The 56737-nt window shown below is 67.0% G+C and carries 49 protein-coding genes and 1 tRNA gene (2 of these 50 cut by a window edge); 17 read left to right on the top strand and 33 right to left on the bottom strand.

Annotated features, from left to right (window positions below; all coding sequences use genetic code 11):
- The 3 genes from mutS to katG all read left to right on the top strand — a co-directional run.
- Positions 1 to 2374: the 3' portion of a DNA mismatch repair protein MutS gene (mutS, locus tag ACUDTM_RS18395; protein WP_445391442.1), read on the top strand. Its footprint begins 218 nt before the window's first position; only the last 2374 of its 2592 coding nucleotides appear in the window; its start codon lies off the left edge, out of view; it ends in the stop codon at positions 2372 to 2374.
- Positions 2375 to 2631: 257 nt separating this feature from the next.
- Positions 2632 to 3231: a DUF937 domain-containing protein gene (locus tag ACUDTM_RS18390; protein ID WP_088496962.1), complete on the top strand. Its 600-nt coding sequence runs from the start codon at positions 2632 to 2634 to the stop codon at positions 3229 to 3231.
- Positions 3232 to 3378: 147 nt separating this feature from the next.
- Positions 3379 to 5616 (top strand): catalase/peroxidase HPI, encoded by a 2238-nt coding sequence (gene katG, locus ACUDTM_RS18385; RefSeq protein WP_072166880.1) that lies wholly within the window; start codon positions 3379 to 3381, stop codon positions 5614 to 5616.
- Positions 5617 to 5835: 219 nt separating this feature from the next.
- Here katG and ACUDTM_RS18380 read toward each other — a convergent pair whose 3' ends face one another.
- Positions 5836 to 6243, bottom strand: a complete 408-nt coding sequence (locus ACUDTM_RS18380) for an RNA-binding S4 domain-containing protein (RefSeq protein ID WP_005415742.1) — start codon at positions 6241 to 6243, stop codon at positions 5836 to 5838.
- A gap of 9 nt (positions 6244 to 6252) precedes the next feature.
- Positions 6253 to 6492, bottom strand: coding sequence for a hypothetical protein (locus ACUDTM_RS18375; protein ID WP_088496961.1), 240 nt, complete (start codon positions 6490 to 6492; stop codon positions 6253 to 6255).
- A 62-nt stretch (positions 6493 to 6554) separates the two neighbouring features.
- On the opposite strand from ACUDTM_RS18375, the gene ACUDTM_RS18370 reads away from it, so the two are divergent.
- Positions 6555 to 8027 carry an MATE family efflux transporter gene (locus ACUDTM_RS18370; protein ID WP_252745489.1) on the top strand — a complete coding sequence of 491 codons (1473 nt, stop codon included), beginning with the start codon at positions 6555 to 6557 and terminating at the stop codon, positions 8025 to 8027.
- A 68-nt stretch (positions 8028 to 8095) separates the two neighbouring features.
- Here ACUDTM_RS18370 and ACUDTM_RS18365 read toward each other — a convergent pair whose 3' ends face one another.
- The 10 genes from ACUDTM_RS18365 to ffh form a co-directional block, all read right to left on the bottom strand.
- Entirely contained in the window at positions 8096 to 8503 is a 408-nt protein-coding gene (locus ACUDTM_RS18365; RefSeq protein ID WP_072166882.1) for a DUF1801 domain-containing protein, read from the bottom strand.
- A 38-nt stretch (positions 8504 to 8541) separates the two neighbouring features.
- Complete coding sequence (locus ACUDTM_RS18360) at positions 8542 to 8976, bottom strand: DUF1801 domain-containing protein (RefSeq protein WP_242890018.1); 435 nt, start codon at positions 8974 to 8976, stop codon at positions 8542 to 8544.
- Positions 8977 to 9054: 78 nt separating this feature from the next.
- Positions 9055 to 9435, bottom strand: a complete 381-nt coding sequence (locus ACUDTM_RS18355) for a DUF6404 family protein (protein WP_072166884.1) — start codon at positions 9433 to 9435, stop codon at positions 9055 to 9057.
- Between the two features lie 82 nt (positions 9436 to 9517).
- On the bottom strand, positions 9518 to 9919 hold the full coding sequence (gene rplS, locus ACUDTM_RS18350; RefSeq protein ID WP_005415736.1) for a 50S ribosomal protein L19: 402 nt from the start codon (positions 9917 to 9919) through the stop codon (positions 9518 to 9520).
- Positions 9920 to 10073: 154 nt separating this feature from the next.
- A complete protein-coding gene (gene trmD / locus ACUDTM_RS18345; protein WP_005415735.1) occupies positions 10074 to 10832 on the bottom strand; it encodes a tRNA (guanosine(37)-N1)-methyltransferase TrmD in 759 nt (252 codons plus the stop codon).
- An 8-nt stretch (positions 10833 to 10840) separates the two neighbouring features.
- Positions 10841 to 11353: a ribosome maturation factor RimM gene (rimM, locus tag ACUDTM_RS18340; protein WP_151355342.1), complete on the bottom strand. Its 513-nt coding sequence runs from the start codon at positions 11351 to 11353 to the stop codon at positions 10841 to 10843.
- Positions 11354 to 11397: 44 nt separating this feature from the next.
- Positions 11398 to 11658 carry a 30S ribosomal protein S16 gene (gene rpsP / locus ACUDTM_RS18335; protein WP_005415733.1) on the bottom strand — a complete coding sequence of 87 codons (261 nt, stop codon included), beginning with the start codon at positions 11656 to 11658 and terminating at the stop codon, positions 11398 to 11400.
- Positions 11659 to 11745: 87 nt separating this feature from the next.
- On the bottom strand, positions 11746 to 12558 hold the full coding sequence (locus tag ACUDTM_RS18330; protein WP_072166885.1) for an aminotransferase class IV family protein: 813 nt from the start codon (positions 12556 to 12558) through the stop codon (positions 11746 to 11748).
- The gene (locus ACUDTM_RS18325; protein ID WP_072166886.1) at positions 12555 to 13631 is read right to left on the bottom strand and encodes an NAD(P)H-dependent flavin oxidoreductase; all 1077 of its coding nucleotides are present in this window, start codon (positions 13629 to 13631) and stop codon (positions 12555 to 12557) included. Before ACUDTM_RS18325 ends, ACUDTM_RS18330 begins: the two co-directional genes overlap by 4 nt.
- A gap of 148 nt (positions 13632 to 13779) precedes the next feature.
- Complete coding sequence (ffh, locus tag ACUDTM_RS18320) at positions 13780 to 15156, bottom strand: signal recognition particle protein (RefSeq protein WP_005408591.1); 1377 nt, start codon at positions 15154 to 15156, stop codon at positions 13780 to 13782.
- Between the two features lie 122 nt (positions 15157 to 15278).
- Between ffh and ACUDTM_RS18315 the strand changes: the two genes are divergently transcribed.
- Positions 15279 to 16073, top strand: a complete 795-nt coding sequence (locus tag ACUDTM_RS18315; RefSeq protein ID WP_005415730.1) for a cytochrome C assembly family protein — start codon at positions 15279 to 15281, stop codon at positions 16071 to 16073.
- Between the two features lie 41 nt (positions 16074 to 16114).
- Here the strand turns inward: ACUDTM_RS18315 and ACUDTM_RS18310 are convergent, their stop codons facing one another.
- The 4 genes from ACUDTM_RS18310 to radA form a co-directional block, all read right to left on the bottom strand.
- A complete protein-coding gene (locus tag ACUDTM_RS18310) occupies positions 16115 to 16573 on the bottom strand; it encodes a hypothetical protein (RefSeq protein WP_334271954.1) in 459 nt (152 codons plus the stop codon).
- A 92-nt stretch (positions 16574 to 16665) separates the two neighbouring features.
- Entirely contained in the window at positions 16666 to 18972 is a 2307-nt protein-coding gene (locus ACUDTM_RS18305; protein WP_065178089.1) for a tetratricopeptide repeat protein, read from the bottom strand.
- A gap of 49 nt (positions 18973 to 19021) precedes the next feature.
- Positions 19022 to 20878 (bottom strand): ATP-binding protein, encoded by a 1857-nt coding sequence (locus ACUDTM_RS18300; RefSeq protein ID WP_088496954.1) that lies wholly within the window; start codon positions 20876 to 20878, stop codon positions 19022 to 19024.
- A 202-nt stretch (positions 20879 to 21080) separates the two neighbouring features.
- Positions 21081 to 22457, bottom strand: coding sequence for a DNA repair protein RadA (radA, locus tag ACUDTM_RS18295; protein WP_005408586.1), 1377 nt, complete (start codon positions 22455 to 22457; stop codon positions 21081 to 21083).
- A 151-nt stretch (positions 22458 to 22608) separates the two neighbouring features.
- Between radA and ACUDTM_RS18290 the strand changes: the two genes are divergently transcribed.
- Positions 22609 to 24666: a putative bifunctional diguanylate cyclase/phosphodiesterase gene (locus tag ACUDTM_RS18290; RefSeq protein WP_252745493.1), complete on the top strand. Its 2058-nt coding sequence runs from the start codon at positions 22609 to 22611 to the stop codon at positions 24664 to 24666.
- Between the two features lie 158 nt (positions 24667 to 24824).
- Here the strand turns inward: ACUDTM_RS18290 and cyoD are convergent, their stop codons facing one another.
- Genes cyoD through cyoA form a run of 4 tightly spaced genes read right to left on the bottom strand, consistent with a single transcriptional unit; the run spans position 24825 to position 28841 of the window.
- Positions 24825 to 25166, bottom strand: coding sequence for a cytochrome o ubiquinol oxidase subunit IV (cyoD, locus tag ACUDTM_RS18285; protein ID WP_005415725.1), 342 nt, complete (start codon positions 25164 to 25166; stop codon positions 24825 to 24827).
- Entirely contained in the window at positions 25166 to 25804 is a 639-nt protein-coding gene (gene cyoC, locus ACUDTM_RS18280) for a cytochrome o ubiquinol oxidase subunit III (RefSeq protein ID WP_005408583.1), read from the bottom strand. Before cyoC ends, cyoD begins: the two co-directional genes overlap by 1 nt.
- Positions 25801 to 27798: a cytochrome o ubiquinol oxidase subunit I gene (gene cyoB / locus ACUDTM_RS18275; RefSeq protein WP_088496440.1), complete on the bottom strand. Its 1998-nt coding sequence runs from the start codon at positions 27796 to 27798 to the stop codon at positions 25801 to 25803. The genes cyoC and cyoB overlap by 4 nt, the downstream gene beginning before the upstream one ends.
- Positions 27799 to 27800: 2 nt before the next feature.
- Positions 27801 to 28841: a ubiquinol oxidase subunit II gene (gene cyoA, locus ACUDTM_RS18270; protein WP_005415723.1), complete on the bottom strand. Its 1041-nt coding sequence runs from the start codon at positions 28839 to 28841 to the stop codon at positions 27801 to 27803.
- A 353-nt stretch (positions 28842 to 29194) separates the two neighbouring features.
- Here cyoA and ACUDTM_RS18265 point away from each other — a divergent pair, with 353 nt between their 5' ends.
- Together ACUDTM_RS18265 and ACUDTM_RS18260 are read left to right on the top strand one after the other, a co-directional pair.
- Positions 29195 to 29830, top strand: a complete 636-nt coding sequence (locus tag ACUDTM_RS18265) for a GyrI-like domain-containing protein (RefSeq protein ID WP_072166893.1) — start codon at positions 29195 to 29197, stop codon at positions 29828 to 29830.
- A 20-nt stretch (positions 29831 to 29850) separates the two neighbouring features.
- Positions 29851 to 30183, top strand: coding sequence for a hypothetical protein (locus tag ACUDTM_RS18260; RefSeq protein WP_088496441.1), 333 nt, complete (start codon positions 29851 to 29853; stop codon positions 30181 to 30183).
- 64 nt (positions 30184 to 30247) lie between these two features.
- Here the strand turns inward: ACUDTM_RS18260 and ACUDTM_RS18255 are convergent.
- The 3 genes from ACUDTM_RS18255 to ACUDTM_RS18245 all read right to left on the bottom strand — a co-directional run bounded on the left by ACUDTM_RS18255 (position 30248) and on the right by ACUDTM_RS18245 (position 34349).
- Positions 30248 to 30323, bottom strand: a tRNA-Thr gene (locus ACUDTM_RS18255).
- Positions 30324 to 30373: 50 nt separating this feature from the next.
- On the bottom strand, positions 30374 to 31378 hold the full coding sequence (locus ACUDTM_RS18250; protein ID WP_072166908.1) for a 2-hydroxyacid dehydrogenase: 1005 nt from the start codon (positions 31376 to 31378) through the stop codon (positions 30374 to 30376).
- A gap of 97 nt (positions 31379 to 31475) precedes the next feature.
- Positions 31476 to 34349 (bottom strand): autotransporter outer membrane beta-barrel domain-containing protein, encoded by a 2874-nt coding sequence (locus ACUDTM_RS18245; RefSeq protein WP_334271952.1) that lies wholly within the window; start codon positions 34347 to 34349, stop codon positions 31476 to 31478.
- A gap of 236 nt (positions 34350 to 34585) precedes the next feature.
- Here ACUDTM_RS18245 and ACUDTM_RS18240 point away from each other — a divergent pair, with 236 nt between their 5' ends.
- From ACUDTM_RS18240 to ACUDTM_RS18220, 5 genes are read left to right on the top strand one after another with little or no spacing between them, the layout of a single operon-like run.
- Positions 34586 to 35113: an RNA polymerase sigma factor gene (locus ACUDTM_RS18240; protein ID WP_088496450.1), complete on the top strand. Its 528-nt coding sequence runs from the start codon at positions 34586 to 34588 to the stop codon at positions 35111 to 35113.
- Positions 35110 to 36078 carry a FecR family protein gene (locus ACUDTM_RS18235; protein WP_072166911.1) on the top strand — a complete coding sequence of 323 codons (969 nt, stop codon included), beginning with the start codon at positions 35110 to 35112 and terminating at the stop codon, positions 36076 to 36078. The genes ACUDTM_RS18240 and ACUDTM_RS18235 overlap by 4 nt, the downstream gene beginning before the upstream one ends.
- Positions 36079 to 36089: 11 nt before the next feature.
- The gene (locus ACUDTM_RS18230; protein ID WP_445391441.1) at positions 36090 to 38888 is read left to right on the top strand and encodes a TonB-dependent receptor plug domain-containing protein; all 2799 of its coding nucleotides are present in this window, start codon (positions 36090 to 36092) and stop codon (positions 38886 to 38888) included.
- 44 nt (positions 38889 to 38932) lie between these two features.
- Positions 38933 to 39889 carry a hypothetical protein gene (locus ACUDTM_RS18225; RefSeq protein WP_154350400.1) on the top strand — a complete coding sequence of 319 codons (957 nt, stop codon included), beginning with the start codon at positions 38933 to 38935 and terminating at the stop codon, positions 39887 to 39889.
- Positions 39886 to 40593 carry a hypothetical protein gene (locus ACUDTM_RS18220; RefSeq protein ID WP_206621291.1) on the top strand — a complete coding sequence of 236 codons (708 nt, stop codon included), beginning with the start codon at positions 39886 to 39888 and terminating at the stop codon, positions 40591 to 40593. Before ACUDTM_RS18225 ends, ACUDTM_RS18220 begins: the two co-directional genes overlap by 4 nt.
- 59 nt (positions 40594 to 40652) lie before the next feature.
- On the opposite strand, the gene ACUDTM_RS18215 is transcribed toward ACUDTM_RS18220, so the two are convergent.
- The 7 genes from ACUDTM_RS18215 to murJ all read right to left on the bottom strand — a co-directional run bounded on the left by ACUDTM_RS18215 (position 40653) and on the right by murJ (position 50380).
- A complete protein-coding gene (locus tag ACUDTM_RS18215; protein ID WP_227836626.1) occupies positions 40653 to 41342 on the bottom strand; it encodes a lysoplasmalogenase in 690 nt (229 codons plus the stop codon).
- On the bottom strand, positions 41339 to 43222 hold the full coding sequence (locus ACUDTM_RS18210; protein ID WP_445391440.1) for a M61 family metallopeptidase: 1884 nt from the start codon (positions 43220 to 43222) through the stop codon (positions 41339 to 41341). Before ACUDTM_RS18210 ends, ACUDTM_RS18215 begins: the two co-directional genes overlap by 4 nt.
- Positions 43223 to 43422: 200 nt before the next feature.
- The gene (gene ispH / locus ACUDTM_RS18205) at positions 43423 to 44373 is read right to left on the bottom strand and encodes a 4-hydroxy-3-methylbut-2-enyl diphosphate reductase (protein WP_111201649.1); all 951 of its coding nucleotides are present in this window, start codon (positions 44371 to 44373) and stop codon (positions 43423 to 43425) included.
- Between the two features lie 27 nt (positions 44374 to 44400).
- Complete coding sequence (gene lspA / locus ACUDTM_RS18200) at positions 44401 to 44925, bottom strand: signal peptidase II (protein WP_005408564.1); 525 nt, start codon at positions 44923 to 44925, stop codon at positions 44401 to 44403.
- Complete coding sequence (gene ileS, locus ACUDTM_RS18195) at positions 44925 to 47756, bottom strand: isoleucine--tRNA ligase (protein WP_445391439.1); 2832 nt, start codon at positions 47754 to 47756, stop codon at positions 44925 to 44927. Before ileS ends, lspA begins: the two co-directional genes overlap by 1 nt.
- A complete protein-coding gene (locus ACUDTM_RS18190) occupies positions 47753 to 48700 on the bottom strand; it encodes a bifunctional riboflavin kinase/FAD synthetase (RefSeq protein WP_069139084.1) in 948 nt (315 codons plus the stop codon). The genes ileS and ACUDTM_RS18190 overlap by 4 nt, the downstream gene beginning before the upstream one ends.
- 75 nt (positions 48701 to 48775) lie before the next feature.
- Positions 48776 to 50380: a murein biosynthesis integral membrane protein MurJ gene (gene murJ / locus ACUDTM_RS18185; protein ID WP_151354802.1), complete on the bottom strand. Its 1605-nt coding sequence runs from the start codon at positions 50378 to 50380 to the stop codon at positions 48776 to 48778.
- A 117-nt stretch (positions 50381 to 50497) separates the two neighbouring features.
- Between murJ and rpsT the strand changes: the two genes are divergently transcribed.
- Positions 50498 to 50767: a 30S ribosomal protein S20 gene (gene rpsT, locus ACUDTM_RS18180; protein ID WP_005408560.1), complete on the top strand. Its 270-nt coding sequence runs from the start codon at positions 50498 to 50500 to the stop codon at positions 50765 to 50767.
- 216 nt (positions 50768 to 50983) lie between these two features.
- Here the strand turns inward: rpsT and cgtA are convergent, their stop codons facing one another.
- From cgtA to rplU, 3 genes are all read right to left on the bottom strand, one after another.
- A complete protein-coding gene (gene cgtA / locus ACUDTM_RS18175) occupies positions 50984 to 52036 on the bottom strand; it encodes an Obg family GTPase CgtA (RefSeq protein ID WP_065196548.1) in 1053 nt (350 codons plus the stop codon).
- A 177-nt stretch (positions 52037 to 52213) separates the two neighbouring features.
- Entirely contained in the window at positions 52214 to 52477 is a 264-nt protein-coding gene (gene rpmA, locus ACUDTM_RS18170) for a 50S ribosomal protein L27 (RefSeq protein WP_005415704.1), read from the bottom strand.
- An 18-nt stretch (positions 52478 to 52495) separates the two neighbouring features.
- On the bottom strand, positions 52496 to 52804 hold the full coding sequence (gene rplU / locus ACUDTM_RS18165) for a 50S ribosomal protein L21 (protein WP_005408557.1): 309 nt from the start codon (positions 52802 to 52804) through the stop codon (positions 52496 to 52498).
- 339 nt (positions 52805 to 53143) lie between these two features.
- On the opposite strand from rplU, the gene uvrA reads away from it, so the two are divergent.
- From uvrA to ACUDTM_RS18150, 3 genes are all read left to right on the top strand, one after another.
- Positions 53144 to 56137: an excinuclease ABC subunit UvrA gene (gene uvrA / locus ACUDTM_RS18160; RefSeq protein WP_061480766.1), complete on the top strand. Its 2994-nt coding sequence runs from the start codon at positions 53144 to 53146 to the stop codon at positions 56135 to 56137.
- The gene (locus tag ACUDTM_RS18155; RefSeq protein WP_061480767.1) at positions 56137 to 56544 is read left to right on the top strand and encodes an acyl-CoA thioesterase; all 408 of its coding nucleotides are present in this window, start codon (positions 56137 to 56139) and stop codon (positions 56542 to 56544) included. Before uvrA ends, ACUDTM_RS18155 begins: the two co-directional genes overlap by 1 nt.
- A gap of 90 nt (positions 56545 to 56634) precedes the next feature.
- Positions 56635 to 56737, top strand: partial view of an enolase gene (locus ACUDTM_RS18150; protein WP_334271949.1) — the beginning only. It continues 623 nt past the right edge of the window; 103 of the gene's 726 nt are visible here — the first part of the coding sequence; it begins with the start codon at positions 56635 to 56637; its stop codon lies beyond the right edge, outside the window.

The raw sequence follows: 56737 nt of genomic DNA, 5'->3' as shown, positions 1-56737 counted from the left end.
TGCCTACGAGGGCTACCTGGCAAGGCTGGTGGCGCTGGGCGAGTCAGTGGCGATCTGCGAGCAGATCGGTGACCCGGCGCTGGCCAAGGGCCTGGTCGAACGCAAGGTGGTGCGCATCGTCACCCCCGGAACCGTCACCGACGAAGCGCTGCTGGACGAGCGCCGTGACACCCTGCTGATGGCGCTGTCGCGCACGAAGCAGGGCTACGGCCTGGCCTGGGCCGACCTGGCCGGTGGCCGCTTCCTGGTCAACGAAGTGGAAACCGACGACGCCCTGGAAGCCGAACTGGCCCGACTGGAGCCGGCCGAGCTGCTGGTGCCCGACGAAGAAAACTGGCCGGAATTCCTGCGCCAGCGCACCGGCGTGCGCCGTCGCGCCCCCTGGTTGTTCGACGCCGACAGCGGCCGCCGCCAGCTGCTGAACTTCTTCAAGCTGCATGACCTGAGCGGCTTCGGCATCGATGACAAGCCGCGCGCGACCGCTGCCGCAGGTGCCCTGCTCGGCTATGTCGAGGAGACCCAGAAGCAGCGCCTGCCGCACCTGACCTCGATCGCGATGGAAACCGCTGGCGAGGCGATCGCGATGAACGCCGCCACCCGTCGCCACCTGGAACTGGACACGCGCGTCGACGGCGATACCCGTAATACCCTGCTGGGCGTGCTCGACAGCACGGTGACGCCGATGGGCGGCCGCCTGCTGCGGCGCTGGCTGCACCGCCCACTGCGCCTGCGCGAGGTCCTGGTACAGCGTCACCATGCGGTGGAAACCCTGATCGACCGCGGCAGCGACGCCGATATCCGCGAACAGTTCCGCCGCCTAGGCGACCTGGAACGCATCCTCACCCGCGTCGCGCTGCGCTCGGCGCGCCCGCGCGATTTCTCCACCCTGCGCGATGGCCTGGGCTTGCTGCCCGCCGTGCGCGAGGTGCTGGCGCCGCTGGATTCGCCGCGCCTGCAGGCCCTGCACGCCGCGCTGGGCGAGCATGACGCGTGCGCGCAGCTGCTGGCCAGCGCCATTGCCGAAATGCCGCCACTGAAGCTGAGCGACGGCGGCGTGCTGGCCGACGGCTTCGATGAAGAGCTGGACGAGCTGCGCCGCCTGTCCACCCATGCTGACCAGTTCCTGGTCGATCTGGAACAGCGCGAACGCGAAAGCAGCGGCATTCCCACCCTGAAGGTGGGCTACAACCGCGTGCATGGCTACTACATCGAGATCAGCAAGGGCCAGTCCGACCGTGCGCCGGTGCACTACACCCGCCGCCAGACGCTGACCAATGCCGAGCGCTACATCACCGAAGAACTGAAGGCGTTCGAAGACAAGGTGCTGTCCGCGCGCGACCGTTCGCTGTCGCGCGAGAAGTACCTGTACGAGCAGCTGCTGGACACCCTCGGCGAACAGCTGGAACCGTTGAAGCAGTGCGCCGCTGCGCTGAGCGAACTGGACGTGCTGGCCGCCTTCGCCGAGCGCGCGCAGGCACTGGACTGGTCACGCCCGGAACTGGAAACGGCACCGTGCCTGAAGATCGAACGTGGCCGCCACCCGGTGGTCGAAGCGGTGCGTGAGCAGCCGTTCGAACCGAACGACCTGGACCTGCACCCCGATCGTCGCATGCTGGTCATCACCGGCCCGAACATGGGCGGTAAATCGACCTACATGCGGCAGAACGCGCTGATCGTGCTGCTGGCCCATATCGGCAGTTTCGTGCCGGCCAGCCGCGCTGTGATCGGCCCGATCGACCGCATCCTCACCCGCATCGGCGCCGGCGACGACCTGGCGCGCGGGCAATCCACCTTCATGGTCGAGATGGCCGAGACCAGCTACATCCTGCATCACGCCACCGCCCATTCGCTGGTGCTGATGGATGAGATCGGCCGCGGCACCTCCACCTACGACGGCCTGGCGCTGGCCGACGCGGTCGCACGTCACCTGGCCTACCAGAACCGCTGCTATACGCTGTTCGCGACCCACTACTTCGAGCTGACCGCGCTGGCCGACGAACAACACGAGGGCGGCCGCAGCGGCATTGCCAACGTGCACCTGGATGCAGTCGAGCACGGTGAAGCGCTGGTGTTCATGCACGCGGTGAAGGATGGCCCGGCCAACCGCAGCTTCGGCCTGCAGGTGGCCGCACTGGCCGGCCTGCCGCGGGCTACTGTGGCGCAGGCGCGTCGCCGCCTGGCCGAGCTGGAACAGCGCGGCGGTGAAAGCCACGCGGCCGAACTGGCACCGCAGGCACTGGATGCACCGCAGCAGTTCGGCCTGTTCAGCGCGCCGTCCAGCAAGGCGCAGGAAGCGCTGGCGGCGATCGACCCGGACGAGTTGACGCCGAAGCAGGCGCTTGAGGCGCTGTACCGGTTGAAGACGCTGCTGTAACCGCGCCCGCTGGCAGGCCTGGGCCGAGCGCGGGCAGGGCTCTACAACTCACGCCCTGCCTGTAGAGCCGAGCCCATGCTCGGCTCCACAACGACCCCGTCGCGCTCTGTATGTAGAGCCGGGCCCATGCTCGGCTCCACAACGACCCCGTCGCGCTCTGTATGTAGAGCCGGGCCCATGCTCGGCTGCCTTCGCATTCCCGTAGTGCACGCAGCGTTATGCTCGGGCCGTCCTTCCTTCACAGAACAGAGACTGCCATGAACACCGAATCGCTCGCTGCATCCCTCTTCCAGCAGCTGCAGCAGGGCCAGGGCCTGCAGCAGCTGTCCCAGCAACTCGGCCTGGACAGCAGCCAGACCGCCCAGGCCGTCGGCAGCGCCCTGCCCCTGCTGCTCGGCGCGATGGGGCAGAACGCCAGTGAGCCGCAGGGCGCGCAGTCGCTGCTCAACGCGTTGCAGCGCGACCACAGCGGTGGCGGCGGTTTCGACCTGGGCGGGATCCTGGGCGCGGTGATGGGCGGGGGCGGCAGCGGCGCCACCGATGGCGCCGGCATCCTCGGCCACGTGTTCGGTGGCCAGCAACCGCAGGCGGCACAACTGCTCGGGCAGAAGACCGGTCTCGACAGCGGCACTTCGGGCAAGCTGCTGGCAATCCTCGCCCCCATCGTCATGTCCTTCCTGGCCCAGCGCTTCGCCCAGGGTGGCAACGCAGGCCAGCTGAGCCAGGCATTGGGCCAGGAAACGCAGCAGTCCGGCGGCATCGGCAACCTGCTCGGCGGCGTCCTGGACCAGGACGGCGACGGCCAGTTCGGAGCCAGTGACTTGATGAAGCTGGGCGCGGGTCTGCTGAAGCGTTGATCGGACACGACCGTCCTAGTCGGACGGCTCCATAGTTCACCACTATCGCATCGGTTGAATCAATCGAATTTACCCATTGCTAGGCGCCACCTATCGTGGTCAGGCCTCCCCCGATTCCACCTTTCGCCAGTCCACAGGTAGAGACCCATGAAAAGCGAAGCGAAGTGCCCGTTCAACCATGCCGTCGTCGGCGACGCGACGACCAACCGCGACTGGTGGCCGAACCAGTTGCGCGTGGACCTGCTCAACCAGCATTCGGCGCGCTCCAATCCGCTCGATGCCGGCTTCGATTACGCCAAGGCCTTCAAGGGGCTGGACTACGCCGCGCTGAAGGCGGACCTGAAGGCGCTGATGACCGATTCGCAGGACTGGTGGCCGGCCGACTTCGGGCACTACGGTGGCCTGTTCATCCGCATGGCCTGGCACAGTGCCGGCACCTATCGCATCGGCGACGGCCGCGGCGGCGGCGGTCGTGGCCAGCAGCGCTTCGCACCGCTCAACAGCTGGCCGGACAATGTCAGCCTGGACAAGGCCCGGCGCCTGCTGTGGCCGATCAAGCAGAAGTACGGCCAGGCCATTTCCTGGGCCGACCTGCTCATCCTCACCGGTAACGTCGCGCTGGAATCGATGGGGTTCAAGACCCTGGGCTTTGCCGGCGGCCGCCCCGATACCTGGGAGCCGGACCAGGATGTGTACTGGGGCCGCGAAACCACCTGGCTGGGCGGTGACGTGCGCTACAAGCATGGCTCGGAAGGCGTTGAAGAGAACCATGGCGTGCTCGTATCCGATGACGATGCCGACGGCGACGTGCACTCGCGCACGCTGGAAAACCCGCTGGCCGCAGTGCAGATGGGCCTGATCTACGTCAATCCGGAGGGGCCGGATGGCAACCCGGATCCGGTGCTGGCCGCGCATGACATCCGCGATACGTTCGGCCGCATGGCCATGGACGACGAGGAAACCGTCGCGCTTATCGCCGGCGGCCACAGCTTCGGCAAAACCCACGGTGCCGGCCCGGCCGACAACGTCGGCAAGGAACCGGAAGCCGCCGGGCTGGAAAACCAGGGCCTGGGCTGGGCCAGCAGCTTCCGCAGCGGCAAGGGCGGCGACGCCATCACCAGCGGCCTGGAAGTGACCTGGACGCGCACCCCGGCGCAGTGGAGCCACGATTTCTTCGAAATCCTGTTCGGCAACGAATGGGAGCTGAGCAAGAGCCCGGCCGGTGCCCACCAGTGGGTGGCCAAGAACGCCGAAGCGGTGATTCCCGACGCGCACGACCCGTCGAAGAAGCACCGCCCCACCATGCTCACCACCGACCTGTCGCTGCGCATGGATCCGGCCTACGAGAAGATCTCGCGCCGGTTCCTCGCCGAGCCCCAGGCCTTCGCCGATGCCTTCGCCCGCGCCTGGTTCAAGCTGACCCACCGCGACATGGGCCCGCGCGCACGTTACCTCGGCCCGGAAATTCCGGCCGAACAGTTCATCTGGCAGGACCCGCTGCCGGAAGCACAGCACCCGCTGATCGACGCCAAGGACATCGCCGCGCTGAAGCAGCAGATCGCCGCAGCGGGCCTGAGCGTCGCCGAGCTGGTGTCCACCGCATGGGCGTCGGCTTCGACCTTCCGTGGTTCGGACAAGCGCGGCGGCGCCAACGGTGCGCGCATCCGCCTGGCGCCGCAGAAGGACTGGGAGGTGAACCAGCCGCAGCAGCTGGCCAAGGTGCTGGCCGCGCTGGAAAAGGTGCAGGCCAGCTTCAATGCCGGCGGCAAGCACGTGTCACTGGCCGACCTGATCGTGCTGGCCGGTGGCGTAGGTGTCGAACAGGCGGCCAAGGCCGGTGGCCATGAGGTCAGCGTGCCGTTCACCCCGGGCCGCACCGACGCCAGCCAGGAACAGACCGACGTCGAATCGTTCGCGGTGCTCGAGCCGGTCGCCGATGGCTTCCGCAATTACCTGAAGGGCGCCTACAGCGTGCCCGGGGAGGCGCTGCTGATCGACAAGGCGCAGCTGCTTACGCTGACCGCGCCGGAGATGACCGTGCTGGTCGGCGGCCTGCGCGTGCTCGGTGCCAATGCCGATGGTGGCAAGCACGGCGTGTTCACCACGCGCCCAGGCACGCTCAGCAACGACTTCTTCGTCAACCTGCTGGACATGGGTACGCAGTGGAAGGCCACCGGCCGCGAAAGCTACGAAGGCCGTGGCCGCACCGACGGCGCTGTGCGCTGGACCGGTACCCGCACCGACCTGGTGTTCGGCTCAAACGCGGTGCTGCGCGCATTGGCCGAGGTCTATGCCAGCGCCGATGGCGAGAAGAAGTTCGTGCAGGATTTCATCGCCGCCTGGACGCGGGTGATGGAACTGGACCGCTACGACCTGCACGGTTGAGGCGTTCGGGGTAGTCGCCGGGCATGGCCCGGCGCTACCGGCGCGCTCAACCGGGTGCGAAGCGTCGGTTCGCATGCTCTCCGCAGCAGTACGCCATTTCGGCTGGCGTCCCGCAGCGCCTGGACGCAGGCACGGTCCGGCGAGCTCTCGTTGAAGCCGTTGCCACCGCGCTGCGGCGTATCCCGGAAGGTGATGTCGCCGGCGAACGCCGGGGCTGCGTCACAGCGCGTCGATGTCCCCCAGCGCGCGGATCAACCGGCGTGCGCGCTTGTCCGGCTTGTGCTCCGGCGGCTGGAACCCGTCACGCGCGGCGATGCGCAGCGCACGCTGTTCGGCACGACGCGCCTTGGAGGCCTCGCTCTCGGCATACAGCTGCTGCGCCGTCGCTGCGGGCCCGCGCTGATCGCTCAGGCCGAGCACCTGGACCTCGAAATGCTCTTCACCACGGTCGACCTGAAGCTGCTCGCCCACGCGCACCGCGCGTGAGGATTTCGGACGCTGCCCGGCAACGCTGACCTTGCCGGTCTCGATCGCCTGCTTGGCCAGGCTGCGGGTCTTGAAGAAACGGGCCGCCCACAACCAGATGTCCAGGCGGACACTGGGTGACAGCGGGGAAAGCTCGGGCATGGGGGCAGGCTACTCCAGTGGCTTGTTGAGGGGACGCGGGTTGTCCGGGTCGGCCCGGCAGCCGGTGCCGCCGATCAATGGCCGCACCCCGGAGGCCAGGTCCTGGCGCTGGCTGCCGACCAGGCACTCGGGACGGTCGGTTGGCCGGATCTGGGTATCACCCAGCCGGTCGTCCATCGAACATGCGGCCAATACAGCGCCGATCAAGGCCAGCGCCAACCTCCGCTCCACCTGCAGTCGTTGATGCATTGCCACATCCCGCAAACTGGCTTGGTGCTAGTGTGCGCCTCCCGGGATTCGATCACCACTCCATGGCCAAAGCGCCGCTTGACCTGACCTCCGGCCCGATCGGGCGCAATCTCCTGTTGTTCTCCCTGCCGATCCTGGCGGGCAACATCGCGCAGTCGCTGAACGGTTCGGTGAACGCGGTCTGGGTCGGGCGCTTCCTGGGCGAGGCGGCACTGACCGCCACCGCGAACGCCAACAACATCATGTTCTTCCTGATCGGCTCGGTGTTCGGTTTCGGCATGGCCTCCACCATCCTGATCGGCCAGGCGATCGGCGCGCGCGACATCGCGCAGGCGCGGCGCGTGGTCGGCACCAGCGCCACCTTCTTCATCGGCCTGTCGGTGATCATCGCCCTCGCCGGCTGGTTCATGGCCCATCCGCTGCTGGCGGCGATGGGCACGCCGGCCGCTTCGCTGCCATTGGCCGAGGCCTACCTGCAGATCATCTTCCTGGCGATGCCGACGCTGTACGCGTTCGCCTTCCTCACCGCCGCGCTGCGCGGTGCCGGTGATTCGCGCACGCCATTCCGTTTCCTGATGGTGTCGGTGGCGCTGGACATCGTGCTGAACCCGGTACTGATCTTCGGCATGGGGCCGTTCCCTGCGCTGGGTATCGCCGGCTCGGCGTGGGCCACGCTGGTCGCGCAGACGCTGTCGCTGGCCGGCCTGCTGCTGTACATGCGGCACAAGCGCCACACCCTGTGGCTGGGCCGCGCCGACATGCGCCTGTTCAAGCTCGACATGACCATCCTCAAGGCGCTGGTGGTCAAGGGCGTGCCGATGGGCCTGCAGATGGTGCTGATCTCGCTGTCGGTGATCCTGCTGATGACCATGGTCAACCAGTACGGGACCGACACCGGCGCGGGCTACGGCGCTGCCCTGCAACTGTGGAACTACCTGCAGATGCCAGCGATGGCGATCGGTGCAGCGTGCTCTTCGATGGCCGCACAGAACGTGGGGGCGCAGCGCTGGGACCGCGTGCGCGGCACCGCGCGCCAAGGCGTGCTGTTCAACTTCCTGCTGACCGGCGCGTTGATCCTGCCGCTGGTGCTGTTCGATCGCCAGCTGCTGGCGCTGTTCCTGCCACCGGCCAGCCAGGCGCTGGAGATCGCGCGCCACCTCAACCACGTAGTGATCGGCTCGTTCCTGTTCTTCGGCGTCAGCTTCGTGATCTCCGGCGTGGTGCGCTCCACCGGCGCGGTGATTCCACCGCTGCTGATCCTGGCTGGCTCGCTGTGGGGCGTGCGCGTGCCGTTCGCCGAACTGCTGCAGCCTTACTGGGGCGCCGATGCGATCTGGTGGAGCTTCCCGGTCAGCTCGCTGGTGTCGATGCTGCTGTCGCTGGCGTATTACCGCTGGGGTGGCTGGCGCAAGGCGAAGATGATGGGCAAGCCCTCCCATGCCGATGCGCTGGCCACGCCCTCGGAGATTCCCGCCTGCCCACCCTCGCCGGTGGCCGACCCGGATGCGGCACTGGAGCCAGCGCCGCCACGTTGAGGTGGGTGCGGACCGTTGGTCCGCACAGGCCTGTCAGCCGAGCATGGGCTCGGCTCTACAGAAGACGGTCAGCGCTTCTTCTTCGCCGCGTTGAACGTCGCCGCCGCGCGCAGCAGCGCCTTGAACGTAGCGGCATCCGGCATCGCGCCTTGATGGATATCGATCGCGCGCCGGGTGTTGCCGTCCAGGCTGGCATTGAACAGGCCCTTCGGGTCCGGCAGCGCCGCGCCGTGGGCGAAGGTCAGTTTCACCGCCTGCCTGTAGGTTTCGCCGGTGCACAGGATGCCGTCCTGCTCCCACACCGGCGTGCCGCGCCACTTCCAGGTCTCCTGCACGTCGGGCAGGGCTTCATGGATCAAGGCGCGCACGCGTGCCAGCGTTTCGCCGCGCCAGTCACCCAGTTCGGCGATGCGCGCGTCGATCAGTTCAGCGGCCGGTGTTCCGGCATCGGCAGGGTTCGGTGCATGCGTGACCATCAGCGGCTCTCGTCGGGAAGGGAATCGGAACGTCGGGGTTACATGCGCTCGCCGGGCAACGCGGCGGCCTGGCGCACCCAGTCGCGGAACTGCGTTTCATCCAACGGGGCATCTTCGAAGATGTGCAGGTAACGCGTATTGGCGCTCCTGGACGGCTCGGGCGGCACTGGCGCCAGTGCCGCGCCGCGGAAGAACGCCACCTTGATGTAGCGGGTGAAGCAATGGAAGCTGAGAAACCACCCTTCGCCCGGCGCAACCGCATACATCGGCGAGTTCCACTTCACCGCCTTGTGCACGCCAGGTACGGCCTGCTCGATCAATGCATCCAGTCGCGCGCCGATCGCACGTTTCCAGTCCGGCATGGCGGCGATGTATGCCTGCACCGGCGCATCGCCCTCGCCCTTGGCGATCTGCGGGTTGCCACCGGACAGCAGCGTGGGCGCAGTGGAAGGTGCGGTTCGCTTGGCAGGCATCGCACGGCACGGGCATCGGGATGAAGCTGCAGCCTAGCGCGGGCCCGCCGTGTGGTCACGGCGCAGTGCGCCATCGGCTCAGTCTGCCTGCCGTGCGCGGAACCGTCGCCAGTCCGGCAGCTTGCGGTGGCGGCGCAGCGAGCGCATCAGCGCCGCCATCACCATGCCGAACAGCACGCCAGCCGACAGGCCGGCCACCAGCAACAGCGCCAGCGGGCGCTCGCTGCCCTGCCACAGCATCAGCCACATCAGCGCGGTCCAGAACAGCCCGAACAGCAGGCCCTGCACCAACGCGTTGGTAGCAAATCCGGCCAGGATCGGCGGCGGCAGTGCAATGCCCAGGCGCCACAGCAGGCGATGCAGCAGCGGTGCCGACTGCACGCGCGCCAGCCCCTGGCCGTCCAGGAAGCGCAGCGCCGACTGGATCACGGCAGGATAGCGCGGGTTGATGTCGCTCATCACCTGATCGTGGCCGATGCGATGCCGGAAACGCAAACGGCCACCCGAAGGTGGCCGTCGCGGCAACAACCGAAGTTGTTTATCAGGCCTTGTCGGCCAGACGGGCAGCCTTGGCGGCAGCAGCGGCAGCCAGGTCTTCCTTGATGCGGGCAGCCTTGCCTTCCAGGCCACGCAGGTAGTACAGCTTGCCGGCGCGGACCTTACCACGACGCTTCACTTCGACCGAGTCGATGATGGCGCTGTGGGTCTGGAAAACGCGCTCGACGCCGTAGCCGTGCGAGATCTTGCGGACGGTGAACGAGGAGTTCAGGCCGGCATTCTTGGTGGCGATGACGACGCCTTCGTAGGCCTGCACGCGCTCGCGGCTGCCTTCCTTCACCTTCACGTTGACGACAACGGTGTCGCCCTGGCTGAACTTCGGCAGTTCACGGGTGATCTGGGCGGATTCGAATTCCGCGACGATGGACTTGTTCAGCTTGCTCATGGGTTACACCGATTCTTGTTCGGGTGGGCGTGTCATATCGACAACGTGGGCTCATGCAGTCACCGGACTGTGCTGCACGTTTGTTTTGGGTACTGCGCGCGCCAACCGGGGCTGGCGGGAATTGGCCATGATAGCCGATAAAGCCAGCCCTGCGCTAGGGGCTGGCCTTCTGGTTCCGGGCCTGGCGGCCCTGCTCCAGCAGTTTGCGGTCGGCCTTGCCCAGTGCCTGTTCATCCAGCAGGTCCGGGCGCCGCTGGGCGGTCCGGAGCAGCGACTGCTGGCGGCGCCAGGCGGCGATGGCAGCGTGGTTGCCCGAGCGCAGCACCTCCGGCACGTCCCCCAGCGGGTGCTGGGCCGGCTGGCTGTAATGCGGGCAGTCGAGCAGACCGAGGTCGCCCTCGAAGCTGTCCTGCGCCGCCGACTCCGCATCGTTCAGGGCACCGTCCTGCAGGCGGGCCACGGCGTCGATGATCACCGCCGCGCCCAGCTCGCCCCCGGACAGCACGTAGTCGCCGAGGGAGATTTCCTCGTCGACATTGGCCTCCAGGAAACGCTCGTCGATGCCCTCGTAGCGGCCACAGAGCAGGACCATGCGCGGCAGCGCCGCCAGTTCCCGCACCTTGGCCTGGGTCAACGGCGCGCCCTGCGGACTGAGGTAGATCACCCGCGCCGGGGTGGGATCGGCCTCTCGGATCGCCTGCAGGCAGGCCTGCAGCGGCTCGATCAGCATCACCATGCCCGGGCCACCACCGAACGGACGGTCGTCCACCCGGCGGTAGTTGCCTTCGGCGTAATCACGGGGGTTCCAGCCATGCAGGCTGAACAGTCCCTTCTCCTGCGCGCGCCCGACCACGCCCAGTCCAGCGGACTGGGCGAGGAACTCGGGAAACAGGGTGATGACGTCGAAACGCATGCTCACACTCAGAACTCGGGATCCCAGTCGACCACGATCAGGTTGGCCTCGAAATCGACCGATTTGACGAAGTCCGGCTGCACGAACGGAATCATCCGCTCGCGGTCACCCCGGACCACCACCACGTCATTGGCGCCGGTGCTGAACAGGTGCGAGACCTGGCCCAGGGCGACGCCCTCGGTGGTCTTCACATCCAGGCCTTCCAGGTCCACCCAGTAATACTCATCGGGCTTCGGCGGCGGCAGGGCACTGCGGGCCACGTAGATCTCGGTGCCGCGCATCGCTTCGACCACATCGCGATCCTCGACCCCGGGAAAACGGGCCACCAGGTGCTTGCCGCTGTCGCGGCCGCGTACACCCTCAACCGTGATTTCCACGCCGGACGGGCTGCGCACGATCCACGGCTGGTAACGGAAAATGGCGGAACGAGGCTCGGTCCAGGACTCGAGCTTGATTTCGCCGCGCACACCAAAAGCGCCGACAACCCTGCCCAGCAGGATGCGGCGCTCGATATCTTTCATCTGCGTCAACCAAGAGGGCCACGCCGAAGCGTGGCCCGTCAGGATCAGGCCGCAGCGGCCTGGGACTTGGTCGCTTCCTTGATCAGGTTGCGGACCTTGTCGGTCGGCTGGGCGCCGTTCTTGACCCAATGGTCAACGCGGGCCAGGTCCAGCTCGATGCGCTTCTCGGCGCCCTGGGCGACCGGGTTGTAGAAGCCAACGCGCTCGATGTTGCGGCCGTCGCGCGCGCTGCGCACGTCGGTGACGATGATGTGGTAGAACGGACGCTTCTTGGCGCCGCCGCGGGTCAGTCGGATCTTGACCATGGTGTTTTTCCTATTGCCCAGTCGCCAGGATGGCGAGGTAAGCGGGCGATTATAGCGGCAGATCGCGGCCGGGCCAACCCCGGGGGGTCAGATCGCTTTTGTGCCGCAAAAGCGGGCTGACCCCAATCCCTGCCAGGCCACCGCCGCCAGCACCACCCTGCCCTGTTCAGCCAGCGCCTGCGAGCCGGGCAGGACATGCCCGTCAATGGCCTCCAGCGCCCACAGGCCGCTGGCGTTGCAGGCAAAAGCCGCCTTCACGCCGGCCAGATCGGCCAGCGGCAGCGGCTGAGTGACCTGAGGTCCCGGCCAATGCTGCTTCAGCAGTGCCTCGGCAGTCCCGCGCAGGGCCGGCGCCTGTGGCCAGAGCAGCCGCTCACCATCGTGCACGGCCAGGTTCCAGGTGCTGCCTTCACTCACGTCGCCATCGGCGGTGACAAACAGCGCATCGTCGAATCCGGCCGCCAGCGCCGCGCGGCGTTCGGCGAACAAACCAAACGTGCCGACGTGCTTGATCTGCGGCAGTTCACGCTGCCAGGCCACGCTGCGCACGCGCTTGGCGACGGTCAGCGTCACCGGCGCTGACACCGCCACCAGCACGTCCACCGGCACCGCCGCCAGCGGATTGCGGAAATCGAAGCGGCGCGAGTACACCGTCACCCGCAGCGAGGCATCGACCTGCCCTGACTGCTGCAATGCCTGCGCCATCCATGCCTGTACCTGCACCGTGTCCAGTTCGCTGCCGAACAGTTCGCGCGTAGCCTGTGACAGCCGCGCCAGATGCAGGTCCAGCCCCTGCACTGCACCACCACGCACCTGCAGCGAGGTGAAGTGGCCGTAATTCACCAGCGCCGGCAGGAGATCCTTCACCTGCGCCGCCCGGCCGTTGCAGCTCACCATCATGGCAGCAGTGCCTGCGCCTGTTCCCACATGCCGCGCAGCACGTCGGCGGCCGGCTGCGCCGGTGCCATCCACGCCGACTGCCCGGCCCAGGCCTGCATCGCTGCGAGACGATTGTCCTGCGCCGCCTGCCTGCGCATCGGGGCGGTCAGGCCGCGCTGCACCGGGTATGGACGCGGCGCGGGGGCGCCTTCTGCGGCAGCGGCGCGCACATAGGGCGTCGCCAGGCCACGGCCCAGGCGACCACTGAAGGCGCGGGTCGGCCAGGTATCTTCCGGTTCGCTGGCGGCCAGCCCATCGGCCCACGCCGAAGCGATCGCCGCTTCCGGCGTGCGCAGGAAGGCGGTGCCGATCTGCACCGCACTGGCACCCAAGGTGAGTGCGGCAGCGATGCCACGGCCATCGGCGATGCCGCCGGCGGCAATCACCGGAATCTGCAGCTGATCGGCCAGGCGCGGCAGCAGCGCAAACAGTCCCACCAGCTGGCGCTCGGCCATCGCCGGATCAAAGGAACCACGATGGCCGCCGGCCTCCGCGCCCTGCGCCACCACCGCGTCGGCGCCGGCGTCCTGTGCCGCGCGCGCTTCGGACAAGGTGGTGGCACAGGCGATCCAGGCGATGCCGGCGTCCTTCAACTGCTGCACGTGGCGCGGCAGCAGCACGCCCATGATGGTCGAGGCCACCGCAGGACGCGCCGCCAGCAGTGCGGCGAACTGTTCTTCGAAGTCGGCCGGCGTGGCGTCGGCGGCGCTGGCCGGCACCTCCGGGCCCCATTGCGCGAGGAAGGCGCGGCTGGCGGCCTCGGCGGCAACGTCACGGGCAGGTACAGGGTCCGGCATCCACAGGTTCACCTGCGCCGGACCGCTGGAGGCTGCGCGGAAGTCATCCATCCAGCGACCGATATCGGCCGAAGAGGACAACACCGCGCCCATTGCGCCCATGCTGCCGGCGTTGGCCAGCGCAGCCGACAACGGTACCGGGCAGGCACCGGCCATCGGTGCCAGCAGGATCGGAACGGAAACGCCAAAGCGCCGGCAGAACGCCTCGGCGCGGGAAGCTACAGCGGAACTCTGCATGACGGCCCATCGTTTCGGACAGGCCCCCATGGTGCGCGCAGGACAGGGGAAGAGTCGAGCCTGCTGCCCGACGGCCTGCTGCGGCGCTTGTGCGCCGCCGCCCGAGCGTGGGCCCGGGCGCTACATCAGATTGCGGACGGGGCCGTCATCAACGGAACGGCATGCCGCGGCCGCCCATGGCGCCCATCATGCCCTTCATGCTGCGCAACATGCCCTTCATGCCACCGCCGGCCATCTTGCTCATCATCTTTTCCATCTGCATGTACTGCTTCATCAGCTTGTTGACGTCGGCCGGCGTCACGCCCGAGCCCTTGGCGATGCGCGCGCGGCGCGAGCCGTTGAGCAGGTTCGGATTGCGCCGTTCCTTCTTGGTCATCGAGCTGATGATGGCGATCATGCGCGGCACTTCCTTGCCCTGGCTGACCTGCTGCTTCAGATGGTCGGGGATGTTGCCCAGGCCCGGCAGCTTGTCCATCAGGCCGCCGATGCCGCCCATGTTCTGCATCTGCTCCAGCTGGTCACGCATGTCGTTCAGGTCGAATTTCTTGCCCTTGGCGACCTTCTCGGCCAGCTTGGCGGCCTTGTCCTTGTCGACCTGCTGCTCGACCTGCTCGACCAGCGACAGCACGTCGCCCATGTCGAGGATGCGGCTGGCGATACGGTCCGGGTGGAACACGTCCAGGCCTTCCGGCTTTTCACTGACACCGACGAACTTGATCGGCTTGCCGGTGATGTAGCGCACGCTCAGCGCGGCGCCGCCGCGGGCGTCACCGTCGGTCTTGGTCAGCACCACGCCGGTCAGCGGCAGGGCATCGCCGAAGGCCTTGGCGGTATTGGCCGCGTCCTGGCCGGTCATGGCGTCGACTACGAACAGCGTTTCGGCCGGATTCACCGCAGCGTGCAGGGCCTTGATCTCGGCCATCATCGCTTCGTCGATGGCCAGGCGGCCGGCGGTATCGACCAGCAGCACGTCGACGAACGACTTGCGTGCATCGTCGATGGCGGCGCGGACAATGGCTTCCGGCTTCTGGTCGGCACTGGACGGGAAGAACAGCACGCCGACCTGCTCGGCCAGGGTCTTCAGCTGTTCGATCGCGGCCGGACGGTAGACGTCGGCCGAGACCACCATCACCTTCTTCTTGCGCTTTTCCTTCAGGTGCTTGGCCAGCTTGCCCACGGTGGTGGTCTTGCCGGCGCCCTGCAGGCCCGCCATCAGGATGATGGCCGGAGCGGGCACATTGAGGTTCAGGTCGCTGGCTTCGGCGCCCATCACCGCAGTCAGCTCGTCGCGCACGACCTTGATCAGCGCCTGGCCCGGGGTCAGCGACTTCAGCACTTCCTGGCCGACCGCGCGCACCTTGATGCGCTCGATCAGGGCCTGCACCACCGGCAGCGCAACGTCGGCCTCGAGCAGCGCGATGCGCACTTCGCGGGTCGCCTCGCGGATGTTCTCCTCGGTCAGGCGGCCACGGCCACGCAGGCGCTCGATGGTGCCGGAAAGGCGCTGGGTCAGGGACTCGAACATGCGGCGCAACCTGTCTGAAAGCGGGGGACAATAAGGCAGGCAGTATAACGGGTCCGGCTGTCTCCCCGGACTGCGGCCACGGGGCCGTCGCCAGCATCACGGGGGTATGCGAAACTGCAACGATGACAATCGTTCTCATCGCCGTCCTGCTCTACCTGGCTGCCAGTGCCCTGCTGGTGCGCGCGCTTGGCCGCGATGAGACGACCGGCTCCCCCATCTGGCTGTGGCCGGCCCTGCCCGCCATGCTGCTGCACGGCGGCTACCACGTGATGGTGGCGATGCGCACCAACGGCGGGCCGGACATGCACTTCTTCGCCGCACTGTCGCTGGTCGGCCTGGGCATGGCCTGGCTGACGTCGCTGGTCGGCGCGCGCGGGCGGATGTCGGCGCTGGGCGTGGTGGTGTTCCCGCTGGCCGCCGTGCTGCTGCTGGCCTACCATGGTTACGGCCACGAACCGAGCAAGGTACTGGGCTGGCGCCTGGCCAGCCACGCCTGGCTGGCCCTGCTGGCCTACGCCACGCTGAGCATCGCCGCGTTGCTGGCGATCATGCTGTGGCTGCAGGAACGCGCGCTGCGCCGCCGCGAGTTCCGGCCTTGGCTGCGGGCACTGCCGCCGCTGGCCGACCTGGAATCACTGCTGTTCCGGGTGATCACCGTCGGCTTCGCGCTGCTGACCCTGACCCTGGTCACCGGGGTGCTGTTCGTCGACGACCTGCTGGCGCAGAAGCTGGTGCACAAGACCGTGCTGAGCGTGCTGTCGTGGATCGTGTTCGGCGTGCTGCTGATCGGCCGCCGGCGCTACGGCTGGCGCGGCATGAAGGCGGTGCACTGGACGCTGGCGGCGATGCTGTTGCTGCTGCTGGCCTTCTTCGGCAGCCAGTTCGTGATCGAACTGGTGTTCGGGCATTCGCGATAGGCGGTGTGCCGACCAACGGTCGGCACCCACCGGCGCTACCGTCAAGGCTGGGCCAGGATCGTCCGCACCGAACGACCACTGTTGGTGACGATGTCATCAACCTGCCAGCACCCCTGCCCGTGGCGCACCATCGGCAGGCGGGTCAGGTAGGCCTTCTTCCACACCGAATAGCGCATCTCGACCTGGCCGGCGGAGGCCGAAGCCTCCTTCCAGCTGTAGCGCACCGGGGTTTCGATGTCACCGTCCTGCGCATCCAGCCACGGATCCGAATCGATGGTGCAGATGCCCTCTTCGCGCTGCTGGCAGGCGCGCTCTCCACGCAGTGCCTTGCCGAAGGCAGGGCTGACCAGCGCCGGGGGTGGCTCCAGCAGATCACCATCGCCCGTCGTTGCCGCGTAGAAGGCGCGGGCCACCGCCTCTGGTTCCTGGCAGGCGGGTGACGCCTGCACGGCAGGGGCCAGCAGCAGCCCGGCGATCATCAACATCCCTGTCTTTCGCATGTATTTTTCCCTGAGGTAGTGCCGGCCGCTGGCCGGCAATACAGGATCTCCCGGTGCTGCCGGCCAGCGGCCGGCACTACCCGATATCCGGCCTACAACCCGTAACGCTCGATCACGTCCAGATGCGGCTGGCGATCCTGGTCACAGGCTTCAGCCAGGCGCAGCCAGCAATGCGGATGCGGCCACGTCGCGGTGTGCTGCTGCAGGAAGCGGTGCAGTGCCAGCGGTGCGTGGTCCTGCGGCTGGGCCACGGTGAACAGCAGGCCGGGCAGCGTACCCTCTTCCACATCGGGGTCGGTGACGGTGTAGTCCGGCCGGCTGTGTGACCACACCTTCCAGCCCTGTGCTTCGGCCGCCTCGACGAAGGCATTCCAGGCATCTTCGCCCGGGTGCGCGCCATCGATCATCCAGCTGCGGGCGAAGCCGCCGCGCTCCAGCACATGCACCTGCGCATAGGTCGGGATGAAATGCTCGCGTGCTTCCTCCTCCTCTGGTGCCGGATGCACCAGCGCGGCATCGAACACCACCCAGTCGCCCACCTGCTGGGCGCGGTTGGACGGCGCGTTCTCGACGATGCGCGCGGTCACCGGACCGCTGCGACGGGCGTAGTACTCCATCGGCTCGCCGTTTTCTTCACTGCGGATGATCACCCAGCCCCACGGCTCCTCTACCACGCCGTCCTGGCTGGACAATTCCATGCCAAGCGCCGCCGCCGAGCGGCGCACGGCGTCCCAGTCGCGCGCGGCGCTGGCTGCGCTCATGTGGTCCCAATGCGCGGCATTGGGCTCGTCCAGCAGCTCCACCAGCTGTGCATAACAGGCCTGGGCCTCGCTGAAACGGCCGGTTTCCATGTACATGCGCGCCAGCGTGCCGCGCGCGCCGTGCGAGCCCGGAGACAGCTCCAGAAGCGATCGGGCCGCCTGCTCCAGCGCCGGCCAGTCGGACACGCGGCGTGCACGCTGCACCTCGCACCAGTGCGCGAACACTGGCACGCTGCCGCGATACAGATCGGCCAGCTGGCGCAGTCCGTCGTCGTCGCCCTGTTCGGCCAGCCAGCGCATCAGCGTGTAGGCCGCGGGGCCATCGTGCTGCACATGGCCGCGTACGAACCGCCACAGCAGCGACCGCGCCTCGGCCTGCGCGCCGCAGGCATTCAGTGCCGAGGCGGCCATGTCGGCCAGCGCCTCGTCATCGGGTAGCTCGGCATGCGCCTGCAGCAACCACTGCGCTTCGCGCTCGGGATCGCGCGACTGGTTCTGTTCGCCCTGCGCGTCCAGCCATGCCAGCAGCTCGCCCGCCGGCACCGGCAGCGGCGCGACGTCCGGCAATGCCTCGATGCGCGCGGCCAGGCCGGCCACCAGCGCCGCGGCACCCCGATCCTGGCGCAGCTGCGCCAGATGGGTGCGGGCCAGTTCGAGCTGCCGCAGTGCGACCCAGCGCGCGCCACGCTGCAGGGCGAGTTCCAGGCTCAACGCCGCGACTTCGATCAGCAGGCGGTGCGAACCGACCCGTGCGAAGTGCTCGATGATGGTGTTGAAGCGCGTGCCCAGATCCCACGTATTGCGCGCGGGATCACGCTGGCACAGTGCTGCGGCGGTGTTTGCCCACAGCCGCCAGTAGTTCGGGGTCAGCTCGCTCCACGGCACCAGCTGCTGCAGCGCCTCTTCGTCGCGGCCAAGCTGGGCCAGCGCCCAGGCCTTGGACAAGCGACGCGGCACCGTGCAGTTGGCCGGCTCGTACTCTCCGGACGCAGCAACTTCGGCTTCCCGTTTTTCGATCAGCGCCAGTGCCTCATCGGCACGGCCCATGCCCAGCAGGATCTTGATCTGCATCTCCGGGAAGCTGTCGAACACTTCCTTGCCACAGGCTTCCACGGCATCGGCCTGCACCTGCAGGTAATCCAGCGCCGCCTGGCCACGGCCATCATCGAGCAGCGCATCGGCCTTCTCGCAGCTCAGGCACTGGAAACAGGCCCAGCTCGGATCGATGCGGCCAAGGGTTTCGTCGCAGACCTCGATGCGCTCGGGCACCCAGCCCGGGCCGTCGATGTTGCCGTAGCAAGCGGCCAGGTCCTGGGTCACGCAGATCGACTGCGGGCATTCCAGGGTGTCCTCGCGGTGCGCGCGCTCGAACAGCGCTACGGCTTCGCCGAGTGCGCTCTCGCCTTCCACGCGGTTGCCGACGCGGTTGCGCAGCGCCCAGTGGCCGACATAGACGTCAACCCACGGGTTGTCCAGTGCCTTGCCCAGGGCGCGTGCTTCGGGCAGCAGCGCATCGACGCGGTCGATCTGCAGTTCACTGACCTCGTCGGCGAGGCGGTTCAGCAGGTGCGCGTTCTGCGCCTGGCCGGCCTGGCGCAGGTCACCCTGCAGCTTTTCGACCCAGTTCCAGATGTCCATGGGGGTAATTGCTCCTGTCTAGCGAAGGCTGGATGAGAAGGTGCGGTGCTCAGCGCAGCATCTGCTGCAGGGCACCGGCGATATCGGTGAAGGCACCATTGAGATCCGGGCCCGGCGTAGCAGTCGCGCGTGCCAGCGGGCGGCCCTGCGCGGCGACGATGACTTTCAGCGAGCGCAGCAGGCGGGCTGCGGCCTCGGCCTGTGGGTGGCCCTCGCGCTGGGCGCGCAGCAGTGCCTGCACCGCCGGGTTGTCGAGATTGAGATACAGCCGCGACGGTGCGCGTGATTCGATGCGCGCGGTGAACTGTCGCGCCAGGCGCAGCGCGGCCATCGAGACGCGCTTGTCGTTCTCGTCGTCTTCCAGCCGTTGCTTCAGCTCGGCCTCGCGGTCGGGCACCACCACCACCGGCAGCGCCTCCGGGCTGAAACGTGCGGGCAGCAGCTGCTCGCCGTCGCCCAGCTGTTCGCGCAGCCACGCCAGCTGCGCCTCGTCGAGGCTGTCATCACTGCGGAACAGTGCGCGGTTGCCCTGCTCGGTGCCGAGCTCGACCAGGCGCAGGCCCTTGGCCTGGGCCCAGCGCCGCAGGAACGGCACCACCGCGTAGCGATGGCCATGCGCGACCGGTACGCCCATCGCGCGGAACAGCATCTCTTCAAAGCCACCGCCGTTGTCGAGGATGACATGCACGGCACCGCGCGCCGGCAGCGCACTGGCCGGCAGGTCGCCCTGCGAAGTCGGCACCCGCACATGCTCCATCAGCAGTTCGAACAGGCGGTCATCGCACAGTGCCGCACCCAGCAGCGCCTCGTTGTGGCGGGTCAGCACGCGCCGCCAGGCTTCCGGTTGCTGCTTCGCAACGTCGGCCAGGCCGTCGATCAGCGCCTCCAGCAGTGCATGCTGCACCGCGCGGTACTGGTCATCGCGCTGCAGGTCTTCGCGGCTGGCGGTGGGCGTCAACCGCGAGGATTCGATCACCCCGCCGATGAAACCGGCCCACGGCGGCAGCAGGTCGCGCGCGTCGTCATCCAGCAGCATCCCACGCACGAACACCGACAGGTTGCGGTTGTCGCTGGTGCCATAGGTGGCGCCGTCCTGCACCCACAGCAGGCCAGTGGCATCGCTGTTGCCATCGGCACGCAACGGCACGGTGACGATCGGTTCGAAATCGTGCTCGAACCGCGCGGCGAACTGCAGCGCCTGCCGGCGGGCCTGCACCGGATGCACGGCGACCTCCCCCTGGCCGCGCCACGGCGGCGGCTCGGGATTGAGCGCCTCGCCCGCAGCACCGATGAAGATCGGCTCGGACAGCAACGCGCAGTAGCGGCCCAGCACCTCATGCAGGCGCGCCTCGTTGGCCAGCGGCAGGAAGTCCGGATGCAGCTCCAGCTCCACCTCAGTGCCCACCGCGCGTGCAGGCACTTCGCTGACGGTGTATTGCTCGGCGTTGCTGGACACGTACAGATGGCCCAGATCCGGCGTCTGGTAAGAGGTGGTGCGCACGCTGACCCGGCGGGCCAGCACGAAGGCCGACAGGAAGCCGAGGCCGAACATGCCGATCAGCCCTTCATCGTCCTCTCCGCCCTGGCGCAGGCCACGGGTGTAGCCGACGCCGACGGTGGCCAGGTAATCGTGGATCTCCTGGCGGGTCAGGCCAGCACCGGTATCAGTGATGCGCAGCACGCCGGCACCGGCATCAACCTGCACCGAAATGCGCGAAGGCACGTCAACGCCGGGCTGCTCGATGCGGCGGCGGATGATCGAGTCATGCGCGTTCTGTACCAGCTCACGCAGCGCCACCACCGGGGTGGAATACAGGTGCTTGCCCAGCACCGTCATCAGTCCATTGAGATCGACCCCGGCACGACGGATCTCGGCGTTGGGGGTGGTGAGTGCGGTGTCCTGCATGTAATCGTTTACTCCTGGGCACGGAAAGACGCCAGAGGGCGACTTCGTCGAGCGGGAAAAACTAGCACAGTGAAGCTGACCGTTACTGCATTGGGCACTTGTAGAGCCGAGCCCATGCTCGGCTGCTGTTCGACCACCAGTCGAGCATGGCTCGACTCCACAGAAAGCAGCCGAGCGTGGGCTCGGCTCTACAGGGCTGGCATCACGCCGCGTCGATGGCCTCGGACAGGCGTTCCACCGCGATCACCTCCATGCCTTTCACCGAACCGCCCTTGGGCGCATTGGCCTTGGGCACGATGGCGCGCTTGAAGCCATGGGTGGCGGCCTCGCGCAGGCGGTCTTCGCCATTGGGCACCGGGCGGATCTCGCCGGACAGGCCCACCTCGCCGAAGGCGATGGTCTTCTCCGCCAGCGGCCGATCCTGCAGCGACGACAACACCGCCAGCAGCACCGGTAGATCGGCGGCGGTCTCCTGGACGCGGATGCCACCGACCACATTGACGAACACGTCCTGGTCGCCGACCAGTACACCGCCATGGCGATGCAGCACTGCCAGCAGCATCGCCAGGCGATTCTGCTCCAGGCCGACCGCGACACGGCGCGGGTTCGACAGCGGCGATGCGTCGACCAGCGCCTGTACCTCCACCAGCAGCGGCCGCGTGCCCTCGCGGGTGACCATCACGCAGCTGCCCGGCTGATGGGTGCTGCCGCCGGACAGGAAGATCGCCGAGGGGTTGGAGACCTCCTTCAGGCCCTTGTCGCCCATCGCGAACACACCCAGCTCGTTGACCGCACCGAAGCGGTTCTTGAACGCGCGCAACAGGCGGAAGCGGCTGCCGCTCTCGCCTTCGAAGTACAGCACCGCGTCCACCATGTGTTCCAGCACGCGCGGGCCGGCGATGCCGCCTTCCTTGGTCACATGGCCGACCAGGAACACGGCGGTGCCGGTTTCCTTGGCGAACCGCACCAGCCGCGCCGCGCTCTCGCGCACCTGGCTGACCGAACCGGGCGCAGCGGTCAGGCTCTCGGTCCACAGGGTCTGCACCGAATCGGCCACGATCAGCCGCGGCCCAGCCCTGGAGGCATGCTGCAGGATCGACTCGACCCCGGTCTCGGCCAGCGCATTGACGCCGTCCAGCGGCAGCTCCAGGCGATGCGCACGGCCAGCCACCTGCGCCAGTGACTCTTCGCCGGTGACGTACAGCACAGGCAGTTCAGCGGCCATCTTCGCCACCGCCTGCAGCAGCAGCGTCGACTTGCCGATGCCCGGGTCGCCGCCCACCAGCACCACCGCGCCTTCGACCAGGCCGCCGCCCAGCACACGGTCGAACTCGCCGATGCCGGTGGAGACCCGGCGATGCTCGGTCTGCTCCACATCCTTCAGCGCAGTGATCTTCGGCGGATCGATCTTGCCGGCCCAGCCCGCCCGGCGCGAGGCCGGCGCCTTGGCCGCCGCCGCGCTCTCCAGCACGATTTCCGACAACGAGTTCCAGGCGTTGCACTCGGTGCACTGGCCCTGCCACTTGCTGAATTCGGCGCCGCATTCATTGCAGACGTAGGCGGTGCGGGCTTTGGCCATCGGAGGATTTCCAGCAACGGGAACAGGCGTGGCAGGATAGCCGAGCCGGGTCGCAGCTGCTGCGACCGCTCAAGTCCTGCCCACCCGCGCCGATAGGGGTCGCGGGCGTGCGCCTTGCGGGCGCCCCCCTTCCTCCCCCACTGGATTCAACATGACTGGCAGTTACAGTCAGAGCCTGGTCATCATCTCCCTGCTGGTGGCCATTCTTGCTTCGTACACGGCGCTGGACATGGCCGGGCGCCTGGCCACCGCCGAGGGGCGCGTGGCGCGCTGGTGGCTGGCCGGAGGCGCGGCGGCCATGGGCCTGGGCATCTGGTCCATGCACTTCATCGGCATGCTCGCCTTCGACCTGCCGATCCCGGTGGGCTATGACCTCAGCATCACCCTGTACTCGCTGGCGGTCTCGATCGGTGCCTCGGCCTATGCGCTGTGGCTGGTATCGCGCCCCAGCCTGCCGTGGCGCCGGCTGCTGGCCGGGGCCGTGCTGATGGGCCTGGGCATCGCTACCATGCACTACCTGGGCATGGCTGCGATGCGCATGCAGCCCGGCATCGACTACCACCCGGGCTGGTTTGCCGCCTCCATCGCGGTGGCCATCGGTGCCGCTGGCGCCGCCCTGTGGATCGCCTTCCGCCTGCGCGCAGAGCAGCGCCACACCCTGCGCCTGCGCGCGCTCGCATCGCTGGTGATGGGCCTGGCCATCGTGGGCATGCATTACACCGGCATGGCGGCGGCGCGCTTCCCCGAAGGCAGCCTCTGTGGCGCCGTCGGCAGTGGCGGCATCGACACGCGCTGGCTGGCGGTGCTGGTGATCGTCACCACCGTGGCCACGCTGGGCATCGCCCTGGTGGCCTCGCTGTTCGACCGGCAGATGCGCGTGCGCACCGGGCTGCTGGCCGATTCGCTGGCGCACGCCAACGACAAGCTGATCCAGGCCGCGCTGCACGATCCCTTGACCCAGCTGCCCAACCGCATGCTGCTGCAGGACCGCATCGAGCAGGCCATCGAGAAGGCGCGGCGCCGCAATCATGCGGTGGCGGTGATGTTCTGCGACCTGGATGGCTTCAAGGCGGTCAATGATGCCTATGGTCATCAGCTTGGCGACCGCCTGCTGGTGGCGGTGGCACAGCGCATCGGCGGCCTGCTGCGCCCGCAGGACACGTTCGCCCGCCTCGGCGGCGACGAGTTCGTGATCGTGCTGGCCATCGACATTCCCGACGATGCGGTCGTGGTGGCCGAGCGCATCATTGCCGCCGCCGGTGAGCCGTTCACGCTGGATGCGGCCGAACTGCAGGTCAGCGCGAGCCTGGGCATCGCCCTGTACCCGGATGATGCCAGCAACGAGCGCGAGCTGATGGCGCACGCCGATGCGGCGATGTACCACACCAAGGAAACCGGGCGGAACGGCTATACCTTCTTCACGCCCTCGATGCAGCTCAGTGCCAATCGCCAGTTGCGCCTGCTGCAGGACCTGCGCAAGGCCATCGCCCGCAACGAACTGATCCTGCATTACCAGCCCAAATTTCCGGCCGCGGGCGCACCGGCCACCGGCGCCGAGGCGCTGCTGCGCTGGCAGCACCCGGAGCTGGGGCTGCTGGCGCCGGATGTGTTCATTCCGATCGCCGAACGCAGCGGCCTGATCCTGCCGATCGGTGACTGGGTACTGGACCAGGCCTGCGCGCAACTGCGGGAATGGCACGATGCCGGGCATGCGGAATGGACAATGGCGGTGAACCTGTCGCCGCTGCAGTTCGCCTCGCCGGCACTGCTGGACAGCGTGCGCGAGGTGCTGGAGCGGCACCGGATCGAACCGGCACGGCTGACCCTGGAGATCACCGAGACCACGGCGATGAAGGACGTCGATGCCAGCTTGGCGATCCTCAGCGACCTGACCGCAATGGGCGTGCACATCGCCATCGATGATTTCGGTACCGGCTACTCCAGCCTGCTGTACCTCAAGCGGATGCCAGCCACCGAACTGAAGATCGACCGTGCGTTCGTGCACGACCTGGAACGCAATGACGAGGACGCCGCCATCGTCTCATCGATCATCGCGCTGGGCCGCACCCTGCAGCTGCAGGTGGTGGCCGAAGGCGTGGAGACCCAGGCGCAGCGCGAGTACCTGAGCGAGCTCGGCTGCGACCAGCTGCAGGGCTACCATCTGGGCCGGCCGATGGAGGCCGAAGAGTTCCTGCGCCGGGTGGGATGAGGCGAGCGTCTCCTCCACGCACGGGATGGAACCACGGGTAGAGCCGGCCGCTGGCCGGCGTCCCGCAATTGCCGGCCAGCGGCCGGCACTACCGGACAACGGGAAACCAGAAAGGCCGCCCGGGGGCGGCCTTTCTGCGTGGCAACGTCGCGAGGACGTCAGTGCATCATGTGCACGTTCATGTTGTGCATGACCCACAGGGTGCCGATCACGATGATGCCGATCACCACGACGGTGAAGGCCGCAGCGTTGACGTTCCAGCGGCTTTCCGAAGAGCGGTCCAGGTGCAGGAAGAACACCAGGTGGACCAGCATCTGCAGCACCGCGGTGACCGCGATCACCACACCGTTGACGGTGCGCGAGAAATCGCCCGACATCACCATCCAGAACGGGATGACGGTCAGCACCACCGCCAGCACGAAGCCGATCAGGTACGACTTCACGCTGCCGTGGCTTTCGCCGCCGGTGCCGTGGTCGTGTGCATGGTTGTCATGTGCCATTACAGCGCTCCATTGAGGTAGACGACGGAGAACACGCCGATCCAGATCAGGTCCAGGAAGTGCCAGAACAGGCTCAGGCACGCCATGCGGGTCTTGTTGGTCGGGGTCAGGCCGTACTTCTTCAGCTGCACGAACATCACCAGCAGCCACAACAGGCCGGCGCTGACGTGCAGGCCGTGGGTACCGACCAGGGCGAAGAACGCCGACAGGAAGGCACTGCGGTCCGGACCGTAGCCCTGATGGATCAGGTGCTGGAACTCCCACACTTCCATGCACATGAAGCCGAAGCCCAGCAGCCAGGTGATGCCCAGCCACAGGTACATCTGGCCCATCTGCTTGCGGTGCATGGCAATCATGCCCAGGCCGAAGGTCAGCGACGAGGTCAGCAGCAGCGCGGTTTCCCACGCCACGAACGGCAGCTCGAACAGGTCCTTCGCGGTGGGACCGCCATCGGTACCGCCTGCCAGCACCACGTAGGTGGCGAACAGCGAGGCGAAGATGAGGCAGTCGCTCATCAGGTACACCCAGAAACCGAAGACGGTGTTGCCGCCGGTATCGTGGTGCTCGTGGTCGTCATGGCCATGGGCCGCCGCATGCGCGGCGTGCCCGTGGCTCAGGGTCGAGGTATTGGTGCTCATGCCTTCAGCTCCGACTTCACCAGGCCCTGGGCTTCCAGGTGCTTGCGGTGTTCGTTCTCGATGCGTTCCACCTCGGCGGCCGGGACCCAGTAGTCCACGTCCTGGTCGAAGGTGCGGTAGATGAACGTGGCGATCATGCCGACGAAGCCGACGATGGCCAGCCACCAGATGTGCCAGATCATCGCGAAGCCGAACACCAGGCTGAAGGCACCGATGACAACGCCCGTGCCGGTGTTGCGCGGCATGTGGATGTCGGTGTACTTGGCCGGCTTCGGCCAGGCTTCACCCCGCTGCTTGCGCTCCCAGAAATCGTCCAGCTCGGTGACTTCCGGCAGCGTCGCGAAGTTGTAGAAGGCCGGCGGCGAGGAGGTTTCCCACTCCAGCGTACGGGCATCCCACGGGTCGCCGGTCAGGTCGACGGTCTTCTTGCGGTCGCGGATCGACACGGCCACCTGGATGATCTGGCACAGGATGCCGGCGCCGACGATGAACGCGCCGCAGGCAGCAACCAGCAGCAGCGGCTCGTAGGCCGGGTTCACGGTGCTCTGCAGGCGGCGGGTCATGCCCATGAAGCCCAGCACGTACATCGGCATGAAGGTCACGTAGAAGCCGATGAACCAGCACCAGAACGCGCACTTGCCCCAGAACTCATTGAGGCGGAAGCCGAACATCTTCGGCCACCAGTAGGTGATGCCGGCGAACATGCCGAACACCACGCCGCCGATGATGACGTTGTGGAAGTGGGCGATCAGGAACAGGCTGTTGTGCAGCACGAAGTCGATGGCCGGAATCGCCAGCATCACGCCGGTCATGCCGCCGATGACGAAGGTGACCATGAAGCCGATGGTCCACAGCACCGGGCTGGTGAAGTGCACGCGACCGCGGAACATGGTGAACAGCCAGTTGAAGATCTTCACGCCGGTCGGGATCGAGATGATCATCGTCGTGATGCCGAAGAAGGCATTGACGTTGGCACCCGAACCCATGGTGAAGAAGTGGTGCAGCCACACGATGAACGACAGCACGCCGATGCAGGCGGTGGCGTAGACCATGCCCTTGTAGCCGAACAGCGCCTTGCGCGAGAAGGTCGCGATGACTTCGGAGAACACACCGAACGCCGGCAGGACCAGGATGTACACCTCCGGGTGACCCCAGATCCAGATCAGGTTGATGTACAGCATGGCGTTGCCGCCACCGTCATTGGTGAAGAAGTGCGTACCCAGGTAACGGTCCAGGGTCAGCAGCACCAGGGTGATGGTCAGCACCGGGAAGGCCGCGACGATCAGCACGTTGGTCACCAGGGCGGTCCAGGTGAACACCGGCATCTGCATCAGCTTCATGCTCGGGGTGCGCATCTTGAGGATGGTGATGAAGAAGTTGATACCACTGAGCGTGGTACCCAGGCCCGCCACCTGTAGACCCCAGATGTAGTAGTCCATGCCGACGCTTGGACTGTATTCGATGCCCGACAACGGCGGGAACGCCAGCCAGCCGGTGGCAGCGAACTCACCGATCCACAGCGACAGCATGATCAGCACCGCACCGGACACGAACAGCCAGAAGCTGAGCGAGTTGACGAACGGGAACGCGACGTCGCGCGCACCGATCTGCAGCGGCACGGCCAGGTTCATCAGGCCGGTGATCAGCGGCATCGCCACGAAGAAGATCATGATCACGCCGTGGGCGGTGAAGATCTGGTCGTAGTGGTGCGGCGGCAGGTAACCCTCGGAACCACCGACGGCGATGGCCTGCTGGGTACGCATCATGATGGCGTCGGAGAAACCGCGCAGCAGCATGACGAAGGCGACGATGAGGTACATCACGCCGATCTTCTTGTGATCCACCGAAGTGAACCACTCCTTCCACAGATAGCCCCACAGCTTGAACTTGGTGATCAGGGCGACGACGCCCAGGCCACCAAGAACCGCGCCGACCAGGGTGGTCAGCACGATCGGATCGTGGGGGATCGACTCAAGAGAGAGTTTTCCCAACATGTTCATTCTCCCGAACCCGCGTGGCCGGCATGGCCTGCGTGTTCGTGTTCGGTGGCATCCAGGTTTTCACCCGATTCCTTGGAATCATGCGCGTCACTCGGGGCGTGGCCCTCGTGCGCTTCATGGGTGGCGGCATCGGCAGCGGCGGCACCGGCATGCGAGTGCTTCATGCCGTAATGCTTGTTGTCGCCCATGTGCTTGGCGATGACCCAGTCGAACAGGCCTTCTTCGGTCTTGCCGAAGTAAGTGACCGGATACCACTCGGCGTTGCGTGCTTCACCCAGGGCCTTGAACGAGGCCTTGTCCAGGGTCTGCTCGCCGGCGCGGACCTGGTCCAGCCACTGGCGGTACTCGGCATCGGTGACCGAGTAGGCGGTGAAGTGCATCTTGGCGAAGCCCGCGCCGCTGTAGTGCGAGGACATGCCCGGGAATTCACCGGTCTCGTTGGCGATCAGGTGGAGCTTGGTCTCCATCGCAGCCATCGAGTAGATCATGCTGCCCAGGTGCGGGATGAAGAATGCATTCATCACCGAATCGGACGTGATCTTGAAGTTCAGCGGCGTGTTGACCGGGAACTTGATTTCGTTGACGACCGCCACCTTCTCTTCCGGATAGATGAACAGCCACTTCCAGTCCAGCGAGATCGCCTCGATGGTGACCGGCTTGACGTCCGAATCCAGCGGACGATACGGGTCCAGTGCGTGCGACGAACGCCAGGTCAGGACCGCCAGCACCAGCACGATCATGCAGGGAATGGACCACACCACCACCTCGATCGCCGTCGAGTGGGACCACTTCGGCTCGTAACGGGCCTTGGTGTTGGAGGCGCGATACTTCCACGCGAACGTCAGGGTCATGATGATGACCGGGATGACGACCAGCAGCATGAGCACGGTGGCCGTGATCAGCAGGGTCTTCTCATCCTGGCCGATCTGGCCCTTCGGACTGAGGATGGCCACGGCATCGCAGCCGGTGAGCATCACCAGCAACGACAGCAGCAGGCCCGGGCGCAACCAGCGCCCAAGGGTTTTCAACGGAATCATCGGTCGATCCAATTGCGAGGGAATGCCGTTCCCCGTCCCTGCCTGTTCCAGCCAAAGCCGGTCCCACCGGTCCGGAAGACAGGCAGGGAGGTGGGGGCGAGTCAGCCTTTCAATTTTAGGCCGTCACCCACCATTTAAGAAAGGCATTGACAATGATCGAGCGCAGGAAAGGCCCGATTCTGGCTGCGACACGTTGTCGCACCGCGCAGGCGCGGCGGGCAAAACAGCCGGGGGCGGCATCCTAGCATCGAGTGGTGGCCGGCGCTCCGCCCTCGTTCGGCAAAGTCATCTGAACCTGTTCAGGCGTGCTGGCAGGTGCCTGGCGTGGGATGCTCGGCGCAGGAGGAAGGCCCGTGGACAAGATCGACTTCAGGAAGCGCGACCGGGCGCTCTATCAGGCCCCGATGGGCCGGTTCGTGACCGTGGACGTACCGCCCCTGCCCTACGTGATGGTCGATGGTCGCGGCGACCCGAACACGGCCCCCGCCTACCTGCAGGCCGTGCAGTGGCTGTATTCGGTGAGCTATGCACTGAAGTTCGCGCTGAAGGCCGAAGGGCGCGACTACGTGGTGCCACCGCTGGAAGCGCTGTGGAGCGCCGAGGACCCGGCCAGCTTCGCCGCGCGGCGCAAGGATGAGTGGGCCTGGACCGTAATGATCCGCACGCCCGAGGGCATCGGCCCTGCACAGTGGCAGTCCGCGATCAGCAAGGCGCGCACGAAGCTGGGAGAGGCTCCGCCCAGCCTTCGCCATGAACTCCTTGCCGAGGGCCCCAGCCTGCAGACCTTGCACGTGGGCGCCTACGACGACGAAGGCCCCATCCTGGCGCAGCTGCATGACGAAGTGATGCCCGCACTGGGATACACCTTTGCCGGGCCCCATCATGAGATCTACCTCAGCGACCCACGCAGGACCGCGGCGGCGCGGTTGAAAACCGTGCTGCGGCAGCCGGTGCGGCCGATCGGGCCTGATGAGGATTCCCGCAGATGACACAAGGCACAAGGAATGCCATGCGCCTGATCAGCCGACTGCTGCACTGGACCACCGTGCCCGCCGGGCGCCGCCTGATGGCCGTGCTGGGTGCTGCACTGGTAATCGTGCTGGCCTGCAATCCGGATCTGCTGCCGTTGCTGCCGGTGGTGGATGCGCTGGGGCTGGACGTGCTGATGCTGTTGCTGGGTGCGCAGGTGGTGGCGGTACTGCCTTGGGTGCGGGAGCGGGCCGCGCGCGGGATCAGAGTGCTTGCACGCCTGATGATCGGCGCATCGGCGGGAGCAGCAGGTGGTTATCTCCGGCAGCTGGCGTGGTGGCTGGCGAAGGATGCGGGTATGACGCGGCGTTGATGGCGTCGCGCCGCTAATCGGCCAAACAAAAAGCCCCGACCAAAGGCCGGGGCTTTTCTACAACTGGTGCCGGAAACAGGAGTCGAACCTGCGACCTACGCATTACGAATGCGCCGCTCTACCAACTGAGCTATTCCGGCGGAGCACGCGATTTTACGGGCTGCGCGCCCCGACGGTCAATCCATCTGGCTCAGCCCGCCTCCACTCGGTTCGCACACACCCGCCCCTCGGCGAAATCCCGCAGGTTCCCCAGCGTGATTGCCGATATCTCCTGCAGCGCCTCTACGGTGAAGAAGCCCTGGTGGCCGGTCACCAGCACGTTGGGGAAGGTCATCAGGCGCTGGAAGACTTCGTCGTCGATGATCTCGCCGGAGAGGTCCTGGAAGAACAGCGCGCTTTCCTGCTCGTAGACGTCGATGGCCAGGTGACCCAGCCGCCGCGACTTCAGCGCGCGGATCACCGCATGGGTATCGACCAGCCCGCCGCGCGAGGTGTTGACCAGCATCGCGCCGGTCTTCATCCGCGCCAGCGAGGCGTCGTTGATCAGGTGCTGGGTATCGGGCGTCAGCGGGCAATGCAGCGACACGATATCGGCGCGCGCCAGCAGTTCATCCAGCCCAACCATGTCGCCCACGCCGGCGAAGGCCGGCGATGGATACGGGTCATGCCCCAGCACGGTGCAGCCCATGCCGCGGAAGATGCGCGCGGTAGCCAGGCCGATCTTGCCGGTGCCGACGATGCCGACCGTGCGCCCATGCAGGGTGCGGCCGAGCAGGCCATCGAGCATGAAGTTGCCCTCGCGCACGCGATTGTAGGCGCGATGGGTCTGCCGGTTGAGCGTCATCACCAGCGCCAGCGCGTGCTCGGCCACGGCTTCGGGGGAATAGGCCGGCACCCGCGCGACGAACAGGCCCAGCGCTTTGGCAGCTGCCAGGTCCACATTGTTGAAGCCGGCGCAGCGCAGCAGCACGGCGCGCACGCCCAAGGCATGCAGCGCGTGCAGTACCGGCGCGTCGAGGCGGTCATTGACGAACACGCATACCGCGGCGCAGTCCTGTGCCAACGCAGCGGTATGCACGTCCAGCGCGGCATCGAAGTACACGAATGCAAAGCCCTGCCCGGCCGCATCGCGCTGGTTGGCCTCATCGAGGAAACGACGATCGTAGGGGCGGGCACTGAAAACGGCGATCTGCATGGGCGGGCCTGGCGGGAATTCCCTGCCGACCATACCGCAGCACCTGCCCTGATGGGATGGCCCCGGCGATACGGATATCGCCGGGGCCGAGTGCCCTTTAGAACCGGTAGCCCAGGCCCAGCATCACGCCGTTCTGGATCTGCCCATCGCGGCGTTCGCCCACGTAGTCGGCCATGATCGACAGGCGCTCGCTGGCACGGCTGGTCACGCCCAGGTTCCAGGCCAGCACCTGCTCGCCCACGGCTTGGCTGCTGGCACCGAACAGCAGGTCCGGAGCTGCGGCGAAGCCGGTGCTGTAGCGGGCCTGGGTGTCACCCAGTTCCTTCTGCCAGACCACGCGCGCGCGCGGGGTGATGCGCTCGCCGTTGTTGCCTTCGAAGGTCTTGAACAGCTGCAGGCCCGCACCCACACGAATGCTCTCCAGGCTGCCACTGCGGCCAACCAGCGCACCGGCGCCCTGCCCCTCGTTGAAGCGGGTGGCCGAAGTGCGCGCGTAGTCCACCACCGGCAGCAGCGGCTGGATCACCAGGCCATTGCCGGTGGTGAACGAGAACGCATGTTCAACACGTGCGGAGATCGCATCGTTGCTGTACTTCGCGCGCAGAGGCTGCTGCAGCCCATCAATGCCGCCGACACCGCGGCGGGTGTCATGCCGCAGGTCGGTGTAGCGCACGGCCGCCGACAGATAGCCCCGCGAATAGGTCGCGTCCAGATAGCCCCCCACGTCCAGCGCGCGCACGTCTCCGCTGAATTCGGAGCCATCGCTGGCCTTGGTCGACATGTCGGCCGCTGCCACGCTGACGCCAAGGGTGACGCGGTCATCGGCCACGCGGGTGTCGGCACCGACCACGATGCCACCGATGTTGTGGCTCAGGCCGGCCACGCCGCCGTCGGCATCGATGCGGCCATGGCTGGCGAAACCGCGCGCCCACAGGCCACGGCTGCGACCCGCTACGCCGCTGTCGCCGGCACCCTCGCCCGCCGGCTCGACCAGATGCATGGCCAGCTGGTTGAACAGGCTGCCATGGCGCATGCCCGGCTGCGCCGACACCGACTGCGCCGCCTGCGAAGCCAACCCGTCTGCATCGCCGCCACTGCGCATCGCTGCCTGGTGCTGCTGCACGACGTTGCCGATGCTGCCGATCAGTGCATTGTCGGCCAGGCGCAGGCTGGCGTGCGCGTCACCGCGCAGGGCGCCAGCCTGCTGTGCGATCACATCACGGTCAGCGAACTGCAGCGCGCCGAGCAACGACTTCAGGCCGCTGTCCTGGCGGGCCGATGCAGCGGCCAGCGCGCGCCCCAGGCCGTCGCCGGAGGTGCCATTGGTGAACAGGCCCAGCTGATCGAAGCCTGGATTGGCGGTCAACCACAGGCCATCGGCGGTCTGGTTGACGTTGAAGCTGAGCAGCGAATTGTGGCGCGGGCGGAACACTTCACCGGCCGTGATGCTGGCGCTGTAACCGGCATCGCCCAGCCGCACGGCATCCTGGAAGCCCCCCTGGTAGATCGGTCCTTCCACCAGGTCGCGACGGTAGGTGCCGGCATAGAAGCCCTGGGCGACGTTCAACGCCAGGTGTGCGCCCTGCGCGATCACCAGCGCGCCCTCCTCGGAGCCGCCATCGTAGAAGCTGCCCACGCGCAGGCGGCCACTGCCGGTACCACCGGTTTCGGTAACGTCGAACAGCACCTGCCCGCCGGGCATGATGTTGACGTAGCCGTGGGTCACCAGATCACCACCACGCGGCATCAGCGTGCCGAACACGCGCAGGCGGTTGAAGCCGTCTTCGCGGTAGGACGGGCCGGTGCCATCCAGCAACGCATCGCTGTCGGTGCCGACCGATGCGATATCACCGTGGCCGACCACGATGCTGCCCGGCATCACCCGCAGTTCGGGGGTGCGCAGCGCACCACCCTCCAGTGCGATGGTGCCGTTGTCCACCAGAATGAAATCGGCGCCGGTGGTTTCGGCGGTGCGCCAGGTGGCGCCGTTGCTGACACGGATCACGCCCGCCGAACTGCCCAGGGTGGACGCATCCAGATCGGCCAGCCGCAACTGGCCGCGCAGCTCTTCCTGGAGGTCGGGATCGGCGAGCAGCTGCTGCAGCGACTGCGTGCCGATGCCGTTCGGCCCCCGCGTGGAGACGTTGTACAGGCTCACCGCGTAGTTGATGTAGGTGCTGGCCCAGTCGGTGTTCCAGCGCGCGAAATCGTCGTCGACGAAGGCCTGCAGCTGGCGCGCGGTGCGCAGGTAGCCCGGGTTGATGTCGCCGCTGACGTTGCTGGTGACATGCAGGGTGTCGCCCGGATCGCGATAGCCTGCCGTGTTGATGATGTTGTTGCCGCGGATGTCCTGGCCCGGGAACGACTCCAGCTTGCTGCCGCTGCCATCCGGATCGAAGGTGACCGACGTACCCGTGGTGCGCGCCGGGTCGCGGAATACCAGCAGGCCATTGGGTTGAACCACTTCATACAGCGCCTTGTGCAACAGGCCCGCATCCATCCCGCCGCCGTAGTTGCCTGTGTAGATCTGGGTCATGCGCGCTGACGGCGCATAGGTGATCTTGCCGCCACTGCTGGCGGCATGGATCTGCACCGAGTCGACCAGTGGCAGATCGCCGCCGAGGTAACGGTTGACGCCACCGGACTGCATGATCGAGCAGGACGAGATGCAGTGGCCGGACACGATGGTGTCCAAGCCCTGGGTGCGGATCACCGCCTGCAGCCACTCGCCGGCGATCAGCGCGCCACCATTGGATGTGCGCAGCACGACTTCGCGGATCGGACGGCCTTCAGCCTGTGCCTTGGCCAGCAGCGCGGGCAGCGCCACCACATCGGCAACGGTGACGCCGCCGCTGAGGAAGACGCGATCGTCCCGCACGTGATAATTCATTGCCATGACGTCATCAACCGCCGCCATGGCGGTGATGCCCATCAGCCCGGCCAGGGCCAGGCTCAACTTCGAATGCTTCATGTGTTCTCTCTCCACCCGCAACACACGGGTCAGGAGTTCAACGTCCGGGCGGCGCAAACTCCCCCAGCGCACCAGCCCCCGAAACATGAATGCATTCACAATGGAATCAGGGGCCATGCACACTCTTCCCCATCCGGTCATCGTCGCGTAAAACTCGAAGACGCACCCGCCACCGACGCCCGAGGCCAGCCCTGTCCGCCCCCTCTCCTCTGATCCATCGCGCGCCGGACCTGTCCGTGCCGGCGGACGCGTTCATTGCGTTCGTACGGGAAGAGCGCGCACCGTTGTGCGCTTTCCTGCGCACGCGCGGCGTTGGGCCGGAGGATGCCGAGGACATCGCGCAGGACTGCATGGAGCGGCTGATCCGCTATCGCGCGCACAGTGCCGACGAGCTGCGGTTGCTGCTGTATCGTATCGCCCGCAACCGCCTGGCAGACCGCGGCCGCTCGTCGCAGTCGCGGCCACACCTGTCCCTCGCCGAACACGATGGCGGCGACGAGCCCTCCAGCACGTCGCCCGATCCATTGCGCCAGGCCGAGTCCGGGCAGATGCTGTCCCTGCTGCGGCAGGCCCTGTTCAAGCTGCCCGAGCGCGCGCGCGAGGTGTACCTGCTCAACCGGATCACCGGCATGAGCTATACGCAGATCGCGCGGCACTGTGGAATCACCGCCAAGACCGTGGAAAAACATATCGCCCGCGCCCTGCAGGGCCTGCGCCAGGAACTCGGATCGGATCCGCTGCACAACGACAGGGACAACGGATGAGTCACGCCAGACCCAGGGAAGACACCCTGCTGTTTGAACGCGCCAGCGCCTGGGTGGCGCGGCTGGAGGCTCCGGACTGCACGGCGGGCGAGCGCGAGGCGTTCGAGGACTGGCTGGCCGAGGACCCGGCCCATGTCAGCGCCTGGATCCAGGCCGAGACCCTGTTCCAGCGGGGCGAAGAACTGGCCGCCGACCCGTGGCTGCGCACCGCCGCAGCACGTGCGGCACGGCCGGCGCAGCGTCGCTGGCTGCCGGCAGTGGCCGCCGCCGCAGGCGTCTGCCTGGCCATCGGGATCGGCTGGATGGTCGCCATCGACGGCAACCCCACAGCGCTGCGCTATGCCAACGATTCCCACCAGCCCCGGCAGCAGACGCTGGCCGATGGCAGCGTGGCCACGCTGGATGCGGGCACCACGCTGCACGCCCGATTCGGTTGGCGCCATCGCAACCTGGTGCTGGAACGGGGCCGCCTGCAGCTGCAGGTCGCACCGTCGAGCAAGGCGCTGCAGCTGCGCGCCGGCGACAGCACCATCCGCGACATCGGCACCACCTTCCAGGTGGAGCGCCTGAACGACGGCCTGGTCGAAGTCGCGCTACTGGAAGGTGCGGTGGAAGTCAGCAATGGCGGGGCCCAGCACACCCTGGCACCCGGCCAGCAGCTGCAGGTGCTGCCCTCGGGCCGCTTCCAGCCCGGCCCGGCGCTGTCGTCCAATGCCGCTGCCGAAGGCTGGCTGCAAGGGCAGCTGGTGTTCGATGCCACGCCGCTGTCGATCGTGGTCGAGCGCATGAACCGCTACGGTCGCACGCCGCTGGTGATCGCCGATCCCGAGATCGCCAGCCTGGCCGTGAGTGGCACCTTCCGTGCCGGCGATGCGCAGGAACTGCTGTCGGCGCTGGAACTGGGCTGGTCGGTGGCTGGCCAGACGCGACCGGATGGCGCGCTGGAACTGCGCCGCACGTACTGAGGAGGCCTGCAGTGAAGGCAGTACCGGGCGCGCTGCGGGAGGGGCTGCTCCGCACCCTGTTCTGCTTCGCGCTGAGCTTTGCCGCGCTGCCCTCTGCCGATGCAGCCGAACAGGCCGGCACCCTGGAGGTCGATGTGGGTTCAGGCCCGCTCGCACCTGCCCTGCAGCAATGGGCGCGCCAGAGTGGCATCGCCCTGCTGTTCGATGCGCGTGAACTGGATGGCCTGCGTACGGCCGGCACCCATGGCCAACGCGATGCGGCCGCGGCCCTGAAGGAACTGGTCGCCGGCATGCCGGTGACCATCCTGCGCACGCCTGCCGGCGGATTCGTCGTCCGCCGCACCCGGCCAGCACCGCCATCGCCCCCGCCGGTCGCGACGCGTGCGATGCCCGCGGCACCGTCGCCGGGCAGGGTGCCCGAGACGCCACCGCAGGTCGAGCTGGCGCCGATCCATGTCACCGGCAGCCGGCTGCCGCGCACCTCCGTGCAGACCACGCTGCCGGTGACCATCATCGACCGCGATGACATCCTGCGCAGCGGTTACGGCAGCCTGTTCGACCTGCTGCGGCACTTGCCGGGCATGAACGGCCACCCGGCAATGAGCACCTCGCGCAGTGGCGATTCGCAGTACCTGCCGGTGGGTGCGGCCACCACCACCAGCCTGGACGGCATGGGACCGCGTGCGACCTTGTTCCTGGTCAATGGCCGGCGCCTGCCACGCTATCCGATGGTGTCGCTGGAACAGGGCGGACTCACCGACCTGGGGGGCATCCCGCTCAGCTTCGTCGAGCGCATCGAACTGGTGCGTGGCGGTGCGTCGGCCATCTATGGTGCCGACGCGATGTCCGGCGTGGTCAACATCATCCTGCGTGACCAGGCCGATGGCCCTGAAGCCATGCTGCAGACCGGCCTGAGCGGGCGCGGCGACGCCGGCCAGTATCGCCTGCAGGCGGCCACCGGTGGCGTGCGCGACGGAGGGGACCGCTGGTTCGCTGGCATCGACCTGCATCGCATCGGCCACGTGGCCGGCGATCGCCGCGAATGGCATGCGGAAACCTCGCAGTACCTGATCGGCGCGTTCCGCGATGGACGCTACTGGCCGGCAACGCGCTGCGAAGGGCCATTGAAACGGCGCGATGGTGCCTGCTGGTTCGACAGCGCACGCCCGCGTTCGCTGCAACCGGCCTCGGACACCGCCTCGGCCTACCTGCGCTATCGGCATGAGCGCGGCGAGGGTCGCTATGCCTACGCCGAGGCGCGGGCCAGCCACAACCGGCAGCGCTTCGACCTCGGCCCGACCGCCGTAGCCATCGGACTTTATGGGTTCACCTTCAACAGCGTGCTGCGCGAAGCCGGCAACGTGCGTCCGCATGTACGTGCCACCGATGCCGACGTCACCTTCGGCATCGGCCACGACCAGGGCCGCCGCAGCTGGGATGCCGGCATCAGCGCACAGCGCAGCGATGTCACTCTGACGACGTCCGGCACCGTGCGCGCCCAACCACTGCTGCGCGCGGCCGAGACGCTGGATTTCCTGCCCGGCTTCACCTCATTGCCGGCAGAGACCGCCGCGCAGTTGTTCCCGTCGATCCGCAACCGCGGGCGCACCGAGCAGTGGCAGGGCTGGTGGGGCATGCAGCGCGAGTTGATGCCATTGGCCGGCGGTGCTGCACAAGTGGCCACCGGCATCGACCTGCGCCAGGAACGCTGGACGTCGCATCCCGACGCGCTGCTGAGCCAGGGCGACCTGGCGCTGGGCCTGCCACAGGAACAACGCCACCTGTCACGCCGCAGTGGCGGTGCCTACGCCGAACTCGGCCTGCCATTGGCGCGCACGCTGCGTATGGACCTGGCAGCACGCTGGGACCGCGATGGCGGTTACCAGGCTTTCTCGCCCCGCGTGGGCGTACGCTGGAGCCCGACACCGCAGTGGTCATTCCTGCTTGCCACCGGGCGCGGCTACCGGGCCCCCAGCCTGTTCGAGCAACGGCGGCCGCCGGGCTATTTCAGCGCGAACGAACTACCCGCCTCCAGTGCACTGCCCGACTGCGCGCAGAGCAACGGCAACGGACGCTGCAGCGTAACCGTGGACGTGGTGGAGAACGATGCGCTGAAAGCGGAGCGGTCGCGCAGTCATTCCCTGGGTGCGACCTGGACACCGACCGATGCGTTTTCACTGTCGCTGACCCACAACATCGTCGAACTGCGCAATGAAATCCTGGCCCTGCAACCGGCCGATGCGGTGTGGAACCGCAGCACCTGGGAGCTGGACGAGGATGGACGCCTGTACAACCTGCGCCTGTCCTTCGACAACATCGGCCGCACCACGTCGCGCAACCTTGTTCTGCGCGGGGAGTACCACATCGACACCGGCAGCACCGGCCAGTGGCTGTTCTCCGTCGATGCATTGAAACAGCAGGAACTGCGCCGCGAGCGTGGCCACGAAGCGACGGTGGACCTGCGTGGCCATGTCACGCCAGCAATGGCCGCCGTGCTCAATGTGCAGTGGCAGAACAGCAACTGGGACATCGCCCTGCGCGGCAACCAGGTGGGACGCACGCGTGCCTGGCTGCCCGGTGCGGAGTGCCCGGAAGAACAGCGCGAGCAGAACCATTGCATGAATCCGCGGCAGCTGCGCTGGAACCTGCATCTGGCAAGGCGGCTGGGGCCGCGCGTGGTCGCCGCGCTGGACGTGCACAACGTGCTCGACACGCAACCGGTGAACTACCTGGTCGGCAATGGCGGCCAGATGCCGGGGCTGGACGATCCACTCGGCCGCTACTTCCTGCTGACCCTGCAGATCCGCTGAGCGTAGTACCCTACGCGCCCTGTTCCATCGGTCCCCACCACCCCATGAAGGCCTATCTCTGGTTCTGGGGCGCGTTCCTGCTGTTCTTCGCGTTGCCCTTCCCCTGCATCCTCTACTTCGGCACGTCGTGGCCGGTGCCACTGGCCGACCGCAGCGCGCCATGGCTGGCCCTGCTGCTGCTCGCGCTGTCGCTGGCCCTGTGGCTCGCGTTGCTGCTCGCCTTCCTGCACTACCTGCTGCTGGGCCCACCGCGCGCGCTGCATCGGGTGCGCACCATCCTGGCCGACGGTGAGCCACGTGAGGCGTTGATCGAACAGGCCGAGCAGACCGGCGTGCACGTGCGCGGCTTCGCGCAGTGGAAGCTGCAACTGGGCTTCCAGAACCTGTCCGGCACGCCGATCAACGAGCAGATGCTGGTGGTGGACAGCAAACCGCAGCTGCAGCGTTTCGTGGCCGGCCAGCGCATCGAGGTTCGCCTGAGCCGGATGCCGGGTGCGTTCCCCAATGTGGTGCTGGACGGTGCCCAGCCCGAACTGGATGTCGCCAGCCTCTGGCGCCGCGGCGCCGGCGCGGTCATCGGCATCGTCGTGGTTGCCAGCGCCTACGTGCTCGCCTATCGGCTGCAGAGCGAGGGCCTGGGCTGGACGTTCCTGTCCTTCGGCCACCCACTGCTGGTGTGCCCGCTGGTGTTGTGCGGCTACGCCCTGGGCCTGCGCGTCCTGGGGCGCCTGCTGCAGGCTGATGCGCGCGGCGACGCGCTGAAGTACCGCGGCATCGGCGTGGATGCGAAGGTGCTGAAGCTGCGCCAGACCGGCACCTACCTCAACGAGCAGCCGCAGGTGGAGTTCCAGCTGGAGTACACCGACCGCGAAGGTGGCATACAGCAGGTGAGCGTGCGCCGCTTCATCCCGTTGATCGAGCTGGCCAACCTTCCACGCGAGCAGGTCACGCTGCTGTACGACCCGGAAGATCGCGGCAACGTTCGCCTGGAGGGTGTATGAAGCAGCCCCCCTCGACGCGACTGGTATTTTCGATGGTGCTGCTGTTGCTGGCCGGCGTCGCCGTTGCCGGCGGGGCACTGCAGACCCTTGCCGAAACGATGGGCCATTCGGTGCAGGATGACCGCGCAACCACGCCGATCACCAGGCCCCCACCGCGCGAGAGGCCTGCTTCGCTCGCACCGATTCCCGAACCGCGGTCGATGCCGATGCCCGAACGCAGCAACCGCTTGTTCGATGCGGACTACCTGCTGGCCGCCCGCCAGGCACTGGAACAGATGCCAGCCCTGGCCGGGCACCGGTTGATGGTGTTCCACAGCATCCACTTCTACGATGATGGCCGCATCAATCTGGACCTGGTCGATCCGCAGCAACCTACGCACGTGGACAGCTACCACTTCGAGCACGGCCAGTGGCGCAAGGGCGACCCGGTCGATCCGCAGCGCTTCGCGCCCACCATCACCCTGCGCCGCAGCAGCACGGCGCTGGCCAACATCGATTTCGAGGCGGTGCCACGCGTCGCCCAGGCGCTGCAGGCGCAGCGCAACGCGCTGATGGCCACGCCGGGTGACGTCGGCCACGTCTATGTGATCGTGCGCAAGGGTGGCAGGCTGGTGTGGCTGCCGGACGAGGTCGCCGGCGATCGCCAGTCCGCACGACTCTCGTTCGACGCACAGGGCCGTTCCGGCAACGCGAACCGACGATAGTCAACGCAAAAAGGGGACGGAGGGGATTAAGTCGTTTACGCCTTGGTGCCGTCTGCGACTTAATCCCCTCCGTCCCCTTTTTGCTGTTTCACCGAGCGGGCGATGGCGTACTGTGCGCCGTAGTAGGTGGACAGCACCAGCAGGCTGGCCAGTGGCAGGCCGCCGGCGAAGCGGTCCCAGGCCAGCAGCGAATCGCTGGCGACGAACAGCAGCGCACCGACGGCAGCCCAGCGTGCACTGCTGGCTTCCACGGCAGCGGGCTGTGGCCGGCGCCATTGCCGTGCCAAGGCCAACACCGCCATCGAGGCCAGCACCATCACGTACGCCAGCACCGGCATACGCATCGGTGCAGGCAGGTGCGGCCACAGCCCAAGCACATTGAGTACAGCGAACGCGCCGAGCAGGACGCTGGCGGCGAGCAGGCCACGCCCGGCACGCAGGCCCTCACGGAAGGCCACGATGTAGCAGAGGTGCGCCAGCAGGAACGCTACCAGCCCCGGTACGAATGCGTCCATCGGCAGCATCAGCGCGATGTCACCCATGCACGACAGCAGCATGCCGGCCAGCACCGCGCGCCGGTAGGACGGCTGCGCAGGATCACGCACCCGCCACGCGATGGCAGCGATCAGCAGCGTGGTCGCCGGCTTCGCCAGCCAATGCAGCCAGCGCCCGTCACCGTGCAGGAACGCGCCGATGATGGCGAGGACCGCCATCAGAAGGATCCCGACGTCGCGCACGCGCGCTGTCATCGCGCCTTCCACAGCTCCGCAAGGCGATCAGGCTTGCCGGCAATGCGCTCCAGCACCGGATACTGCAGGCCACCGTGGTAGTCGATGTTCATCGTCTCGATGCGGTCGAACTGCTTCACCAGCAGCACGATCGGCGCCTTGTCCTTGGCCGCTGTCGCCACCGCATCCTTCAAGCGCTGGCTGCTGTACTCGCGCCCGCCGACCGCGATCACCTTCATGCCGGGTGCAAGACCGGCGTTGAAGGCCGCGCTGTCCCAGATCACGTCACCGACCGTGCCGCTGTCGAGCACGGTCGCGCCCAGCGAGTACGCCAGCAACGCCGCCTTGGCGCGTTTCTCCTGTGCCTTGTAGGCGTCGTTCGGGGTATCGCGGTAGACCAGCTTCCAGCCCGCCAGTTCCAGCCCCCCGGTCAACGAACCGTGGCCGTCCAGGCGCCCGCGCAGGAACGTCGCCCAGTCGTAGGGCGCGATGCCGTTCAAGGTCGCCACCACGTCGTCGAAGGTGTACGGGTTGACGTCCCAGTCGCCGTTGCCGACGCCGAAGAACGCACGCGCGAAGTCATCCAGGCTGCGACGGTTGCCGCTCAGCGCGCGCAGCTTGCCCTCCACTTCCAGCCACAGCATCTGGCCACCGGAGTAATAGTCTTCGCTCATCTGGTAGTTGCGGTACGGCAACGTCCGGCGCTGGGCGATGGTCGGGTCGTTGGTGGTGTCCTGCAACGGCCGCCAGGCCAGGCCCGGGCGGCCGCGATCATAGGTCGCGGCCACATTGGCCAGCATGTCGCGTGCCTGCGCGACCGACCACAGCCCCGAGCGTGCCGCCAGCACCTGCCCCCAGAACTGGGTCTGGCCTTCGTACACCCACAGCAGGCTGTCGCCCATCGGCGTGTTGAAGTTGGCGGTGGCCAGGTCAGCGCCACGGCGGTACTTGCCGTTCCAGGAATGGGTGTACTCGTGCGGCAGCAGATCGCGCATCCAGGCGTTGTCGTCCCACTCGGTGAAGTAACCCGGGTCGGCGCTGTTCTCGCTGGAACGGTGATGCTCCAGGCCGATGCCACCAAGACGGTCGGTCAACGCCAGCAGGAATTCATAGTGGTTGTAGTGACGCGCACCGTAGAGCTTGTCGGCCTGCTGCACCAGCGCGCGGTGCAGGGTGATCTGTGCCTCGCTCGGCTTCAGCGACTTGGCCTCGTCGGCAAACACATTGAGGTGCACCGGCACCTTTGCACCCGGATCGAGATCGATGCGCTGGTAATGCTCGCCGGCAAACAGCGGCGAATCGACCAGGTCGTCATAGGAGATCGGCTTGAACACCACGGTATCGCCGTCGCGGCGTGCGGTCTCCAGCGCAGTGGCGAACGACCAGCCCTTGGGCAGGGTCACGCTGGCCTGCGCCTGCAGGTCGCGTGCATCGACGCCGGCCGGATACAGCGAGTTGGCATTCCACTGCAGGTTGAGCATCTCCGGGGTCATCACCACCCGCCCCTGGCTGCCCCCCTGCGAGGACAGGAAATCGAAGTGGGCGACGATCTCGCTGACGCCCTCGGGCACGTCCACCTTGAACGCATAGACGTTGTACTGGTCGCGCTGCCAGGCCAACGGCTTGCCGTTGGCGGTCACGCGCAGGCCGGCCAGCTTGTCGATCGGGCCGGTGGGCGAATGGTTGCCGGGAATCCACTGCGGGTACAGCAGGGTCATCGGACCGGGTTTGACCGGTACGGTGGCGGTCACCTTGAAGATGCGCCGGGCCAGATCGCGCGCATCCACATCGATGCGCAGCAGTCCTGGGGCTGCGGCATCACCCGAGGGCGAGGCCTGCGCCAGCGCGGGCGTGGCGGCCAGCGCGAACAGCACGGACATCACCAGGGCACGAGTCTTCATCGGCAACTTCCAGCAGCGGAGAATCCTCCGATGCTAGGCCTGTGCGGTGCCCTGCCCCATGGCCAAAGGTCATGGGCGGTGCGCCCATCAGTGCATGCCAAAGGCGTGCGAACCAAGGTTCGCACCCACCTTGTGCTGGTTCGCACCCACCAGAGCGGTTTCGGTAGATCCACGCCATGCGTGGATGACGCGCTTCCCGGTCAGTCGACCAACCGCAGCCGCAGTTCCTTCGGCAGCGCGAACACCATCGATTCCGGCTCGCCGTCCAGCTCGCCCACGCCGGTGGCACCCAGCTCGGCCAGGCGTGCCAGCACGCCATCGACCAGTACCTGCGGCGCCGAGGCGCCGGCGGTCACGCCGATGTGCTGCTTGCCCACCACCCACGCCGGGTCGATCTCGTGTGCACCGTCGATCAGGTACGACTCCACGCCTTCACGGCGGGCCAGCTCGCTCAAGCGGTTGGAGTTGGAGCTGTTCGGCGAACCGACCACCAGCACCAGGTCGCAGCGCTTGGCCAGATCGCGTACGGCGTCCTGGCGGTTCTGCGTGGCGTAGCAGATGTCGTCGTTCTTCGGGCCCTGCATCGCCGGGAAACGCTCGCGCAGCGCATCGATGATGCCGCGCGTATCGTCCACCGACAGCGTCGTCTGGGTGGTGTAGGCGAAGTTGTCCGGTTGGTTGATCTGCAGCGTGGCGACCTGCTCGACATCCTCGACCAGGTAGATCTGGCCGGTACCGGCTTCGCGGTTCCACTGGCCCATGGTGCCTTCCACTTCCGGGTGACCGGCATGGCCGATCAGCACCACGTCACGGCCGGCACGGCAGTGGCGGGCGACTTCGAAGTGAACCTTGGTCACCAGCGGGCAGGTCGCATCGAACACCTTCAGGCCACGACGCTCGGCCTCCTGGCGCACGGCCTGGGACACGCCATGCGCGCTGAAGATCACCGTGTTGTTGTCCGGCACTTCATCGAGCTCCTCGACGAAGATCGCGCCGCGCTGCTTCAGGTCGTCGACCACGAAGCGGTTGTGCACCACTTCATGGCGGACGTAGATGGGCGCGCCCAGCGTTTCGATCGCGCGCTTGACGATCTCGATCGCACGATCGACACCGGCACAGAAACCACGCGGGTTGGCGAGCAGCACATCCATCAGTTCAATCTCCCGGCAGCGGCCGGCTTACGGTTTCGGATTGGCATTATCCGCCTTTTTGGCGGACTTGCCGTCGAACAGGCCAAACAGGGCGATGCCGATGGCACCCACCACGATGGCCGAATCGGCGATGTTGAACGAGGGCCAGGTGTAGCTGCCCACGTACCACTGGATGAAATCGACCACGTGGCCGTGCACCTGGCGGTCGATCACGTTGCCGATGGCGCCGCCGATGATCAGTGCATACGGCACCGCAGCCTTCCAGTTGCCGCGGGCGGTACCGCGCAGCCACCAGGCCATCAGCCCGCTGATGGCGATCGCCAGCGCTGTGAAGAAGTACTTCTGCCAACCACCGGCGTCGCTCAGGAAACTGAATGCCGCGCCGGTGTTGTAGGTGCGGTACCAGTTCCAGAAGCCGTCGATGACCACCACTGGCTGGAACTCCGGCAGGCTCGACAGCACCCAGGCCTTGGACCACTGGTCCAGGCCGATGATGGCCGCCGACAGCAGCAGCCAGACCAGGGCGTTCGGATGTGGACGGGGCGCGGCCATCAGAACCAGCTCCGCACTTCGCCGGCGCCGGTCACGTTGCTCACGCAGCGGCCGCACAGTTCCGGATGGTCGGCGTTGCTGCCGACGTCGGCGCGGTGGTGCCAGCAGCGCACGCACTTGGCCTTGGTGGTCGGCTGGGCGCTGACGAACACCTCGTCGGTGGTCGCCGGGCGCACCTGCACGTCGCCACTGATGAACAGGAAACGCAGTTCATCGGCCAGCGGCTGCCAGCGCGCGGCCTGCTCTTCGCTGGCAGCGATGGTGATCTCCGCCTCCAGTGCAGCACCGATCGCACCGTTGGCGCGCATCGGCTCGAGCACCTTGGCCACCTGCTCGCGCACGGCCAGCAGCTGGTCGAAGTCGGCGGCGTTGAGCTGGGCTTCCGCCGGCAGCGGCGCCAGGCCGTCGTACCAGGTGGTGAACAGCACATGGCCGGCATGTTCGCCCGGCAGGTAACCCCACAGCTCGTCGGCGGTGAAGGTCAGGATCGGCGCCACCCAGCGGGTGAACGCTTCAGCGATGTGGTACATCGCGCTCTGCGCCGAACGGCGACCGTGTGAATCGGTCGGCATGGTGTACAGGCGGTCCTTGGTCACGTCCAGGTACAGCGAGCCCAGGTCCACGCTGCAGAAGTTCAGCAGCAGCTGCACGATCTCGGCCATGTTGTAGCCGTCGTAAGCCGCCTTGATCTTCTCCTGCAGCTCCCAGGCGCGATGCACGATCCAGCGGTCCAGCGCGACCATCTGCTCGAGCGGTTGCAGGTGCCGGGCCGGATCGAAACCGTCCAGGTTGCCGAGCAGGAAGCGTGCGGTGTTGCGCAGGCGGCGGTAGGCGTCAGCATTGCGCTTCAGGATTTCCTGCGACAGCGACATCTCGTTGCTGTAGTCGGCCGAGGCGATCCACAGGCGCAGGATGTCCGCGCCCAGCTTGTTCATGATGTCCTGCGGCTCGATGCCGTTGCCCAGCGACTTGGACATCTTGCGGCCGTGCTCGTCCACGGTGAAGCCGTGGGTGAGGCACTGCTTGTACGGCGCGCGCTTGTCGATCGCCACGCCGGTCAGCAGCGAGGACTGGAACCAGCCGCGGTGCTGGTCGGAGCCTTCCAGGTACAGGTCGGCCGGCTTGCCGAAGCCACGCGCGGCGAGCACGCCTTCATGGGTCACGCCCGAATCGAACCAGACGTCGAGGATGTCGGTGACCTTCTCGTAGTCGGCCGCTTCGGCGCCGAGCAGCTCGGCGGCGTCCAGCCAGTACCACACATCGATGCCCTCGGCTTCGACGCGGTCGGCAACCTGCTGCATCAGCTCCACCGAGCGCGGGTGGATCTCGCCGGTCTGGCGATGGGTGAACAGTGCGATCGGTACGCCCCAGGTGCGCTGGCGCGAGATGGTCCAGTCCGGGCGACCGTCGACCATGCTCTGGATGCGCGCCTTGCCCCAGGTCGGGAACCAGCCGACAGTGTCGATCGCAGCCAGCGCATCGCTACGCAGGTTGGCCTTGTCCATCGAAATGAACCACTGCGGGGTGGCGCGGAACACCACTGGCGTCTTGTGGCGCCAGCAATGCGGGTAGCTGTGGCGGATCGGGTGGAAGGCCAGCAGCGCGCCGCTGTCGCGCAGCACGCCGACGATGGCCTCCTGCGCCTTCCACAGATGCTGGCCGGCCAGCACCACCTCACCGGCCGGCGGGGTCGATTCCAGATACACGCCACGGCCGTCGATCGGGGTCACCTGCCCGGCGTTGTACTTGTCCAGCAGGCCGTACTTCTGGCTGACCACGAAGTCTTCCTGGCCGTGACCGGGGGCGGTGTGCACCGCACCGGTACCGTCCTCGTCGGAGACGTGGTCGCCGTTGAGCAGCGGGATGTCGCGCTGCGGATAGAACGGATGCGCCAGCAGCTGGTTCTCCAGTGCCGCACCGGTGGTTTCACCGTGCAGCACCACGCTCTCGACGCCGTAGCGCTGCAGCGCGCGCTCGGCCAGGGCCGCGGCCAGCACCAGCCAACGGCGCTTGCCGTTGTGGGCCGGGCCCTCGGCCAGCACGTAGTTGATTTCCGCACCCAGCGACACCGCCAGCGAGGCCGGCAGCGTCCACGGCGTGGTGGTCCAGATCGGTACAGCCACTTCGACGTCGGCCGGCACGCCCACGCCGAACGCTTGGCCGATGGCCTGCGCGTCACGCGCGGCGTAGGCCACGTCGATCGCCGGCGATTCCTTTTCCTGGTACTCGATCTCGGCCTCGGCCAGCGCCGAACCGCAGTCGAAGCACCAGTACACCGGCTTGGCGCCGCGCACCAGATGACCGTTGGCCACGACCTTGGACAGCGCACGGATCTCGTTGGCTTCGAAGTCGAAGCTCAGGGTCTTGTACGGGTTGTCCCAGTCACCGGTCACGCCCAGGCGCTTGAAGTCCACGCGCTGGATGTTGATCTGCTCTTCGGCGAACTCGCGGCACTTCTGGCGGAATTCGACGGCGTCGAGCTTGGTGCCGACCTTGCCCCACTTCTTTTCGACCGCGATCTCGATCGGCAGGCCATGGCAGTCCCAGCCCGGCACATAGGGCGCATCGAAGCCGGCCAGGTAGCGCGACTTGACGATGATGTCCTTCAGGATCTTGTTGACCGCGTGCCCCAGGTGGATGCGGCCGTTGGCGTACGGCGGGCCGTCATGCAGCACGAACAGCGGGCGGCCGGCGGCGTTGTCACGCAGCTGCTGGTAGAGCCCCTGCGCTTCCCACCGCGCCAGAATGCCCGGCTCGCGCTTGGGCAGGTCGCCGCGCATCGGGAATTCGGTGGCTGGCAGGTTCAGGGTGGTCTTGTAGTCCTGGCTCACGCAGTGGCTCGCAATCTATGTTCGGAAAGGAGGGCGCGCGCCTGTTCGGCGTCGCGGTGCATCTGGTCGGTCAGTGCCGCCAGATCATTGAATTTCTCTTCGTCGCGCAGCTTGGCGACAAACTCCACGTCGATGTGGCGCCCGTACAGGTCGCCCTGGAAATCGAACAGGTGGGCCTCCAGCAGCGGCTCCACGCCGTCCACTGTCGGCCGGGTGCCGAAGCTGGACACCGACGGCCACGGCTGGTCGAACACGCCGTGCACCCAGGTTGCGTAGATGCCCGACAGTGCCGGGGTCTTCGGGAAGCGCAGGTTGGCGGTGGGGAAGCCCAGCGTACGGCCAAGCTGGCGACCGCGCACCACGCGCCCGCTGATCGCATACGGGCGACCGAGCAGATCGTTGGCGCGGGCGAAATCGCCCCCCTGCAGCAGCTGGCGGATGCGGGTGCTGGAGATGCGCTCGCCATGCAGGTCCACCGCTTCAATCTCGCCGGCGCTGAAGCCCAATTCGGCGCCCATCTCCTGCAGCAGCGCCAGATCACCGCGGCGGCGGTTGCCGAAGCAGAACTCCGGCCCGATCCAGACTTCGCGGGCGCCCAGCCGGTGCACCAGCAACTGGCGCACGAAGGTCTCGGCCGGCATCGCCGCCATCGCGGCATCGAAACGCAGCAGGCCGATCGCATCGACGCCGAGCTCGCGCAGGATCTCGACCTTGCTGCGCGCCAGGGTCAGCCGCGGCGGCGGCGTGCCTTGCGCGAAGAACTCACGCGGCAGCGGTTCGAATGCCACGGCCACTGCGGCCACGCCCAAGGCGCGCGCGCGGGCGACCGCGTGGCGGACCAGCGCACGATGGCCCAGGTGGAGGCCGTCGAATGCACCGATACAGACCACGCTTCCGTTGGGGAACAGCTCCCCGCCCTCGACGCTTCTGAACAGCCTGCTCATCAACTCTCGTTCCGGCCCGACCGGGGCCGCCGCTTCAATGGTGTAACGCTGAAGTATAGCCGCCACGGGCTGCGATCAATGCCCGCGCAGGTCGCGCGGGCGGAAGCCCATCGCCAGCATGGCCACCGCGTAGGTCGCGCCGCCGCCGCCGACCAGCAACGCCAGGGCACCGATCCGCTCCCACACACGCATCGCGGAGAAACCCGGCAGCCAGTGCAGCAGGGCCAACAGCACGCCAACCATGGCCGCGCAGGCCAGCACCAGGCGCAGCAGATAGCCGCCCCAGCCTGGCCGGCGCTGGTAGACATCGGTCTTGCCCAGCCAGTACCAGAGCAGGCCCAGGTTCAGGTAACTGGAGAGCGCGCTGGCGATGCCCAGTGCCAGGTGCAGGCCCGGCTGCTTGCCGATCGCCGCCATCACGCCCTGCACCTTCAGCGCGTCGGGCACCATCACCTGGTACAGCACGGCCAGCAGGGCGAAGTTGAACACCATGTTGGCCACCAGCGCCGCCACCCCGGCGCGCACCGGGGTCTTGGTGTCCTGGCGGGCGTAGAAGGCCGGCAGCACCACCTTCAGCAGGGCGAATGCCGGCAGGCCGAAGCTCAGGCCGTACACCGACAGCGCGGTCATGCGGGTGTCGAAGGCGCTGAACTGGCCGTGCTGGAAGATGGTCGCGATCAGCGGCTCGGCCAGCAGCAGCAGGCCCAGCATGGCCGGCACCGAGATCAGCAGGGTCATGCGCAGGCCCCAGTCCAGCGAACGCGAGAAGCCCTCGCGGTCGGTGCTGACATGGTGGCGGGCCAGCGCCGGCAGGATCACCGTGCCCAGGGCCACGCCGAACACGCCCAGCGGCAGCTCCAGGAAGCGGTCGGCCAGCGACAGCCAGGACTGCGAGCCGTCGGTCAGCTTGGCCGCGATCACCGTATCCAGCAGCAGGTTGATCTGCGCCACCGAGGAACCAAACAGGGTCGGCACCATCAGCGTCATGACCTTGCGCACGCCCGGGTGGCGCCAGCCCCAGCGCGGCAGGGTCAGCAGGTTGATGCCCTTCAGCGAGGGCAGCTGGAACAGCAACTGCAGGATGCCAGCGGCCAGCACCGCCCAGCCCAGCGCCAGGATCTGCTTTTCCGGCGTGCCGCCCAGCCGCGGTGCCAGCCACAGCGCGCCGGTGATCATGCACAGGTTGAGAATGACCGGGGTCAGCGCCGGCATGGCAAAGCGCTGGAAGCTGTTCAGCGCACCACCGGCCAGTGCGGTCAGCGAGACGAACAGCAGGAACGGGAAGGTCAGGCGGAACAGGTCGACCAGCAGGCCCTGCTTGACCGGGTCGGTATCAACGCCACTGGAGAAGACCGAGGCCAGCTGCGGCGCGAAGATCAGCGCCAGTGCGGTGACCAGCATCAGCACCCCGCCCAGGGTGCCGGCGGTGCGGGACATCAGTTCGCGCAGCTCGGCGTGGCTGCGGGTTTCCTTCACTTCCGTGAACACCGGCACGAAAGCGGTGGCGAAAGACCCTTCGGCGAACAACCGGCGCAGGAAATTGGGTACCCTGAAGGCGACCCAGAAAGCATCAGTGATGGCGTTGGTGCCGAACGTGGTGGTCACCACGAAGTCCCGGACAAGTCCGAGAACGCGCGAGACCATGGTCATGCTGCTGAACGACAGCAGGCCCCGCAACAACTTGGGTGAACTCACTCAGCGTCCCTCTTGACAATCGACTTGACGTGCATTTCTTACGCCATCATACTAGCTAGCTTGCTGTTCCCATAACACCGATTTTTTCAGGAAACCACCACCGTGGCCAATATCAAGTCCGCCAAGAAGCGCGCCAAGCAGACCGTCGTGCGCAACGCGCGCAACGTGGCTCAGCGCTCGATGCTGCGCACCGCTGTCAAGAAAGTGATCAAGGCGCTGGACGCCAACGATGCCGCCGGCGCCGAAGCCGCCTTCGCCGTTGCCCAGCCGATCCTGGATCGCTTCAGCGCGCGTGGCCTGATCCACAAGAACAAGGCTGCTCGCCACAAGAGCCGCCTGAACGACCGCATCAAGGCCCTCAAGGCCGCCTGATCCGGCGTTGCCGCCCCACCCTTCGGGGTTGGGCTGCAGACAAAAGCCCGGCCCCGGCCGGGTTTTTTTGTTGCCAGCGATCCACGGGGTCCGCGCGATCCGGCAGTGCCGGCCGCTGGCCGGCAACCCCGAGGAATGCCGGCCAGCGGTCGGCACTACCGGGGAACAAAAAAAACCCGGCCGAAGCCGGGTTTTTCGCATGGAACCACAACAGCATTACTGCGCGTCGCGGGCTTCCTGCTCTTCTTCCTTCTGGCGATCGAAGAAGGCCATGATCCGGCTCATGATCGGGAAGGTGCCTTCGCGCCCCAGTGCGGAGACCAGGAACCACGGCTCCTTCCAGCCCAGCTCGGCAACGATCTGCTCGGCCGCGGCCTGCGCCTCGTCTTCGAACATCAGGTCGGCCTTGTTCAGCACCAGCCAGCGCGGCTTTTTCAGCAGTTCCGGGTCGTGCTTCTCCAGCTCGCGCTCGATCGCACGCACCTGCTCCACCGGCGAGATGCCGTCCACGCCACCTTCCATCGGCGAGATGTCCACCAGGTGCAGCAGCAGGCGGGTGCGCTGCAGATGGCGCAGGAACTGCGCGCCCAGGCCGGCGCCATCGGCCGCGCCTTCGATCAGGCCCGGAATGTCGGCGATCACGAAGCTGCGGTGGTTCTCCACCTTCACCACGCCCAGGTTCGGGTACAGCGTGGTGAACGGGTAATCAGCCACCTTTGGCGTCGCCGCCGAAACGGCGCGGATCAGGGTGCTCTTGCCGGCGTTGGGGAAGCCCAGCAGGCCGACATCGGCCAGCAGCTTCAGCTCCAGCTTCAGCGTGCGCTCCTCGCCCGGCTCGCCCGGCAACGCCTGGCGCGGCGAGCGGTTGGTCGAGCTCTTGAAGTGCATGTTGCCCAGGCCGCCACGACCGCCCTTGGCCACCAGCAGGCGATCGCCGTGCTGGGTCAGGTCGCCGATGACTTCATCGGTGGCGACGTTGATCACCACGGTGCCGACCGGCACGGTGATGGTCAGATCTTCGCCCCCCTTGCCATAGGCCTGGCGGCCCATGCCGTTCTCGCCGCGCTGCGCCTTGAAGATGCGCTCATGGCGGAAGTCCACCAGGGTGTTCAGGTTTTCGTCGGCGCGGATGTACACGCTGCCGCCCGCACCGCCGTCGCCGCCGTCCGGGCCGCCGAGCGGAATGAACTTCTCGCGACGGAAGCCAATGCAGCCGTTGCCGCCGTTGCCGGCGAACACTTCGATTTCTGCTTCGTCTACCAGTTTCATTGTTTCGATGCCTGCGATGGGCGCGGCCTGCTGGCCGCCACCTTGAATGTCATGCCGGCCGTGGGCCGGCAACCCGGCCCAGCCGGTCTTGCTTCAACTCTAACGAAAAGCCCCGCCGAAGCGGGGCTCTTCATGCAGCACTCCCATGCCGGGGCACGGGTGCCGGCGATGCCTGGATCAGGCGTCGGCCGAGACGATGCTGACGGTGCGACGCTTCTTGGCGCCCTTGACCGAGAACTCCACCTTGCCGTCCACGAGGGCGAACAGGGTGTGGTCACGGCCCAGGCCAACGCCCGAACCCGGGTGGAACTGGGTGCCGCGCTGACGCACGATGATGTTGCCGGCTTCGATGGCCTGGCCGCCGAAGATCTTGACGCCCAGGTACTTCGGGTTGGAGTCGCGACCGTTGCGCGAGGAGCCTACGCCCTTTTTATGTGCCATGACTGCTTCTCCTGATGCTTAGCCGGCGATGCCGGTGATCTCGATTTCGGTGTAGTACTGACGGTGACCCTGACGCTTCATGTGGTGCTTGCGGCGACGGAACTTGATGATCCGGACCTTGTCAGCACGACCCTGGGACAGGACCTTGGCGGTGACGGCAGCGCCCTTCAGCGCATCGCCCAGCTTCACGCCGTCGCTGTCACCCAGCATCAGGATGTTGTCAAACTTGATCTCGCTGCCGACTTCGACTTCGAGCTTTTCAATGCGGAGCTTTTCGCCCTGCGCCACGCGGTATTGCTTACCGCCGGTGACCAGTACTGCGTACATGACCAGGCCTTCCTCTGTAGTTATTGTGGTCTGAGCTGCCGCCATCGAGGGCGGACAGGAGCGGGATTGTACGCAGATCATCGGGCGCGGGTCAAGTCAACCCCTGGAGGGCCTGGAGGCCGGGCCCTGCCGGGCCGCGCCATGCCCGGCTGAACGGTCCGGGGTCCAGGCAGCCGAGCATGGCTCGGCTCTACACAAAGCTGTCGGCCCGTCTCACAAGGTGAGACACCGGGCTGGCATTGTCGCCCATTGCCCCCATCTGGTCACCTCGGTAGGCTGACCGATTGCCGTTCCCTGCTGGCCCGGCACCCAGCCAACGCCCCCACAACCGGATCCCCCATGGCGATGGATTTCATCCGCATCCGCGGCGCGCGGACGCACAACCTGAAGAACCTCGACCTCGACCTGCCCCGCGACAAGCTGATCGTGATCACCGGCCTGTCCGGCTCGGGCAAGTCCTCGCTGGCGTTCGACACCATCTATGCAGAAGGTCAGCGCCGCTATGTCGAGTCGTTGTCGGCCTATGCGCGCCAGTTCCTGAGCGTGATGGAGAAGCCGGACCTGGACCACATCGAGGGCCTGTCCCCGGCGATCTCGATCGAGCAGAAGTCGACCTCGCACAACCCGCGTTCGACGGTCGGCACGATCACCGAGATCTACGACTACCTGCGCCTGCTGTACGCCCGCGTCGGCACCCCGCGCTGCCCGGACCACGGCTACCCGCTGGAAGCGCAGACGGTCAGCCAGATGGTCGACCAGGTGCTGACCCTGGACCCGGAACAGCGCTACATGCTGCTGGCCCCGGTCATCCGCGACCGCAAGGGCGAGCACGCGCAGGTATTCGACCAGCTGCGTGCGCAGGGCTTCGTGCGCGTGCGCGTGGACGGCGAGCTGCATGAGATCGACGCGGTGCCGCCACTGGCGCTGCGCCAGAAGCACACCATCGAGGCGGTGATCGACCGCTTCCGCCCGCGCGAGGACATCAAGCAGCGCCTGGCCGAGAGCTTCGAGACCGCGCTGAAGCTGGGCGACGGCATGGCGTCGGTGCAGAGCCTGGACAACACGGAAACCGCGCCGACCCTGTTCTCCTCCAAATACTCCTGCCCGGTCTGCGATTACTCGCTGCCGGAACTGGAGCCGCGCCTGTTCTCGTTCAACGCACCGATGGGCGCCTGCCCCGGCTGCGATGGCCTGGGCATGGCCGAGTTCTTCGATCCTTCGCGCGTGGTGGTGCACCCCGAGCTGTCGCTGGCCGCCGGTGCGGTGCGCGGCTGGGACCGCCGCAATGCCTACTACTTCCAGCTGATCGCTTCGCTGGCCAAGCACTACCGGTTCGATGTCGACGCGGCCTGGAACTCGCTGCCGGACAAGGTGCAGCAGGCCGTGCTGTACGGCAGCGGCGACGAAGCGATCACCTTCACCTACTTCACCGAAGCCGGTGGCCGCACCCAGCGCAAGCATCGCTTCGAGGGCATCATTCCCAACCTCGAGCGCCGCTACAAGGAAACCGAATCGCCGGCGGTGCGCGAAGAGCTGTCCAAGTACATCAGCGAACAACCCTGCCCGGAATGCCATGGCGCGCGCCTGAACAAGGCTGCACGCAATGTGTTCGTGGCCGACCGCCCGCTGCCGGAGCTGGTGGTGCTGCCGATCGACGAGGCGCTGAAGTTCTTCAGCGAGCTGAGCCTGCCGGGCTGGCGCGGCGAGATCGCCGCGAAGATCGTCAAGGAAATCGGCGAACGCCTCGGCTTCCTGGTCGACGTGGGCCTGGATTACCTGACCCTCGAGCGCAAGGCCGACACCCTGTCCGGTGGCGAGGCGCAGCGCATCCGCCTGGCCAGCCAGATCGGCGCCGGCCTGGTCGGCGTGATGTACGTGCTCGACGAACCATCGATCGGCCTGCACCAGCGCGACAACGAACGCCTGCTCGGCACCCTCACCCGCCTGCGCGACCTCGGCAACACGGTGATCGTGGTCGAGCATGACGAGGACGCGATCCGCCTGGCCGACTACGTGCTGGACATCGGCCCGGGCGCGGGCGTGCATGGCGGCGAGATCGTCGGCCAGGGCACCCTGCAGGACATCCTGGAGGCACCGCGCTCGCTGACCGGCCAGTACCTGTCGGGCAAGCGCGCGATCGAGATCCCGGCGCGCCGGCACAAGCCGAACCCGAAGATGACCCTGCACCTGCGCGGGGCCAGCGGCAACAACCTCAAGGGCGTGGACCTGGCGATTCCGTCGGGCCTGCTGACCTGCGTGACCGGTGTGTCCGGCTCCGGCAAGTCGACCCTGATCAACGACACCCTGTTCTCGCTGGCCGCCAACGAGATCAACGGCGCCTCGCACCCGATCGCCCCGTACAAGGAGATCGATGGCCTGGACCTGTTCGACAAGGTGGTGGACATCGACCAGTCGCCGATCGGCCGCACCCCGCGTTCGAACCCGGCCACCTACACCGGCCTGTTCACTCCCCTGCGCGAACTGTTCGCACAGGTGCCCGAAGCGCGTGCACGCGGCTACTCGCCGGGCCGCTTCAGCTTCAACGTGCGTGGTGGCCGCTGCGAGGCCTGCCAGGGCGATGGCCTGATCAAGGTCGAGATGCACTTCCTGCCGGACGTGTATGTGCCGTGCGATGTCTGCCACGGCAAGCGCTACAACCGCGAGACGCTGGAGATCCTGTACAAGGGTTTCAACATCAACGACGTGCTGGAAATGACCGTCGAGGATGCGCTGAAGCTGTTCGAGCCGGTGCCGTCGATTGCACGCAAGCTGGAAACGCTGGTCGACGTCGGCCTGAGCTACATCAAGCTGGGCCAGAGCGCGACCACGCTGTCCGGTGGCGAAGCGCAGCGCGTGAAGCTGTCCAAGGAACTGTCGCGCCGTGATACCGGCCGCACCCTGTACATCCTCGACGAGCCGACCACCGGCCTGCATTTCCACGACATCGAAGCGCTGCTGGGCGTGCTGCACAAGCTGCGCGACGAAGGCAACACGGTGGTGGTGATCGAGCACAACCTGGACGTGATCAAGACCGCCGACTGGATCGTCGATCTGGGTCCGGAGGGTGGCCACCGCGGCGGCACCATCCTGGTCACCGGCACGCCGGAAGACGTGGCGGCCTGCCCGCAGTCGTATACCGGCCAGTTCCTGGCCCGCATGCTGCCCTCCACCAGCGCGCGCCCCGAGCAGCCGGCCGCCGTGGCCAACAAGCCCGACGCCCGCCCGCCGCGCAAGGTGAAGCCCGAGAAGCCTGCCAAGGTGGCGAAGAAGGCCGTGGCCGCCAAGAGCACCGGCAAGGCCAGCAAGAGCACGTCGAAGAAGAAGGACGCCTGATGAGCAGCGAACACAAGATCCTGGCCCGCATCCCGATCAGCGTGCGCTGGCGTGACATGGACAGCATGGGCCACGTCAACAACGCCAAGTACATTTCCTACCTGGAAGAAGCGCGCGTGCGCTGGATGCTGGGCGTGGACGGCGTGTCGATGACCGACCGCATCGCCCCGGTCGTGGCCGCGACCAACGTCAACTACCGGCTGCCGATCGTGTGGCCCAACGACATCGTGGTCGAATTGTTCGTCGAGCGCCTGGGCAACAGCAGCGTGACCATCGGCCACCGCATCGTCGACCAGCAGGACGCGTCGAAGCTGTATTCCGACGGCAACGTGGTGGTGGTCTGGATGGATACGCAGACCGGCAGGAGCGCGCCGCTGCCTGAGGCGATCCGCAGCGCTTCCACCTGAAGGTAGTGCCGGCCGCTGGCCGGCAACCTCCAGACGCTTCGCGCATGCCGGCCAGCGGCCGGCACTACCGATCCAATTCAAAGGACTGAGATGATCCACCAGACTGAACTGAGCGACCTGCTGCCCGGCATGGTCCCCTTCCCTACCGATGTCTTCCCCGCCGACCAGACGTGGCTCGGCAAGCACCTGCTGC

Source organism: Stenotrophomonas maltophilia group sp. vghtpe118 (assembly GCF_052605195.1).
The sequence above is the reverse complement of the archived record's forward strand: the minus strand, read 5'-3'. Positions and strand labels throughout refer to the sequence as shown.

Bases quoted from the DNA above. Each gene is read 5' to 3' on its own strand.
- ACUDTM_RS18390 (WP_088496962.1), top strand. From the start codon at position 2,632: ATGAACACCGAATCGCTCGCTGCATCCCTCTTCCAGCAGCTGCAGCAG.
- katG (WP_072166880.1), top strand. From the start codon at position 3,379: ATGAAAAGCGAAGCGAAGTGCCCGTTCAACCATGCCGTCGTCGGCGAC.
- ACUDTM_RS18380 (WP_005415742.1), bottom strand. From the start codon at position 6,243: ATGCCCGAGCTTTCCCCGCTGTCACCCAGTGTCCGCCTGGACATCTGG.
- ACUDTM_RS18375 (WP_088496961.1), bottom strand. From the start codon at position 6,492: ATGCATCAACGACTGCAGGTGGAGCGGAGGTTGGCGCTGGCCTTGATC.
- ACUDTM_RS18370 (WP_252745489.1), top strand. From the start codon at position 6,555: ATGGCCAAAGCGCCGCTTGACCTGACCTCCGGCCCGATCGGGCGCAAT.
- ACUDTM_RS18365 (WP_072166882.1), bottom strand. From the start codon at position 8,503: ATGGTCACGCATGCACCGAACCCTGCCGATGCCGGAACACCGGCCGCT.
- ACUDTM_RS18360 (WP_242890018.1), bottom strand. From the start codon at position 8,976: ATGCCTGCCAAGCGAACCGCACCTTCCACTGCGCCCACGCTGCTGTCC.
- ACUDTM_RS18355 (WP_072166884.1), bottom strand. From the start codon at position 9,435: ATGAGCGACATCAACCCGCGCTATCCTGCCGTGATCCAGTCGGCGCTG.
- rplS (WP_005415736.1), bottom strand. From the start codon at position 9,919: ATGAGCAAGCTGAACAAGTCCATCGTCGCGGAATTCGAATCCGCCCAG.
- trmD (WP_005415735.1), bottom strand. From the start codon at position 10,832: ATGCGTTTCGACGTCATCACCCTGTTTCCCGAGTTCCTCGCCCAGTCC.
- rimM (WP_151355342.1), bottom strand. From the start codon at position 11,353: ATGAAAGATATCGAGCGCCGCATCCTGCTGGGCAGGGTTGTCGGCGCT.
- rpsP (WP_005415733.1), bottom strand. From the start codon at position 11,658: ATGGTCAAGATCCGACTGACCCGCGGCGGCGCCAAGAAGCGTCCGTTC.
- ACUDTM_RS18330 (WP_072166885.1), bottom strand. From the start codon at position 12,558: ATGATGGTGAGCTGCAACGGCCGGGCGGCGCAGGTGAAGGATCTCCTG.
- ACUDTM_RS18325 (WP_072166886.1), bottom strand. From the start codon at position 13,631: ATGCAGAGTTCCGCTGTAGCTTCCCGCGCCGAGGCGTTCTGCCGGCGC.
- ffh (WP_005408591.1), bottom strand. From the start codon at position 15,156: ATGTTCGAGTCCCTGACCCAGCGCCTTTCCGGCACCATCGAGCGCCTG.
- ACUDTM_RS18315 (WP_005415730.1), top strand. From the start codon at position 15,279: ATGACAATCGTTCTCATCGCCGTCCTGCTCTACCTGGCTGCCAGTGCC.
- ACUDTM_RS18310 (WP_334271954.1), bottom strand. From the start codon at position 16,573: ATGCGAAAGACAGGGATGTTGATGATCGCCGGGCTGCTGCTGGCCCCT.
- ACUDTM_RS18305 (WP_065178089.1), bottom strand. From the start codon at position 18,972: ATGGACATCTGGAACTGGGTCGAAAAGCTGCAGGGTGACCTGCGCCAG.
- ACUDTM_RS18300 (WP_088496954.1), bottom strand. From the start codon at position 20,878: ATGCAGGACACCGCACTCACCACCCCCAACGCCGAGATCCGTCGTGCC.
- radA (WP_005408586.1), bottom strand. From the start codon at position 22,457: ATGGCCAAAGCCCGCACCGCCTACGTCTGCAATGAATGCGGCGCCGAA.
- ACUDTM_RS18290 (WP_252745493.1), top strand. From the start codon at position 22,609: ATGACTGGCAGTTACAGTCAGAGCCTGGTCATCATCTCCCTGCTGGTG.
- cyoD (WP_005415725.1), bottom strand. From the start codon at position 25,166: ATGGCACATGACAACCATGCACACGACCACGGCACCGGCGGCGAAAGC.
- cyoC (WP_005408583.1), bottom strand. From the start codon at position 25,804: ATGAGCACCAATACCTCGACCCTGAGCCACGGGCACGCCGCGCATGCG.
- cyoB (WP_088496440.1), bottom strand. From the start codon at position 27,798: ATGTTGGGAAAACTCTCTCTTGAGTCGATCCCCCACGATCCGATCGTG.
- cyoA (WP_005415723.1), bottom strand. From the start codon at position 28,841: ATGATTCCGTTGAAAACCCTTGGGCGCTGGTTGCGCCCGGGCCTGCTG.
- ACUDTM_RS18260 (WP_088496441.1), top strand. From the start codon at position 29,851: ATGCGCCTGATCAGCCGACTGCTGCACTGGACCACCGTGCCCGCCGGG.
- ACUDTM_RS18250 (WP_072166908.1), bottom strand. From the start codon at position 31,378: ATGCAGATCGCCGTTTTCAGTGCCCGCCCCTACGATCGTCGTTTCCTC.
- ACUDTM_RS18245 (WP_334271952.1), bottom strand. From the start codon at position 34,349: ATGAAGCATTCGAAGTTGAGCCTGGCCCTGGCCGGGCTGATGGGCATC.
- ACUDTM_RS18235 (WP_072166911.1), top strand. From the start codon at position 35,110: ATGAGTCACGCCAGACCCAGGGAAGACACCCTGCTGTTTGAACGCGCC.
- ACUDTM_RS18225 (WP_154350400.1), top strand. From the start codon at position 38,933: ATGAAGGCCTATCTCTGGTTCTGGGGCGCGTTCCTGCTGTTCTTCGCG.
- ACUDTM_RS18220 (WP_206621291.1), top strand. From the start codon at position 39,886: ATGAAGCAGCCCCCCTCGACGCGACTGGTATTTTCGATGGTGCTGCTG.
- ACUDTM_RS18215 (WP_227836626.1), bottom strand. From the start codon at position 41,342: ATGACAGCGCGCGTGCGCGACGTCGGGATCCTTCTGATGGCGGTCCTC.
- ACUDTM_RS18210 (WP_445391440.1), bottom strand. From the start codon at position 43,222: ATGAAGACTCGTGCCCTGGTGATGTCCGTGCTGTTCGCGCTGGCCGCC.
- ispH (WP_111201649.1), bottom strand. From the start codon at position 44,373: ATGGATGTGCTGCTCGCCAACCCGCGTGGTTTCTGTGCCGGTGTCGAT.
- lspA (WP_005408564.1), bottom strand. From the start codon at position 44,925: ATGGCCGCGCCCCGTCCACATCCGAACGCCCTGGTCTGGCTGCTGCTG.
- ACUDTM_RS18190 (WP_069139084.1), bottom strand. From the start codon at position 48,700: ATGAGCAGGCTGTTCAGAAGCGTCGAGGGCGGGGAGCTGTTCCCCAAC.
- cgtA (WP_065196548.1), bottom strand. From the start codon at position 52,036: ATGAAACTGGTAGACGAAGCAGAAATCGAAGTGTTCGCCGGCAACGGC.
- rpmA (WP_005415704.1), bottom strand. From the start codon at position 52,477: ATGGCACATAAAAAGGGCGTAGGCTCCTCGCGCAACGGTCGCGACTCC.
- rplU (WP_005408557.1), bottom strand. From the start codon at position 52,804: ATGTACGCAGTACTGGTCACCGGCGGTAAGCAATACCGCGTGGCGCAG.
- uvrA (WP_061480766.1), top strand. From the start codon at position 53,144: ATGGCGATGGATTTCATCCGCATCCGCGGCGCGCGGACGCACAACCTG.
- ACUDTM_RS18155 (WP_061480767.1), top strand. From the start codon at position 56,137: ATGAGCAGCGAACACAAGATCCTGGCCCGCATCCCGATCAGCGTGCGC.